53 protein-coding genes and 1 pseudogene (1 of these 54 running past the window's edge) are annotated in these 55337 nt (G+C 65.0%); 33 read left to right on the top strand and 21 right to left on the bottom strand.

Annotation, left to right across the window (positions count from 1 at the left end; translation table 11 throughout):
• Positions 1-552 precede the first annotated feature (552 nt).
• The 6 genes and pseudogenes from ABIC76_RS24435 to ABIC76_RS24460 form a co-directional block, all read left to right on the top strand.
• Positions 553-1562 (top strand): annotated as a pseudogene (locus tag ABIC76_RS24435) (phage integrase family protein); the annotation flags it as partial.
• Between the two features lie 320 nt (positions 1563-1882).
• Positions 1883-3475 carry an MFS transporter gene (locus ABIC76_RS24440; RefSeq protein WP_343550226.1) on the top strand — a complete coding sequence of 531 codons (1593 nt, stop codon included), beginning with the start codon at positions 1883-1885 and terminating at the stop codon, positions 3473-3475.
• Between the two features lie 58 nt (positions 3476-3533).
• Positions 3534-4031 (top strand): MarR family winged helix-turn-helix transcriptional regulator, encoded by a 498-nt coding sequence (locus ABIC76_RS24445; RefSeq protein ID WP_147215243.1) that lies wholly within the window; start codon positions 3534-3536, stop codon positions 4029-4031.
• A gap of 30 nt (positions 4032-4061) precedes the next feature.
• Complete coding sequence (locus ABIC76_RS24450; protein WP_009239793.1) at positions 4062-5033, top strand: magnesium and cobalt transport protein CorA; 972 nt, start codon at positions 4062-4064, stop codon at positions 5031-5033.
• 10 nt (positions 5034-5043) lie between these two features.
• Complete coding sequence (locus ABIC76_RS24455) at positions 5044-5601, top strand: DNA-3-methyladenine glycosylase I (protein ID WP_027680103.1); 558 nt, start codon at positions 5044-5046, stop codon at positions 5599-5601.
• 74 nt (positions 5602-5675) lie between these two features.
• Positions 5676-6221, top strand: a complete 546-nt coding sequence (locus tag ABIC76_RS24460) for an NADPH-dependent FMN reductase (RefSeq protein ID WP_102065220.1) — start codon at positions 5676-5678, stop codon at positions 6219-6221.
• 22 nt (positions 6222-6243) lie between these two features.
• Here ABIC76_RS24460 and ABIC76_RS24465 read toward each other — a convergent pair whose 3' ends face one another.
• Positions 6244-7470 (bottom strand): CynX/NimT family MFS transporter, encoded by a 1227-nt coding sequence (locus ABIC76_RS24465; protein ID WP_102065219.1) that lies wholly within the window; start codon positions 7468-7470, stop codon positions 6244-6246.
• Between the two features lie 94 nt (positions 7471-7564).
• Positions 7565-8443, bottom strand: a complete 879-nt coding sequence (locus ABIC76_RS24470; protein WP_354535494.1) for a Rossmann-like and DUF2520 domain-containing protein — start codon at positions 8441-8443, stop codon at positions 7565-7567.
• A gap of 179 nt (positions 8444-8622) precedes the next feature.
• Here ABIC76_RS24470 and yddG point away from each other — a divergent pair, with 179 nt between their 5' ends.
• From yddG to ABIC76_RS24515, 9 genes are all read left to right on the top strand, one after another.
• Entirely contained in the window at positions 8623-9543 is a 921-nt protein-coding gene (gene yddG, locus ABIC76_RS24475; RefSeq protein ID WP_354535495.1) for an aromatic amino acid DMT transporter YddG, read from the top strand.
• Positions 9544-9716: 173 nt separating this feature from the next.
• Entirely contained in the window at positions 9717-9872 is a 156-nt protein-coding gene (locus ABIC76_RS24480; protein WP_012430511.1) for a DUF3309 family protein, read from the top strand.
• A 144-nt stretch (positions 9873-10016) separates the two neighbouring features.
• Complete coding sequence (locus ABIC76_RS24485; protein WP_354535496.1) at positions 10017-11585, top strand: efflux transporter outer membrane subunit; 1569 nt, start codon at positions 10017-10019, stop codon at positions 11583-11585.
• Positions 11582-12751: an efflux RND transporter periplasmic adaptor subunit gene (locus ABIC76_RS24490; RefSeq protein WP_354535497.1), complete on the top strand. Its 1170-nt coding sequence runs from the start codon at positions 11582-11584 to the stop codon at positions 12749-12751. The genes ABIC76_RS24485 and ABIC76_RS24490 overlap by 4 nt, the downstream gene beginning before the upstream one ends.
• Entirely contained in the window at positions 12748-15843 is a 3096-nt protein-coding gene (locus ABIC76_RS24495) for an efflux RND transporter permease subunit (protein WP_354535498.1), read from the top strand. The genes ABIC76_RS24490 and ABIC76_RS24495 overlap by 4 nt, the downstream gene beginning before the upstream one ends.
• 48 nt (positions 15844-15891) lie before the next feature.
• Entirely contained in the window at positions 15892-16662 is a 771-nt protein-coding gene (locus ABIC76_RS24500) for a crotonase/enoyl-CoA hydratase family protein (protein ID WP_354535499.1), read from the top strand.
• A gap of 385 nt (positions 16663-17047) precedes the next feature.
• The gene (locus ABIC76_RS24505; RefSeq protein WP_004634882.1) at positions 17048-17731 is read left to right on the top strand and encodes a CsgG/HfaB family protein; all 684 of its coding nucleotides are present in this window, start codon (positions 17048-17050) and stop codon (positions 17729-17731) included.
• A gap of 49 nt (positions 17732-17780) precedes the next feature.
• Positions 17781-18146, top strand: a complete 366-nt coding sequence (locus ABIC76_RS24510) for a DUF4810 domain-containing protein (RefSeq protein WP_004634880.1) — start codon at positions 17781-17783, stop codon at positions 18144-18146.
• Positions 18146-18808: a DUF799 domain-containing protein gene (locus ABIC76_RS24515; protein ID WP_004634877.1), complete on the top strand. Its 663-nt coding sequence runs from the start codon at positions 18146-18148 to the stop codon at positions 18806-18808. The genes ABIC76_RS24510 and ABIC76_RS24515 overlap by 1 nt, the downstream gene beginning before the upstream one ends.
• Positions 18809-18883: 75 nt before the next feature.
• Here the strand turns inward: ABIC76_RS24515 and metE are convergent, their stop codons facing one another.
• Entirely contained in the window at positions 18884-21214 is a 2331-nt protein-coding gene (gene metE, locus ABIC76_RS24520) for a 5-methyltetrahydropteroyltriglutamate--homocysteine S-methyltransferase (RefSeq protein WP_354535500.1), read from the bottom strand.
• Between the two features lie 124 nt (positions 21215-21338).
• On the opposite strand from metE, the gene ABIC76_RS24525 reads away from it, so the two are divergent.
• Complete coding sequence (locus ABIC76_RS24525) at positions 21339-22256, top strand: LysR family transcriptional regulator (protein ID WP_102065210.1); 918 nt, start codon at positions 21339-21341, stop codon at positions 22254-22256.
• On the opposite strand, the gene ABIC76_RS24530 is transcribed toward ABIC76_RS24525, so the two are convergent.
• Positions 22257-23177 carry a LysR family transcriptional regulator gene (locus ABIC76_RS24530; RefSeq protein ID WP_354535501.1) on the bottom strand — a complete coding sequence of 307 codons (921 nt, stop codon included), beginning with the start codon at positions 23175-23177 and terminating at the stop codon, positions 22257-22259.
• Positions 23178-23290: 113 nt separating this feature from the next.
• Here ABIC76_RS24530 and ABIC76_RS24535 point away from each other — a divergent pair, with 113 nt between their 5' ends.
• Together ABIC76_RS24535 and ABIC76_RS24540 are read left to right on the top strand one after the other, a co-directional pair.
• The gene (locus ABIC76_RS24535; protein WP_102065208.1) at positions 23291-24448 is read left to right on the top strand and encodes an acyl-CoA dehydrogenase family protein; all 1158 of its coding nucleotides are present in this window, start codon (positions 23291-23293) and stop codon (positions 24446-24448) included.
• A 104-nt stretch (positions 24449-24552) separates the two neighbouring features.
• Positions 24553-25191 (top strand): FMN-binding negative transcriptional regulator, encoded by a 639-nt coding sequence (locus ABIC76_RS24540; RefSeq protein WP_102066082.1) that lies wholly within the window; start codon positions 24553-24555, stop codon positions 25189-25191.
• A gap of 39 nt (positions 25192-25230) precedes the next feature.
• Here the strand turns inward: ABIC76_RS24540 and fahA are convergent, their stop codons facing one another.
• The 3 genes from fahA to ABIC76_RS24555 form a co-directional block, all read right to left on the bottom strand.
• The gene (fahA, locus tag ABIC76_RS24545; protein WP_102065207.1) at positions 25231-26502 is read right to left on the bottom strand and encodes a fumarylacetoacetase; all 1272 of its coding nucleotides are present in this window, start codon (positions 26500-26502) and stop codon (positions 25231-25233) included.
• Positions 26503-26820: 318 nt separating this feature from the next.
• On the bottom strand, positions 26821-28167 hold the full coding sequence (gene hmgA / locus ABIC76_RS24550) for a homogentisate 1,2-dioxygenase (RefSeq protein ID WP_102065206.1): 1347 nt from the start codon (positions 28165-28167) through the stop codon (positions 26821-26823).
• A gap of 63 nt (positions 28168-28230) precedes the next feature.
• The gene (locus tag ABIC76_RS24555; protein ID WP_354535502.1) at positions 28231-29631 is read right to left on the bottom strand and encodes an MFS transporter; all 1401 of its coding nucleotides are present in this window, start codon (positions 29629-29631) and stop codon (positions 28231-28233) included.
• Positions 29632-29764: 133 nt separating this feature from the next.
• On the opposite strand from ABIC76_RS24555, the gene ABIC76_RS24560 reads away from it, so the two are divergent.
• Positions 29765-30682, top strand: coding sequence for a LysR family transcriptional regulator (locus tag ABIC76_RS24560; RefSeq protein ID WP_354535503.1), 918 nt, complete (start codon positions 29765-29767; stop codon positions 30680-30682).
• Positions 30683-30685: 3 nt separating this feature from the next.
• On the opposite strand, the gene ABIC76_RS24565 is transcribed toward ABIC76_RS24560, so the two are convergent.
• Genes ABIC76_RS24565 through kdgT form a run of 4 tightly spaced genes read right to left on the bottom strand, consistent with a single transcriptional unit; the run spans position 30686 to position 33849 of the window.
• The gene (locus ABIC76_RS24565; protein ID WP_354535504.1) at positions 30686-31534 is read right to left on the bottom strand and encodes an ureidoglycolate lyase; all 849 of its coding nucleotides are present in this window, start codon (positions 31532-31534) and stop codon (positions 30686-30688) included.
• A gap of 38 nt (positions 31535-31572) precedes the next feature.
• Positions 31573-32331: an SDR family oxidoreductase gene (locus ABIC76_RS24570; RefSeq protein WP_102065202.1), complete on the bottom strand. Its 759-nt coding sequence runs from the start codon at positions 32329-32331 to the stop codon at positions 31573-31575.
• Positions 32328-32786, bottom strand: coding sequence for a nuclear transport factor 2 family protein (locus ABIC76_RS24575; RefSeq protein WP_102065201.1), 459 nt, complete (start codon positions 32784-32786; stop codon positions 32328-32330). Before ABIC76_RS24575 ends, ABIC76_RS24570 begins: the two co-directional genes overlap by 4 nt.
• 46 nt (positions 32787-32832) lie before the next feature.
• Positions 32833-33849, bottom strand: a complete 1017-nt coding sequence (gene kdgT / locus ABIC76_RS24580) for a 2-keto-3-deoxygluconate transporter (protein ID WP_027680125.1) — start codon at positions 33847-33849, stop codon at positions 32833-32835.
• Between the two features lie 278 nt (positions 33850-34127).
• Between kdgT and kduI the strand changes: the two genes are divergently transcribed.
• From kduI to ABIC76_RS24600, 4 genes are all read left to right on the top strand, one after another.
• On the top strand, positions 34128-34964 hold the full coding sequence (kduI, locus tag ABIC76_RS24585) for a 5-dehydro-4-deoxy-D-glucuronate isomerase (RefSeq protein ID WP_354535505.1): 837 nt from the start codon (positions 34128-34130) through the stop codon (positions 34962-34964).
• A 4-nt stretch (positions 34965-34968) separates the two neighbouring features.
• Complete coding sequence (kduD, locus tag ABIC76_RS24590; protein WP_354535506.1) at positions 34969-35754, top strand: 2-dehydro-3-deoxy-D-gluconate 5-dehydrogenase KduD; 786 nt, start codon at positions 34969-34971, stop codon at positions 35752-35754.
• 83 nt (positions 35755-35837) lie between these two features.
• Positions 35838-36689, top strand: a complete 852-nt coding sequence (kdgR, locus tag ABIC76_RS24595; RefSeq protein ID WP_147216518.1) for a DNA-binding transcriptional regulator KdgR — start codon at positions 35838-35840, stop codon at positions 36687-36689.
• Between the two features lie 109 nt (positions 36690-36798).
• The gene (locus ABIC76_RS24600) at positions 36799-37851 is read left to right on the top strand and encodes an aldo/keto reductase (RefSeq protein WP_354535507.1); all 1053 of its coding nucleotides are present in this window, start codon (positions 36799-36801) and stop codon (positions 37849-37851) included.
• Here ABIC76_RS24600 and prfH read toward each other — a convergent pair.
• The 5 genes from prfH to ABIC76_RS24625 form a co-directional block, all read right to left on the bottom strand.
• Positions 37848-38465 (bottom strand): peptide chain release factor H, encoded by a 618-nt coding sequence (gene prfH, locus ABIC76_RS24605; protein ID WP_354535508.1) that lies wholly within the window; start codon positions 38463-38465, stop codon positions 37848-37850. The genes ABIC76_RS24600 and prfH overlap by 4 nt on opposite strands.
• Positions 38465-39592 carry an RNA ligase RtcB family protein gene (locus ABIC76_RS24610; RefSeq protein WP_354535509.1) on the bottom strand — a complete coding sequence of 376 codons (1128 nt, stop codon included), beginning with the start codon at positions 39590-39592 and terminating at the stop codon, positions 38465-38467. Before ABIC76_RS24610 ends, prfH begins: the two co-directional genes overlap by 1 nt.
• Positions 39593-39852: 260 nt before the next feature.
• The gene (locus ABIC76_RS24615; protein WP_102065196.1) at positions 39853-40059 is read right to left on the bottom strand and encodes a DUF2783 domain-containing protein; all 207 of its coding nucleotides are present in this window, start codon (positions 40057-40059) and stop codon (positions 39853-39855) included.
• A 25-nt stretch (positions 40060-40084) separates the two neighbouring features.
• Entirely contained in the window at positions 40085-41764 is a 1680-nt protein-coding gene (locus tag ABIC76_RS24620; protein WP_354535510.1) for an FAD-dependent oxidoreductase, read from the bottom strand.
• 2 nt (positions 41765-41766) lie between these two features.
• Positions 41767-42726, bottom strand: a complete 960-nt coding sequence (locus tag ABIC76_RS24625) for an MBL fold metallo-hydrolase (protein ID WP_027680133.1) — start codon at positions 42724-42726, stop codon at positions 41767-41769.
• 294 nt (positions 42727-43020) lie between these two features.
• Between ABIC76_RS24625 and ABIC76_RS24630 the strand changes: the two genes are divergently transcribed.
• From ABIC76_RS24630 to ABIC76_RS24645, 4 genes are all read left to right on the top strand, one after another.
• Entirely contained in the window at positions 43021-43905 is an 885-nt protein-coding gene (locus ABIC76_RS24630) for an IclR family transcriptional regulator (protein ID WP_354535511.1), read from the top strand.
• Positions 43906-44019: 114 nt separating this feature from the next.
• Positions 44020-45072: a branched-chain amino acid ABC transporter permease gene (locus tag ABIC76_RS24635; RefSeq protein ID WP_354535512.1), complete on the top strand. Its 1053-nt coding sequence runs from the start codon at positions 44020-44022 to the stop codon at positions 45070-45072.
• A 4-nt stretch (positions 45073-45076) separates the two neighbouring features.
• Positions 45077-46903, top strand: a complete 1827-nt coding sequence (locus ABIC76_RS24640) for a branched-chain amino acid ABC transporter ATP-binding protein/permease (protein ID WP_354535513.1) — start codon at positions 45077-45079, stop codon at positions 46901-46903.
• 11 nt (positions 46904-46914) lie between these two features.
• The gene (locus ABIC76_RS24645) at positions 46915-47658 is read left to right on the top strand and encodes an ABC transporter ATP-binding protein (RefSeq protein WP_206271990.1); all 744 of its coding nucleotides are present in this window, start codon (positions 46915-46917) and stop codon (positions 47656-47658) included.
• 18 nt (positions 47659-47676) lie between these two features.
• Here the strand turns inward: ABIC76_RS24645 and ABIC76_RS24650 are convergent, their stop codons facing one another.
• Together ABIC76_RS24650 and ABIC76_RS24655 are read right to left on the bottom strand one after the other, a co-directional pair.
• On the bottom strand, positions 47677-48015 hold the full coding sequence (locus ABIC76_RS24650; RefSeq protein ID WP_354535514.1) for a hypothetical protein: 339 nt from the start codon (positions 48013-48015) through the stop codon (positions 47677-47679).
• A gap of 104 nt (positions 48016-48119) precedes the next feature.
• On the bottom strand, positions 48120-48629 hold the full coding sequence (locus ABIC76_RS24655) for a GNAT family N-acetyltransferase (protein WP_354535515.1): 510 nt from the start codon (positions 48627-48629) through the stop codon (positions 48120-48122).
• Between the two features lie 164 nt (positions 48630-48793).
• On the opposite strand from ABIC76_RS24655, the gene ABIC76_RS24660 reads away from it, so the two are divergent.
• Both ABIC76_RS24660 and ABIC76_RS24665 read left to right on the top strand, forming a co-directional pair.
• Positions 48794-49666 carry a D-amino-acid transaminase gene (locus ABIC76_RS24660; protein ID WP_354535516.1) on the top strand — a complete coding sequence of 291 codons (873 nt, stop codon included), beginning with the start codon at positions 48794-48796 and terminating at the stop codon, positions 49664-49666.
• A 66-nt stretch (positions 49667-49732) separates the two neighbouring features.
• Complete coding sequence (locus ABIC76_RS24665) at positions 49733-50287, top strand: surface-adhesin E family protein (RefSeq protein WP_354535517.1); 555 nt, start codon at positions 49733-49735, stop codon at positions 50285-50287.
• 42 nt (positions 50288-50329) lie between these two features.
• Here the strand turns inward: ABIC76_RS24665 and ABIC76_RS24670 are convergent, their stop codons facing one another.
• From ABIC76_RS24670 to ABIC76_RS24680, 3 genes are all read right to left on the bottom strand, one after another.
• Positions 50330-50638, bottom strand: coding sequence for a hypothetical protein (locus ABIC76_RS24670; RefSeq protein WP_354535518.1), 309 nt, complete (start codon positions 50636-50638; stop codon positions 50330-50332).
• Between the two features lie 96 nt (positions 50639-50734).
• Positions 50735-51685, bottom strand: coding sequence for an alpha/beta fold hydrolase (locus tag ABIC76_RS24675; RefSeq protein WP_354535519.1), 951 nt, complete (start codon positions 51683-51685; stop codon positions 50735-50737).
• Between the two features lie 81 nt (positions 51686-51766).
• Entirely contained in the window at positions 51767-52687 is a 921-nt protein-coding gene (locus ABIC76_RS24680) for a LysR family transcriptional regulator (protein WP_354535520.1), read from the bottom strand.
• A gap of 106 nt (positions 52688-52793) precedes the next feature.
• Between ABIC76_RS24680 and ABIC76_RS24685 the strand changes: the two genes are divergently transcribed.
• From ABIC76_RS24685 to ABIC76_RS24700, 4 genes are all read left to right on the top strand, one after another.
• Complete coding sequence (locus tag ABIC76_RS24685; RefSeq protein ID WP_354535521.1) at positions 52794-53045, top strand: DUF2798 domain-containing protein; 252 nt, start codon at positions 52794-52796, stop codon at positions 53043-53045.
• 399 nt (positions 53046-53444) lie between these two features.
• Positions 53445-54428 carry a hypothetical protein gene (locus ABIC76_RS24690; protein WP_354535522.1) on the top strand — a complete coding sequence of 328 codons (984 nt, stop codon included), beginning with the start codon at positions 53445-53447 and terminating at the stop codon, positions 54426-54428.
• A 79-nt stretch (positions 54429-54507) separates the two neighbouring features.
• Complete coding sequence (locus tag ABIC76_RS24695) at positions 54508-54975, top strand: GNAT family N-acetyltransferase (protein ID WP_102065181.1); 468 nt, start codon at positions 54508-54510, stop codon at positions 54973-54975.
• Between the two features lie 150 nt (positions 54976-55125).
• Positions 55126-55337: the 5' end (the start) of a PIG-L family deacetylase gene (locus ABIC76_RS24700; protein WP_354535523.1), read on the top strand. Its footprint extends 5197 nt past the window's final position; only the first 212 of its 5409 coding nucleotides appear in the window; its start codon is at positions 55126-55128; the stop codon falls past the right edge of the window.

Here is a 55337-nt window from a genome sequence, read left to right on the forward strand (position 1 = left end):
TGCGCTGATCAACCGCAATTTTAATGTTTCGGACGCCAATCTTCGAAGAACCTTATAACGTGCCCTGGCAGAATTTGCCAATCCACTCGAGGAGCTAAGTATTGAATTCCAAAGGTGACCGTACATTGGCGAACAGGATTGCGGAGAAGGGCGCCGTTGCAAGGCTCTTGGCCGCGTGATATGGACGCGAAACGGTATGGGCGGTAGGGCTGTGAACCAAGCGAGTTCTTCCGTGGATTACCTGGCGAATCCCGGCTGCCGCGACATTCTGAGCCACACACGGACAGCGTTGCATGCCTATTGCACGATCCCCGTCTCCGGTCCAATTTCTTGGATTTGCGACTCAACTGCGTGCGTCTGAGCTTGGCGATCCGCGCCTTCCGGCGCGCGATCTCGAGGTCGCGCTCGGCCATGTCCCGCCACATCTATGCAATCGACACGTGAGCCTCGACCAGCAAGCCTTTCAGGGCGCTGAGTGGTTTTCAGGACGTGCAGCTATTGCGATAAGTTCCCTTATCGCAATAGCTGCATGGAGGCACTAAACTGCCTCCCATGAAAACGCGTCTGCTGTCCGTCGATCCGTCTGTGGGCACTCCGCCTGGTTTCCCCGATGCCGCCGAACTCGCGGCGCTGCGGGGCTGACATGCCGGCTTGTCCACCCGCGGGGCTGTAGAGCGCTATCTTGGCGAACGTCTAACCCCGGAGCAGTCCTCACGCGGCGTGCTCGGCCGCATTCGGCGTCAGCTCGCAGCCTTCGCCCGTCGACGTCAACGCGAAGATCTGGCGATGCTCTTCGAGATGCCGGCGGCCGACCGTGCTAGACAGAGCCGGGCAGCCGACCAAGCCATCGGGTTGCTCCACACGCTGCCGCTGCCAGAGCCGGTCATCAGCGACGACATTGAACGGTGGCTGGACGCACGGGCCGTCGCCGCGCTACGTGCCGCCGGCATCGACACTCTCGCGGGCCTGACCGTGCGCGTGCCACGTCGACGCCGCTGGTGGGCCGTCATTCCCGGGTTGGGGCAAGCCAGTGCACGGCGTATCGAAGCGTTCTTTGTCGAACATCCTCGATTGACCGAGCGAGCGCGGGCGCTGATCGCTGAACAGGGGAGGGGGGACCGTGGGAGGAGTTGCGCCTGCCGAACGAGGTTGACGGCTCGCAGGGGCAGTTCCGTGCCCCGCGCGAGACCTGTGTGCTCACCGCCGACAACGATTACGAGGCCGTTCAAGCGTGGCTCTCCTTGCATGAATCACCCGCAACGCAACGGTCGTACCGCAAAGAGGCGGAGCGCCTGATCCTGTGGGCGATCGTCGAACGCGGCCGGCCGCTGTCTTCGCTCACGACGGAGGATGCGATTGCCTACCGGGCCTTCCTGCGTCGGCCGACGCCACGGGAACGCTGGGTCGGGCCGGCACGTCCTCGTACGTCCGTTGAATGGTGGCCATTCACCGACGGGGTATCTGCGCGCTCGACCGCCTACGCGTTGTCTGTACTGGGCGCCATGTTCCGTCGGCTGATCCAGCAGCGCTACCTGCTGGCCAATCCATTTGCTGCCGTCCGGCGCTGAATGTGGCGACCTTGGGCAGGAGAAACACCAGTGTGCTTTACAAGTGGCACAGCGGGCCGCATTCAAGGGGGCCCCTATGCGGCGCACTGCACCTTTTCTTCCAGCACCCGCCATCTCCTCGGGGCATCGGTTCCACGCTGTGCGTCCGCGTATCCAGAAAGTCGGGTGATCAATGATCCGCTTCGACAGACCTGGTTTTTCCCCGACAGACCTTATTTTTACCAGTCACGCCCAAGCAAGCCCACCAAGATTTCGCTACACTATTAATTGACGAATCAATCGTTGATGTAGCATTTGTCTTGTCGCTCCCGGCCATGGCTGTCCACACCGCGCTTCCGCATTCCCATACCCAGGTCCTGCCGTTCAAGGAATCGCTCCTGGCGATGATCGGCATTTGCTTTGTCGTCGTTCTGGTGGCGTTCGACCAGACGGTGGTCGGCACCGCCTTGCCGACGGTGGTGGCCGAACTCAAAGGCTTTGAGCTGTACGCGTGGGTGGCGACGTCGTACCTGCTGACTTCCGTGGTGACGGTGCCGATCTTCGGGCGCCTGGGCGACTTTTACGGGCGCAAGCCGTTCGTGATTGCATCCATCGTGGTCTTCACGCTGGCCTCCGTCATGTGCGGCATGGCAGGCAGCATGACATTCCTGGTGTGGTCGCGGGCGTTGCAGGGCATTGGCGGCGGCATGCTGGTCGGTACGGCTTACGCGTGCATCCCCGATCTCTTTCCCGATGCGCGCGTGCGTTTGCGCTGGCAGGTGATGCTGAGCGCCTCGTTCGGTATCGCCAACGCCATCGGGCCAACGCTGGGCGGGTGGATGACGCAGGCATTCGGATGGCGGTCGGTGTTCTACGTGAACATCCCGTTCGGTGTGCTGGGGCTGTGGTTTGCCTGGCGCTTCCTGCCGCATCTGCGTCAGAACGTGCACACCGGACGTATCCGGCTGGATTGGCAGGGCGCGGTGCTCATCACGGTGGCGCTGGGCGCGTTGCAGTTGTTCGTCGAATGGCTGCCGCGACATGGCCTGACGCTGGCGTTGTTCGGCTGGCTGGTGCTGTCGGCCGCCGCGTTTGTGGCGCTGTGGTGGTGGGAGCAGCGTGCGGAGCAGCCGCTGCTGCCGTTCGACATGCTGCGCAACCCGGCGCTGGCCGCGCTGTTCATGCTGGCGTTGCTGTCCGGTTTTTCGATGTTTGCGGTGTTGTTCTACGCGCCGTTGCTGTTTCAGGGCGGGTTTGGCATGTCGCCGCAGGAAGCCGGCCTGGTGATCACGCCGCTGGTGGTGTGCATCACGCTGGGCAGCATCATCAACGGGCGCATCGTCACGCGCATTCCCAAGCCCAACGCCATGCTGTATGCCGGCTTTGCGCTGCTGACGGTGGCGGTGGCGGGCATGTCGGTGTCATCCCGCGGCATGCCGCACGCGGTGCTGACGTTGCTGATGCTGCTGGCAGGGCTGGGGCTCGGTTTCGTGCTGCCCAATCTGACCGTGTTTGCGCAGCAGACGGCCGGCCGCGCGCACCTGGGCATTGCCACCGCGTTGCTGCAATCGCTGCGCATGGTCGGTGGCATGGTGGGCACGGCGCTGGTCGGCACCCTGGTGAGCGAGCGCTATGCCTCGGGCGTTGCCAATGCGCTGCGCGCGGACAGCGCGACGCAGTGGTTGCATCAGCTTGCCGATCCCGAAATTCTCATCGATCATGACGCGCAAGCCGCCTTGCTTTCGCAGTTGCATGCTGCTGGCCACGACGGTGCGGCGCTGCTCGAAGCTGCGCGCCATGTGCTGGTGGGTGCCATCCATATCGGCCTGATCGTGGCGACGGTGGTGGCGCTGATTGGCCTCTGGTATGTGCGGCGGGTGCCGCCCGTGGTGCTGCACCATGTCGAGCCCGTGCAACATACGGAATAGGCGAGACACGCCGGAGCGGTTAGGATGCGCGGTTTCCCAGCAATCTCAGCCCTGATCGATGACCTCTGAACGCGAACGCTTCGCCGTCATGCACCAGTTCGGACGCACCTATCGTGCGTTCATGGCCGCCTTCGAGGCACATGTCGGCCAACCGATGCCGCGCTGGCGCATCCTGCTGGCGCTGCACGACAACACCGGCGGCGGCATGGCCCAGAAGCAGCTCGCCGAGCGCCTGCAGATGGACCCGGGCGCGCTCACCCGCCAGCTCAAGGTGCTCGAGCAGCTCGGCTGGATCGAACGCGCGACCGATGCGCGCGACAATCGCCTGACCAACGTGTCGCTGTCAGATGCCGGCCTGGCTGTCGTGCTCGACTGCATGCCGCGCCGCATCGCCTTCATCAATGCCACGCTCGATGGGCTGCCGGACGATCTCGTCCACGCGCTGTCCGAAGCGCTGGCGCAAATCGAAACACGTCTGGCCGAAGTGCCGGCGCTGGCCACCGCGGCCTCCACCGCATCCGATAGCAAATCCGCAGATCAGCCCGCAGACCGCTAACGCGCGCTGAATGCGTTCCCGGAGACAACCATGTCCATGGTGATCAACAGCGCGCTGTACCGCAACGGCAAGCGTGAGCGCGACCTGTCCGTCGAGGCCATCAGCGACGTGCTTCACACGCCGGGCTCCTTTGTCTGGCTGGGTTTGCATGAGCCCGACAACGCGATGCTCGACCGCGTGCAGGAGGAATTCGGCCTGCACGATCTCGCCATTGAAGACGCACGCAACGCGCACCAGCGGCCCAAGCTGGAGGTCTACGGCGATGTGCTCTTCATCGTGCTGAACACCGCGCAGATGGAGGATGGCAACGTCGTCTTTGGCGAAACACACCTGTTTGTCGGCCGGGACTTTCTTGTCTCGGTGCGGCATGGGCCGTCGGCGTCGTATTCGCCGGTGCGTGAGCGCTGCGAGCGCACGCCCCAATTGCTGGCCAAGGGCGCACCGTTTGCGTTGTACGCGGTGATGGACTTCGTGGTCGACAACTATCAGCCCGTGCTGGAACGCCTGCAGGAAGAATTCGAGCAGATCGAAAGCCAGATCTTTGGCGACACGTTCGATCGCGCGGCCATCGAGCGGCTCTATACGCTCAAGCGCCAGCTTCTGCGCCTGCGCAACGCCGCGCTGCCCGTGGAAGACATCGCCGGGCAGCTCGTGCGCCTGCATGAAGACGTGGTGCCCAAGGAACTGCGTGCGTATTTTCGCGATATTGCCGACCATGCGCACCGCGCGGTGGGCGCGCTCGACGTGATTCGCGAAATGCTGACCACGGCCATCTCCGTGAACGTGGCGCTCGTGTCGGTCACGCAAAACGACATCGTGAAGCGGCTGGCGGGGTGGGGCGCTATTCTGGCAATTCCGACCGTGGTGTTCAGCAACTACGGCATGAACTTCAAGGGCATGCCGGAGCTGGAGCATCCGGCGGGGTATCCCATCGTGCTGGCGTGCACGGCCACCGCTTGCGTGTGGCTGTATCGCAAGCTGCGCAAATCGGGCTGGATCTAGGAGACAAGAGATGGCGCGTTGTTGCTGGGCGGGCGAAGACCCGCTGATGATCGAGTATCACGACACCGAGTGGGGCGTGCCCTCGCACGATGATCGCCACCTTTACGAGATGCTCATTCTCGAAGGTGCGCAGGCCGGGCTGTCATGGCAGACCATTCTTCGCAAGCGGGCGCGCTATCAGGAAGTGTTCGAGGGGTTTGATGCGGCACGCGTGGCGCGCTTCACGCCGGCGCGCATCGAAAAGCTGCTCGCCGATCCGGGCATCGTACGCAATCGCGCCAAGGTCGAGGGCGCCGTCATCAATGCGCGGAAGGTGCTGGAACTTCAGGAAGAAATGGGTTCGCTCGACGCATTCCTGTGGTCGTTTGTCGATGGCAAGACCATCGTCAACCGCTGGGACAGCTACCGCGATGCGCCCGCCGCGACCGACGCGTCCAAGGCGATGAGCAAGGCGCTGATCAAGCGCGGTTTCAAGTTTGTCGGCCCGACCATCTGCTACGCCTTCATGCAGGCCACCGGCATGGTCGACGATCACGAAGCGGGGTGCTTTCGCGCCGGCAAGGCTTAGCGCGTGAAGCCTCTTTTTGATCGGGCGAATGTCCGTTATTCTCGCCAGTCCCAACATTGACGGAGTCGTTCTTCATGTCGCTGAATTTTCTCGGCATTGCCGGTAGCCTGCGCCGTAAATCCACCAACCAGGGCCTGCTGCGCGCGGCATCCACCCGCCTGCCCGCAGGCGTGGAAATGGACCTGGCCGACCTGACGGATATTCCGTTCTACAACGCCGACATCACGGACAAGCCCGCCTCGGTGGTGCGCGTGCTTGAGCAGATCGGGCGCGCCGATGCGCTGGTGCTGGCTTGCCCCGAATACAACTATTCGCTGGCGCCGGCGCTGAAGAACATTCTGGATTGGGCCTCGCGCGAGCCCAACAACGCGTTGCTGGCAGGCAAGCCGGTCGCGATCCTGGGCGCGGGCGGCGGCATGGGCACGTCTCGCGCGCAGTACCACCTGCGTCAGGTGTGCGTGTATCTGGATCTGCATCCGCTGAACAAGCCGGAAGTGTTCGCCAACGCGTTCGCCGGTGGCTTTAACGCCGATGGCGATCTGACGGACGAGCGCATTGCCGGCCTGATCACCGAGCAGATGCAGGCGCTGGCCAACTGGACGTTGAAGCACAAGGCTTGATCGAAGCCTTGCGGTAGCAATCTCACTCGCCGGCGTGCAGCGTACGGTTGCGTCCGGCGAGTGAGCCCGCCACGAGCGAGGCCAGCGCAATCGCGCTGAACAGCCAGCCCATCGCCGCCCAGCTGCCGGTCAGATCGTGCAGCACGCCCATGAGGTACGGCCCCGCAGCGGCCATGGTGTAGCCAATGCCCTGCGTCATGGCCGAGAGACTTGCCGCCACGCGCGCATCGGCCGAGCGCAGCACGATCAACGACAGCGCCACGCTGAAATTGCCGCCCTGGCCGAGCCCCAGCAAGACCGCCCACCACCATAGCGTGGACAGCGGCGCGTACAGGCAGCCCATCAGGCCGGCCCAGCACATCAGCATCATCAGGACGACGGCGGGGCGTTGATCGCGCCCGAGCCGCGCCACAAACGGCCCGCCCAGCGCGGTGATGAGCTGCACGAGAATCGACACCGCCACCACCACGCCGGACTGCACGGCGGACAGCCCGCGGTCTTGCAGGATCACGGGCAGCCAGCCGAACACGCAATACGCCAGCGACGATTGCAGCCCCATATGGAGCGTCACCTGCCAGGCAATCGGCTTGTTCCACAGCGACACACGCTGCAGCCGCGTGGCCGCTCCCTTGCCGTGCGCATGCCGCATGTGCGGCCACCAGCCGACAAAGGCCAGCAGAGCGGGCAGCGCCCAGAATGCCAACGCCGGCTGCCATCCGCCCAGCCATGCCGAAAGCGGCGCGCTTGCCCCCGCTGCCACCGCCGCGCCAAAGCACAGCGCCATGGTGTAGACGCCGGTCATCAGGTCTGCCTGCCGGCCGAAATCGCGCTTGACGATGCCCGGCAGCAGAATGCCCGTCACGCCAATGCAGGCACCCGCCGCCAACGTGCCGATGAAGAGCGGCGCAACGCCGCCCGCGCTGCGCAAGGCAATGCCTGCCGCCAACGCAATCAGCAAGCCGCCCACGGCGCGTTCTGCGCCAAACCGCCGAGCCAGCACCGCGGCGGCCGGCGCAAACAGCCCGAGGCACAGCACCGGCAGGGTCGTCAGCAAGCCCGCCGTGGCGCCAGACAGCCCCGTGCCTGCCGTCACCTGCTTGAGCACGGGCGACAGGCTGGACAAGGCCGGCCGCAGGTTCACGCCCACCAGCACCAACCCCACCACGAGCAGGATCAGCGCGCCGGATGAACGGGGTGCAGCGGTGTCATGTGCAGCGGGAGGTGGCGGCGAATGCGGTGTGTGGGACATGGCAGAGCAGGCTGGCGGGCAAGCTGCCGATTGTAGGGCGCGCGCCGGATTGGTGCATGCGCGCCGCCCAATCCCAATGATGCCGACTCCGGAATTACGTAGGGTTGAGTCGCGCAGCCAGTTCGCTCAGCACGTCTGCGGAGGGCGCGCCGCGCTCGGCGGCCAACGCCAGCGCGCGCCGCGTGAGTGCGGTGTACAGCGCCGCGTGATCGACGCCCAGGGCATCGAGCGCTTGCAGATGTTTGTCGATCACGCCGCCGTCTCCGCGCGAGACCGGACCTGAGAGCGCTCCAGCCAGGCCGCGTGCGCGGGCTGCGGCGAGCGTGCCATCTACGAGCGGCCACATGGCCGCGACAGCGGCATCGCGGTCGATGCCAGCGGCTTCCCACAGCGTGGCGGCTTCATGCAGCGCGCACAGCAGGAAGCTGGCCGCGTAGTTGGCACCAGCGTGATACAGGGCGCGTTGCCCGGCGCGCACCTTCAGCGGCGTGCAGCCTAGCCGCAGCGCAAAGCTGGCGAGCGCCGCATCGTGCGGGGCGTCGGCGTCAATGGCGATGGAGGCGCCGCCCAGGCGTTCCGCGTCATCCGGCAAACCGGCAAACAGGAAGAGCGGGTGGAAGCTGGCGGTCTCCGCGCCAGCCTGGCGGGCGGCATCCAGCAAGTTGCGCTCGCCCGCGCCGCTGCAGTGGAGGACGAGCTGGCCAGGTCGCCAGCGCACGTTGCCGACCACGCCCGGGATGGCGTCATCCGGCACGGTCACGAAGACCCAATCGGCGGCATCCGCCACGCCTTGCGCATCGACAGCCTTTGCGCCCGTGGCTTGTGCGAGCCACGCGGCGGGCGCGGCCGACCGGTTTGCAACCGCCACGGTGCGCACGCCTGCATCGTGTGCCCGTGTGGCCAATGCCCGCGCCAGCCGCCCCGTGCCAATCCAGCCCACGGAAACGGGCGCTTCGATTGCAAAAGACGTCATAGCAAACCTCGAATTCTTATCGTCAGCATCTTATAGCGAAGGATCGTCCGTAGACGAAGATGCGGCTATCGCGCGCGCTGCGACTGCGGCCGGTAAACTGCACGGCTTTACCGGCCGAGTTGGGCCGGGCGCAAGCGAGCGGTTTTCTTCAGGCGGACATGTCAGTGCAAGCAGGTGTTATGCAAAGCAAAAGTCGGGCAACACTCATCGGACTCATCGCCGTGCTGCTGTGGAGTTCGATCGTCGGATTGATCCGCGGCGTGAGCCAGCATCTGGGCGCTGTGGGCGGCGCCGCCATGATCTACACCGTCGCGTCGGTGCTGTTGATGTTCACGGTCGGCTTCAATCAACTGAGGACGTTTTCGCGGCGCTACCTGCTGTGGGGCAGTCTGCTGTTTGTGTCGTACGAGCTGTGTCTCTCGCTGTCGATCGGCTATGCCAGCAGCGGGCGGCAGGCGATCGAGGTCGGGATGGTCAATTACCTGTGGCCGACCTTCACGATGCTGGCGGCCATCGCCTTCAACAAGCAGCGGGCGAATGCGCTGATCGTGCCGGGCGTCCTCGTGTCCATCCTCGGAATCTGCTTCGTGCTGGGCGGGGACCAGGGGCTTGATATCGCCGGCATGGCCGGCAACGTCAAGGACAACCCGCTCAGTTACGGATTGGCCTTTGCAGGCGCGGTGATCTGGGCGGCGTATTGTACGGTGACCAGCCGCATTGCCAACGGCAAGAATGGCGCAACGCTGTTTTTCATCCTGACCGCGCTGGCGCTGTGGATCAAGTTCTTCGCCACGGGCGGCGGGACGATGCATTTCAGCATGTCGGCGGTCGTCTACCTTGCGTTGGCCGCATCCGCAATGGGGTTTGGCTACGCGGCGTGGAACGTCGGCATCCTGCACGGCAACGTCACCGTGCTGGCGGGCGCGTCGTATTTCATCCCTGTGTTTTCGGCAGCGCTGGCCGCGGCGCTGCTGCATGCGCCGCTGTCGTTTGCGTTCTGGAAGGGCGCGTCGATGGTGGTTGCCGGGTCGATCCTATGTTGGCTGGCGACGCGCGGTGGTCGTGCAAAGACGTTGTCTTCGTCCAAGTCTTCCGCATGACGTAAGAAAGGGCGCATGGAGGCCGTCAACGTGCCCGCCATTTCGCAATTAACTGCCAGGAATTCAAGAAAACCGCAGATGGAGCCAGCACGGGAACGGGGCGTGCTAGATGCCGTGTAAGCCGCAGCGCCACGACGGAACGGCGGCATACCAACACAGAAACAGGAGGCATCATGTTGAGCACCATCCTCATCATCGTTCTCATCTTGCTGCTGATCGGCGCATTGCCGTCGTGGCCGTACAGCCGGAGTTGGGGCTACGGCCCGACGGGCGGTCTCGGGCTGATCGTGGTGATCGTCGTCATTCTCGTGTTGCTGGGCTATATCTGACGCCGCGGTCGACGCCGATGCGCGCAGGCTTCTGAGCATCGCCTGACCAGTTGTCGACGGTTGGCTGAGCACCGTGGCAGGGCGGGTGTCTTGCAGACGCTTGACTGGGCATAATCCCAGCTGCGTTCCAGAAGGACACTTCCCATGAAGACAGGTCGGACAGGTCGACTCGCCGGCAACTACGCGCCCGGCAGTCGGGCCCGAGTCGCGCCGCTGGTGCTGGCCCTGCTGCTGGCTGGCTGCGCGGTCGGGCCCGATTACCACACGCCGCCCCTGAGCGGCACCGAAGCCCCGCAAGGCTGGCATGCCACGCTGCCCCACCACGGCAGCCGCATGGCGCTGGCGCGCTGGTGGGAGCAGTTTCACGATCCTGTGCTCACCCAACTGGTTGAGCAAGCCGATGCGACGAGTCCGACGATTGCGCAGGCGGTAGGTCGCGTGCGCGAGGCGCGGGCGAGCGTCTCGACCAGCCGCGCGGCGCTGCTCCCCCAATTGAAGGGTTCCGGTTCTGCCATGCGGCAGGGCGGGTTCGGTGGCAGCCAGTTTGCCGGCGGCGCGGGCGGCCTTTCTGGTGGCGCACTCAACCCGACGCTGGGGCTGGGCACGATCACCACGCTGGCTGCGCAGGCCGACGCGTCGTGGGAGATCGACCTCTTCGGCGGCAAACGCCGCAGCCTGGAAGGTGCCGACGCGCGGTTGACGGCCAGCGAAGCCGATTGGCACGACGCGCGCGTATCGCTCGCCGCCGAGGTCGCCAATACCTACTTGCAGCAACGCGAGTGCGAGGCGCTCGTGAATATCGGCGCGGCAACGCTGTCGTCCCGACAGGAAACGCTGCAACTGACCGAACGTAAATTCCGTGCGGGCTTTGTCGCACCGGCTGATTTTGCGCAGGCGCAGGCCACCGTGGGCGATGCGGTGAATGCGCTGGAGGGCCAGCGTGCGCAATGCGCGCAGGGTATCGACAAGCTCGTCACCCTCACCGGCCTCGACCACGACGCGCTGAACGGGCTGCTCTCCAAAGATAACGCGCAGATTCCGGCGCCGCCCGATGCCGGCGTGCCCGATGTGCCGGCGCAGGTGCTGTCGCAACGCCCGGATGTGTCGTCGGCCGAGCGCGCGGTGGCGGGAGCCAGCGCCGATATCGGTGTAGCGGTGGCAAGCCGCTTGCCGTCGATCACGCTGGCGGGTTCCATCGGCATCAATTCGTACCGCCTTGGCGGGCAATCGTTGACGAGCAAGTCTTGGTCGTTTGGGCCGTCGGTGTCGTTACCAATCTTTGACGGCGGCTCGGGCGCGGCGCGCGTGGAAACGGCGCGTGCCCGTTACGACCAAGCGCTGGCCAGCTATCGCGGCAAGGTGCGCCAGGCGGTGCAGGAAGTGGAAGACGCGCTGGTGCGCCTCGATGCTTCGGACCGCCGCGTCGATGCGGCCGCGATGGCCGATGCGCAATACGCAAAGGTGCTGGAAGCGTCGAATGCGCGCTACCGGCTGGGCGCCGGCAGCCTGCTGCAGCTGGAAGACGTGCGGCGTACGGCGTTGCAGGCCTCGCAATCGCTGGCGGCCGTGAAGCTGGAACGCGCACAGGCCTGGGTGGCGCTGTACAAGGCCGTCGGCGGCGGCTGGCGCGACGATGGCTCCAATCCTCATCCCGAAAACAAGATCACTGCGCCGGCCGCACAGGGCGGGGCGCATACCGGAACCGCTTCATGACAGGACAACGAGTTTGGATGGGCGCGCTGGCGGTGTTGCTGGCCGGCGCGCTGGCGGCGTGCGGCAAATCTGCGCCCGAGAACAAGAAGAACGAGCAGACGCCTGCCAAGCCGGCGCTGGCTGTCAACGTTGCGCATCTCGCACAGCAGGTGTGGCCGCGCATCGCCACGGCCAGCGGTGCGGTGCAGCCGTGGCAGGAAGCCAGCATCGGCGCCGAGGTGAACGGACTGAAGCTGGCGGAAGTGCTCGTCAACGTGGGGGATGTGGTCAAGCAAGGCCAGCTGCTTGCCCGTCTGTCGGATGAAACCGTGCGCGCCGATGTGGCCGCGCAGCGTGCCAGCCTGGCCGAAGCCGAAGCCTCGGCCGCGCAAGCTGCCGGCGAGGCGCACCGTGCGCATGAACTCGACAAGAGCGGTGCGATCAGCCAGCAGGATCTGATCCAGTACGACACGCAGGCCAAGACGGCTGCTGCCAAGCTGGCCGCGGCCCGGGCGCAGTTCGAGAGCCAGCAACTGCGCTTGCGCTACACGCGTGTGGTCGCGCCCGACGATGGCGTGATCAGCGCCCGCACGGCCACCGTGGGCGCCGTGGTGTCATCCGGCACCGAACTCTTCAAGCTCATCCGCGAGAACCGCCTGGAATGGCGCGCCGAAATGCACGGCGACGTCCTGCCGCGCATCCAGCCCGGCCAGGCCGCGCGCGTGCGCCGCATGGACGGCGGCGTGGTGAACGGCCGCGTGCGCCAGGTCGCTCCCACGGTTGACGCCAACACGCGCAATGGCCTCGTCTATGTCGATCTGCCGCCGGAAGCGGCAACGTCCGGCGTGAAGGCCGGGATGTATCTCTCGGGCGATGTGCTGCTGGGCGATGCGCCGGCCGCGACCTTGCCAGAGACCGCCGTCTTCTCGCGCGATGGTTACGATTACGTGATGGTGATCGGCCAGCAAGGGCGCGTGCGCCAGACCAAGGTCACGGTCGGCCGCCGCCAGGCCGGAAACGTCGAAATCGTGCAGGGCATCGGCGCGAATGACGGCGTGGTCGCTGCCGGCGCTGCCTTCCTGAGCGATGGCGATGTGGTGCGCGTGGCGGCCAGCGGTGCAGCGTCCGCACCCGCCGCGCCCGCCGCACCCGCTACAGCGGCGCCGGCAGCCGGAGCCAAGCCATGAACTTCTCCGCCTGGGCGATCCGCAAGCCGATCCCGTCAATCCTGCTGTTCATCCTGATCACGGTGGCGGGGTTGGTGTCGTTCAAGATGCTGTCGATCCAGAACTTTCCGGACATCGACTTTCCTGCGGTTTCCGTGACGGCTAGCCTGCCGGGCGCCACGCCCACGCAGATGGAAACCGAGGTCACGCGCAAGATCGAAGACAGCATTGCGAGCATCGGCGCGATCAAGCACATCACATCCACCATCAACGACGGCAGCTCGACCACGATGGTCGAGTTCCAGCTCGAGAAGGATGTGCAGGAAGCCGTGAACGACGTGCGCGATGCGGTCAGTCGCATCCGCGCGCAGTTGCCGTCCGACGTGCAGGAACCCGTCATCTCGCGCGTGACGTTCGCCAGCCTGCCCGTGCTGACGTACGCCGTGGAAGCGTCCGACATGGACGCGGAGGATCTGTCCTGGTTCGTCGACAACACCGTCAACAAGCGGCTGCTGTCGGTGCATGGCGTGGCCAAGGTGACGCGCCAGGGCGGTGTGGACCGCGAAGTGCGCGTGCAGCTTGACCCCGTGCGCCTGCAGGCGTTGAACGTGTCGGCGGCGGACATCAGCGCGCAAGTGCGCGGCATGCAGCAGGAAGCGCCGGGTGGGCGCGGCAACATCGGCGGGCAGGAGCAGGCGGTGCGCACGCTCGGCACGGTGAAGAGCGCGCGCGAACTGGCGCAGATGGACATCCCGTTGTCTGACGGCCGGCGCATCCGGTTGTCGGATGTGGCCGACGTGCGCGATACCGCGGCTGAGCCGCGCCAGATGGCACTGTTCGACGGCAAGGCTGTCGTGAGCTTCCAGGTGTTCCGCTCGCGCGGCGCAAGCGAAATCTCGGTGGCCAAGGGCGTGCGCGAAGCGCTGGCCGTGTTGCAGGCCGAGCGGCCCAACGTGCATGTGACCGAGGTCTACAACATGGTCAAGCCGGTGTCGGACGCGTACACCGCGTCGATGCACGCGCTGTACGAAGGCGCCATCCTCGCCGTGATCGTGGTGTGGCTGTTCCTGCGCGATTGGCGGGCCACGTTCGTGTCGGCCGTGGCGCTGCCGCTGTCGATCATCCCGACCTTCGCGGCGATGCAGTTGCTCGACTTCACGCTCAACGGCATCACGCTGCTGGCGCTCACGCTGGTGGTCGGGATTCTCGTTGACGACGCCATCGTGGAGGTGGAGAACATCGTGCGCCACCTGCGCAATGGCAAGAAGCCGCTCGAGGCCGCCATGGAAGCGGCGCAGGAGATTGGCCTGGCCGTGGTGGCGACCTCGCTCACGCTGGTGGCGGTGTTTCTGCCCACGGCCTTCATGGGCGGCATCTCGGGCAAGTTCTTCAAGCAGTTCGGATGGACGGCGTCGCTGGCGGTGCTGGCCTCATTGCTCGTGGCGCGGCTGCTCACGCCGATGATGGCCGCGTACATGCTCAAGCCGCAGGACGAGCCCAACCGCGACGGCTGGATCATGACGCGCTATCTGCAGGCGGCACGCTGGTGTCTCGTCCACCCGTGGAAGACGGGCGGCATGGCGGCGGCGTTCTTCGTTGTTTCGGTCGCCATCATCGGGCTGATTCCCGCAACATTCCTGCCGCCCGAAGACTGGGCGCAGCTCCAGATGACGGTGGAAAGCCCGCCCGGCAGCACCATCGCCCAGACGCGCGACAACACAGAGCGCGTGCGCAAGATCGTGATGCAGCACAAGGAAGTCCGTCACGTCTATACGGCCATCGGCTCGGGCGTGATGGCCGGCGTGCCGGGCTCCAGCGGCGGCGAGGTGCGCAACGGCACGCTCACGATCTCGCTGACCGACCGGCATGATCGGCACATCAAGCAGCAGGACGTCCAGCGCCAGTTGCGCGAAATGCTGGAAGGCGTGCCGGGCGTGCGAATCTCGTTCGGCGCGGTGGGCTCCGGCGAGCAACTCCAGGTGGTGCTGACCGGCGACGACCCCGCCACGCTCCAGCAGGCCGCACGCGATGTGATGCGCGATCTGCGTACCGTGCCGGGGCTCGGCGCGGTCACGTCGTCGGCCAGTCTGCTGCGGCCCGAAATCGTCATCCGCCCCGACTTTGCGCGCGCGGCACAGCAAGGCGTGACGGCCGCGGCGATTGGCCAGGCCGTGCGCGTGGCCACCGCCGGCGACTACGACGTCAACCTGCCGAAGCTGAACCTGCCCGAGCGGCAGGTGTACATCCGCGTTGAACTGGATCCGAAGGCACGCAACCAGATCGACACGATTCGCCAGTTGCGCGTGCCGGGCCGCAACGGCGCGGTGCCGCTGGAGAACATCGCCGATATTTCCATCGGCAGTGGCCCCGCGCAGATCGACCGGTATGACCGCAGCCGCAACGTCACCATCAGCGTCGGGCTGGAGGGGCGCGCACTGGGCGACACCAACATGGCGGTGGAGGCGCTGCCGTCCATCAAGAACTTGCCCCCGGGCGTGCGCCGCATTGCCTCGGGCGATGTGGAGGGCATGCAGGAGCTGTTCAGCAGCTTCTTCCTTGCCATGTTTGCGGGCGTGCTGTGCGTGTATGCGGTGCTGGTGCTGCTGTTCCACGACTTCACGCAGCCGGTGACGATCCTGGCGGCGCTGCCGCTGTCGGTGGGCGGAGCGTTCGGGCTCTTGGCGCTGTTTGGTTTCAGCTTGTCGTTGCCGGCGTTGATCGGCTTGCTGATGCTGATGGGCATCGTCACCAAGAACTCGATCCTGCTGGTGGAATACGCCATCGTTGCGCGGCGCGATCTCGGCATGTCGCGCACCGAGGCGATCATCGACGCTTGCCACAAGCGCGCCCGCCCCATCGTCATGACCACGGTGGCCATGACGGCCGGCATGGTGCCGATGGCGCTCGGCCTGGAAGGCGATGCCGGCTTCCGCGCACCGATGGCCGTGGCGGTGATCGGCGGTCTGCTGACTTCTACGCTGCTGAGCCTGCTCGTGGTGCCGGTGGTGTTCGAAAAGGTGGACGACTTCAAGGAGTGGGCGTGGCGCAAGTTCCGCGGCGTGCACCCTCACGGGCAGCGGGCCGAGGCCGCGTCGGAGCATGGCCCGCGCTAGGTGTAGCATCGGGCGGTCTGCCAACGTACCGCGCTGCGGAGACCGCCCATGCCCGATGCCGTGCTCTTCCAGACCGATGGCCCGGTCTGCACCATCCTGCTCAATCGGCCCGAATGCCGCAACGCGGTGGACGGGCCGACCGCTGCCGCGCTGCTCAATGCGTTCGAGCGTTTCGAAGCCGATGACGCGTTGCGCGTTGCCGTGCTTGGTGGCACCGGGGGCCACTTCTGTGCCGGCGCCGACCTGACGGCCGTGGGCGATCCTTCCAGACGCAATCATCTCGATCCTGACGGCGGCATGCCCGGCCCGATGGGCCCTTCGCGCATGGCGCTGTCCAAGCCGCTCATCGCTGCGGTAAGCGGCTATGCCGTGGCGGGCGGGCTGGAACTTGCGCTGTTGGCCGACCTGCGCGTCATGGAGCGCGACGCCGTATTCGGCGTGTTCTGCCGCCGCTGGGGCGTGCCCCTTATCGACGGCGGTACGGTGCGCTTGCCGCGCATCATCGGCATGGGCCGAGCGTTGGACATGATCCTGACCGGCCGCGCCGTTTCCGCTGACGAGGCGCTCGCCATGGGCCTGGCCAATCGCGTGGTCGGAATCGGCGAGTCGCTTGCTGCAGCGCAGAAGCTTGCCCGAGACATCGCTGCCTTCCCGCAGCAATGCATGCTGGCCGATCGAGCGTCGGCGTATGCGCAGTGGGATTTGCCGTTGGCGGCAGCGCTGCAACAGGAAGGTGCGCGCGGCACGCCGATGGTGTTTGCCGAAGGGGTGGAAGGCGCCGCGCGATTTGCAGGCGGTGCCGGCCGGCATGGCCAATAACCGCATCGCTCGCCGAGCAGGTTTTGCCCCTTAAAAAGTCAACCCGAAATCCGAGGGGGCTTTGAGTTGACCGATTGCTGCCTTCATTCACCGCATCAGCCGTTACAATTCGCGCTTTGCTGAAAATAATGGACGCAATGACGTCCAGATAATGCAAGGGTGGTGTGGGAGTTTCGTCGCGGCATACAGCGTTGCCAACGCTGTCGGCGCGCGCATCCGCGATGGGTTTGCCCGTCGTGCGGAGCGTTGCGGGCCGATCCAAATTTCCTCTGTTTTCGAATCAAGCGCGGGCCATCCCGTGCCGATAGTGCATGGGCGCTTCGCGTGCGTGCTCGAAATAATATTCTAGAAAATCAGATTTAAGTATTTTTAAGGGAGAAGTCGAATGAAGCAAACCTCGAAATTGATGATTGCCGGCGCCGCAGCGGTGGCACTCGGCATGCTCGGCGGGTGCGCGACCGAATCGTCGCAGGCACTGCCGGTTGCCAAGGTGGAAAGCGCGAGCCGCCCATACGCCGGCGTGCGGGCCCCGATTGCGGTGGGCAAATTCGATAACCGCTCGGCGTACATGCGCGGCGTGTTCTCGGATGGCGTGGACCGCTTGGGCGGCCAGGCCAAGACCATCCTGATCACGCATCTGCAGCAGACGAACCGCTTCTCGGTGCTCGACCGCGACAACATGGCCGAGATCAAGCAGGAAGCCGCCATCAAGAACACCGCACAGAAACTCAAGGGCGCCGACTACGTCATCACCGGCGACGTGACCGAGTTCGGCCGCAAGGAAACCGGCGATCAGCAACTGTTCGGCATCCTCGGCCGTGGCAAGGAGCAGGTGGCCTACGCCAAGGTCGCGCTGAACGTGGTGAACATCTCGACGTCGGAAGTCGTGTATTCGGTGGGCGGCGCGGGTGAGTACAAGCTGTCGAACCGTGAAGTGATCGGCTTTGGCGGAACGGCCAGCTACGACTCGACGCTCAACGGCAAGGTGCTGGACCTGGCCATGCGCGAAGCGGTGAACAACCTGGTCAACGGCATCGAAAGCGGCGCCTGGAAGCCGGGCGCGCAATAAGCGCAGACGCAGTCAAAACAACAACACGAAATCAGGGGTTACAACAGTCATGAGCAAGGTGTTTGCGATGTGGCGCGTGGCGGCCGGTGTGGCCGTCGGGAGTGCAATGCTGGCCGGTTGTGCCGGTCCGAAGCCGCTGTACCAGTGGGAAGGCTACCAACCGCAGGTGTATCAGTACTTCAAGGGTGAAGCGAAGGAAGCCCAGGTGGCTGAGCTGGAGCGCGGCCTGGAGAAGATCAAGGCGACGAATGGCGCCGTGCCGCCGGGCTATCACGCCCAGCTGGGCATGCTGTATTCGGGCCTCGGCAAGGACGACCAGATGGTCCAGGAGTTCAATACCGAGAAGGCACTGTTTCCGGAATCGGCAACGTACATCGATTTCCTGATGAAGAACGTGAAGAAGGGGACCAACTGATGGCCAAGCGCTTTCTGAAACTGTTTGCCGCGGCCGGCGTGGTGACCTTGATGGCGGGCTGTGCTGTGCCGACCAAGAACGTCGACTATGCAGCCTTCAAGGCCAGCAAGCCGCGTTCGATCGTGGTGCTGCCGCCGCTGAATGAATCGCCCGACGTGGGCGCCACCTACGGCATGCTCTCGCAAGTGACGGTGCCGCTGGCAGAGGCGGGTTACTACGTACTGCCAGTCGCGCTGGTGGATGAAACCTTCCGCCAGAACGGCCTGAACACCGCAGGCGACATCCATGGCGTGCCGGTGGCCAAGTTGCATGACATCTTCGGTGCCGATGCGGCGCTGTACATCACGGTCACGCAGTACGGCAGCAAGTACATGGTGGTGAGCAGCTCCACCGTCGTGTCGGCCGATGCCAAGCTGGTCGACCTGAAGAGCGGGCAGACGCTCTGGACGGGCCGCGCCAGCGCGTCCAACAACGAAGGCGGAAACAACTCGGGCGGCGGCCTGATCGGCATGCTGGTGTCGGCGGCCGTCAACCAGATCATCGCCAACGTGACCGACCAAGGCTACAAGGTGGCCGGTACGACCAGCGCGCGTCTGCTGTCGGCCGGGCAACCGGGCGGGTTGCTGTATGGTCCGCGCTCGCCGAAGTACGGCACGGACTAAGCTGCCGTCTGCCACAAGAAAAAAAACGCCAACCAGCGCAAGCCGGTTGGCGTTTTTTCTTTGGTGCTCCGACTTTTAAGCCGTCGCACCTTCGTCCTGCGTCGCCTTGCTCCCCGCATGCAGCGCATTGGCATGCTTGGCGCGCAAGCGGCGTGTGGCTTCCACCATGCCTTGCAGTGCCGCTTCCACTTCCGGCCAGCCGCGCGTCTTCAGGCCGCAGTCGGGGTTGACCCACAGGCGTTGCACCGGCACAACCTGGGCGGCCTTGTCGAGCAACGCTTCCATTTCTTCCACACGCGGCACGCGCGGCGAATGGATGTCGTACACGCCCGGCCCAATCTCGTTCGGGTATGCAAATTCGCCGAATGCGTCCAGCAGTTCCATGTTCGAACGCGAGGTCTCGATGGTGATCACGTCGGCATCCATTGACGCGATGGCCGGCAGGATGTCGTTGAACTCCGAATAGCACATGTGCGTGTGGATTTGCGTGTCGTTACGCACGCCGGAGGCCGACACGCGGAACGCACGCGCCGCCCATTCCAGGTAGCCCGGCACATCCGGTGCGCGCAACGGCAGGCCTTCGCGGAAAGCCGGCTCGTCGATCTGGATCGCGGCAATGCCGGCGGCTTCCAGATCGCACACTTCGTCGCGCAGGGCCAGGGCGATCTGCAGTGCGGTCTGCTCGCGCGGCTGGTCGTCGCGCACGAACGACCACTGCAGCATCGTCACCGGGCCGGTCAGCATGCCCTTCATCGGCTTGGCGGTCAGGCTTTGTGCGTACTTGGACCACTCGACCGTCATGGCTTCCGGGCGATACACATCACCGTAGATGACGGGCGGTTTCACGCAGCGCGAGCCGTAGCTCTGCACCCAGCCGTTGGCGGTGAAGGCGTAGCCCCACAGCAGTTCGCCGAAGTATTCGACCATGTCGTTGCGCTCGGCTTCTCCGTGCACGAGCATGTCGAGGCCGAGTGCTTCCTGGCGGCGCACGACGTCGGTAATTTCGGCGCGCATGCGCTGCAGGTAATCCAGCGCGGGCAGTTCACCGCGCTTGTGTTGTGCCCGTGCTTGGCGAATCTCGGCCGTCTGCGGGAACGAGCCGATGGTGGTGGTCGGCAGCAGCGGCAGGTTCAGGCGGGCTTGCTGCGCTTCTGCGCGGTCGGCATAAGGTGCGGCGCGTTCTGCATCTTCTGCGCGGATCGCGGCGACGCGCTTCTTGACGCCGGCGTTGTGCACGCGGCGCGATTGGGTGCGCGAGGCGATGGCGGCGCGGTTGTCATCGAGCGCCTTCTGTACGGCGGCGGGGCCCTCGACCAGCGCGAGTTTGAGGATTGCCAGTTCGTCCAGCTTCTGGCGCGCGAAGGCCAGCCAACCCTTGAGTTCGTCATCGAGCTTGGTTTCAGCGGACAGGTCGACCGGCACATGCAGCAGCGAGCAGCTCGGCGCGACCCACAGGCGATCGCCAAAGGCTTCGGCCAGCGGCGCCACGCGTTCGAGCACGCGCGCGAGATCGGAGCGCCAGATGTTGCGGCCGTCGACCACGCCAACGGAGAGCACCTTGTCGGCGGGCCACGGTGCGAACGCGCCAAGCTGGTCCGGTGCACGCACCAGATCCAGATGCACGCCATCGACCGGCAGGGATTTGATCAGTGCGGCGTGGTGCGAAGCGGCTTCAAAGTACGTCGCCAGCAGCAGCTTCGGGCCGTTGGCAGCGGCCAGCGCCTGGTAAGCGGGGCCGAATGCGTCCACCCAGGCTTGCGGCAGATTCAGCACCAGCGCCGGTTCGTCGATCTGCACCCATTCCACATTCAGCGCGGCCAGGCGCTGCAGCACAGCCGCGTAGGCCTGAAGCACTTGCGGCAGCAGCGCGAGCTTGTCGGTCAAGCCGTTGCGCGCCTTGGCCAGATGCAGGAACGTGACCGGCCCGATGAGCGCCACCTTCACGCGGTGCCCTGCGGCCTGTGCCTCGCGCACTTCGTCGAACAGCCATTCGGTGCCTTGGCCCCATTGCCGATCGAGGAGGTCGGGCGTCAGTTCAGGCACGAGGTAGTGGTAATTCGTGTCGAACCACTTCGTCATTTCCATGGCCGCGTGATCGGCATTGCCGCGGGCGAGCACGAACGATTGCGCCAGCGTCAGTTGCGCGGCATCAAAGCCGTAGCGCGTGGGAATGGCGCCGAGCAGGGCGGCCGTCTGCAGCACCTGGTCGTACCAGGCGAAATCGCCCACGGTTACAAAGTCGAGGCCGGCGTCGCGCTGGGCAGTCCAGTGGCGCTCGCGCAGCGCGCGGCCGGTGGCACGCAGGTCGTCTTCGGACGAGGTGCCTTTCCAGAACGATTCGAGCGCGAACTTCAGCTCGCGTTGCGCGCCGATGCGCGGGTAGCCGAGGGTGTGGATGGTCGTCATAGTGGTCGCAGGAGAGGCGATTCGGTTTTCAGTCCAGCGATGATCGGCGACCCGTTGTCATGAATCAAATGATATTATTTTCGATATCGTTGAATGATATTCATAGTTTGGAAATCGCACGAACATGCTCGAAATCCGCCATCTGCGCACGCTGATCGCCCTGGCCGACGGTGGCTCCGTCTCGCGCGCCGCCGAGCGGCTGCACCTCACGCAATCTGCGCTGTCGCATCAACTGCGCGCGCTGGAGTCGCACTATGGGCTGGCCGTCGTCCGCCGCAAGGGCCAGACGGTGGAATTGACCGAAGCCGGCGAGCGCATGCTGGAACTCGCGCAAAAGGTCGTCGCCGATATTCAGACCGCCGAGCGCGACCTTGAACGCATCAAGGGCCGCGCGGCCGGCACGCTGCGCATCGCGCTGGAGTGCCACACCTGCTTTGACTGGCTGATGCCCGTGATGGACGCCTTCCGCCAGCGCTGGCCGGAAGTCGAGATGGACCTTGTATCGGGCTTCCACACCGATCCGCTCGCGCTGCTCAAGGACGGCCGCGCCGACGTCATCATCGGCTCAGACGCCAAGATGCGGCGCGGCGTGGTGTTTGCGCCGCTGTTCCGCTTCGAGATCCTCGCCGTGCTGCCCGTTGACCACGCGCTGCGCAACAGGAAGTGGCTGGAAGCCAAGGACTTTACGGACCAGACGCTTATCACGTACCCGGTGCCCGAAGAGCGCATCGATCTGATCCGCCAGGTGCTGACACCGGCCGGCATCGCATTCAACCGCCGCACAGCGGAGCTGACCATCGCCGTGCTGCAACTCGTTGCCAGCCGCCGCGGGCTGGCCGCGCTGCCGAGTTGGGGCATCAAGAATTACGTCGATTACGAATACGTGGTGGCCAAGCGTGTCGGCAAGGAGGGCCTGTGGAGCGATCTCTACGCCGCCATGACGCGTGACTATGCGCAGGCGCCGTTTGCGCAGGACTTTATCGAGACGGCCAAGTCGATCTGCTTTGCGCAGTTGCCGGGCTTGATGCCGCTGGAAGCGTAATCAGGCGTGCCCCTTGCGGGACAGGCGCGGCAACTTGCCTTGCAGACCGTCTTTCAGGAAGTCCAGCAAGTGCCGTGTCGCGAGCGTCCGGTATCGGCTGGGCATTGCCAGCATGTAAAGGCGGCTGCCAAACACGCTGAACCGATATGCGGGCAGCACGCGTTTGACGTGGCCGTCGCGCAGATCATCGGCCGCGGCGTAATAGGGCAGGATGCCGAGCCCATTGCCCGAACGTACGGCGGCTTGCAGGAACAGGTAGTTGTCGGACGAGACGCCCGGGTCCAGCGTCACGAGTGTCCGCTCATCGCCCAGTTGCGCCGACAGCCGCAACGGTTGTCCGACCGCCGGCGCGCTGACGATGGTGTGCTTTGCGAGGGCATCGAGTGTTTTCGGCACGCCGTGCACAGCCAGGTAGTCCGGCGCGGCGCACAGCACCCAGTCGACTTCATCGAGCAACGTGGCGACCAGCGATTCCGGCGGGTTCGAAACAATGCGCAGCGCCACGTCCACATCCTCGCCAATCAGGTCCGACACGCGGTTGTCGAACCGCACATCCAGGCGGATATCCGGATACGCCCGCTTGAAGGCCACCAGCAGCGGCGACACCAGCAAATGCCCCAACCCCGTCGGCACCGACAGCCGCACGCTGCCTTGCAGCGACTTGCCGAGCGACGAGACCAGCGCGTCGGCGGCGGCCATTTCGCGCAGGATGCTGCGGCCGTGTTCGTAGATGCCGGCGCCCACCTCCGTGGGTTCCACGCGGCGCGTGGTCCGGCGCAGCAGTTGCACACCCAGCGCGCGCTCAAACGCCTTCAGCCGGTGGCTCACGTTCGAGCGCGTGGTCTGCAGCCGGCGTGCCGCCGCCGACAGGTTGCCCGCGTCGACGATTTCCACGAACAGCTTGAGCGCATTGAGATCCATGACGGCCTGCCAGATTGGTGAATGAGACTCGACATTCTGTTGATGCCGGTCCGGATTGTCAAAACGCGCCAACCCGGTAACATCGACCGGAACCTACCCCGGAACCCAGCGACATGGCGCTCGACGACGAATCCTTCGGCCTGCTGCAGCAATCGGTGCAGCGCTTCATCCAGGAACGGCTCATGCCGGCGGAAAACATCCTCGAGGAAGAGGATGACGTGCCCGCCGACATCGTTGCCGACATGAAAGAGATGGGCCTGTTCGGTCTGTCGATTCCGGAGGAGTACGGCGGCATTGGCCTGGCCATGGCCCAGGAATGCGAGGTGGTGTACGACCTCGGGCATACGGCGCTGGCCTTCCGTTCGGTGTTTGGTACCAACGTCGGCATCGGCTCGCAGGGCATCCTGATGGACGGCACCGATGCGCAGAAGGCCGATTACCTGCCGCGCATCGCCAGTGGCGAGCTGATCATCTCGTTTGCGCTGACGGAACCGAACGCGGGTTCGGACGCCGCATCGCTGCAGACGCGCGCCACGCTCGACGGCGATCACTACGTCATCAATGGCACCAAGCGTTTCATCACCAACGCGCCGCGCGCCGGGGCGTTCACGCTGATGGCGCGCACCGGCAGCGAAGGCGCCGGCGGCATCTCCGCCTTCATCGTGCCGGCCGATACGCCGGGCATCACGCTAGGCAAGCCCGACAGGAAGATGGGCCAGCGCGGCACCAAGACGTGCGATGTGATGCTCGACAACGTGCGCGTGCCGGCGGCCAACATCATTGGCGGCGTGGCGGGGCAGGGCTTCAAGACGGCGATGAAGGTGCTGGACCGCGGCCGCCTGCACATCTCGGCGCTGGCATGCGGCATGGCGCACCGGCTGATCACCGATGCCGTGGCCTATGCCAAGGAACGTAAGCAATTTGGCCAGCCCATTGCAGACTTTCAGTTGATCCAGGCCATGCTGGCCGACAGCCAGGCGGAGCTGTACGCCGGCATGTCCATGGTGCGCGACTGCGCGCGCCGCTACGACGCCAAGCCCATCGGCAAACAGGACCACGAAGTCAGCATGCTGGCGTCCTGCACCAAGATGTTCTGCACCGAGATGGTCGGTCGCGTGGCGGATCGTGCGGTGCAGATTCACGGTGGCGCGGGCTACATTGCCGAATACAAGGCAGAGCGCTTCTATCGCGATGTGCGTCTGCTGCGCCTGTACGAAGGCACCACGCAGATCCAACAGCTCATCATCGCCAAGAACCTGCTGCGCGACTAGGCTGGCCCTAACAATCTTCCGGAATGTGGCTCTGTTTTGGAGCCACGTTCTGGTTCAGAATGGGCGCTTTCCTGTTCGATTGCACGATCGTTGCCGGAGTCGCCATGTACATCCCCGCCCACTTTGAAGAATCGCGTCCTGACGCGTTGCACGACCTGATCGCGCAGAATCCGTTCGGAACGCTCGTCACGCACGGCGAGCAGGGGCTGGATGCGAACCACATTCCCTTCCTGCTGCTGCCCGAAGAGGGCCGGCTTGGCGTGCTGCATGCCCACGTGGCGCGCGCCAACCCGGTGTGGAAAGACGTCGCCAACGGCGATGAGGTGCTCGTCATCTTCCGCGCGGGCGATGCGTACATCTCGCCGACGTGGTATCCGAGCAAGCACGAGCACCACAAGGATGTGCCGACCTGGAACTACCGCGTGGTGCATGCGCATGGCCGCATCACCGTGCGTGACGACGAGCGGTTCGTGCGTGGCGTGGTGGCTCGCCTGACGCGTGCGCACGAGGCTTCGCAACCTAAGCCGTGGAAGATGTCCGACGCGCCTGCTGACTACATCGATGAGTTGCTGAAGGTGATTGTTGGTCTCGAGATCGAGATCACGCGCCTTGAGGGCAAGCTCAAGCTCGGCCAGAACCGGGAAGCGCGCGATGCACGCGGCGCTGGCGAGGCGCTCAAGGCCAGCGGCGCGCATGTCGTCGGTGACGCGATGCTCGCCGCGCTGGCGGCAAAGGCGGAATGATGCGAGCGGCGGACTGTTAATCCGTCGCTCCACACCGCATTACTTCACACTGCGTGCCGGCAGAATCTCGCCGCGCACTTCCCCAAAGCCCACGCGATAGCCATCGCCCTGGCACCAGCCGGTCATGGTGACTTCGTCGCCGTCTTCCAGGAAGGCGCGCGTGGTGCCGTTGCCGAGGTCCAGCGGCTGCTTGCCGTTGACAGTCAGCTCCAGCAGGCTGCCGTAGGAATCCGGCGTCGTTCCGCTGATGGTGCCCGAGCCCATCAGGTCACCCACGCGCACGTTGCAGCCGGACACGGTGTGGTGCGCAAGCTGCTGCGCCATCGTCCAGTACATCGCGCGGAAGTTGGTGCGGGCGATCGTGGTGCGCTCGCCGCCGTGCGGACGCAGCGCGGTTTCGAGGGCGATGTCGTAGGCGTTCGGCCGGCTCTGGCGCAGGTACTCCAGCGGCTCGGGCGATTGCGCAGGGTTGGCCACGCGGAACGGTTCCAGCGCTTCCATCGTCACGATCCACGGGGAGATCGATGTGCCGAAGCCCTTCGAGTTGAACGGGCCCAGCGGCACGTATTCCCATTGCTGGATGTCGCGCGCGCTCCAGTCGTTGAGCAGTACGACGCCGAACATGTGGTCCGGCGCTGCGTCCACGGAAACCGGCTCACCCAGCGCACTGGGCTTGCCGACCACAAAGGCCATCTCCAACTCGTAGTCCAGCTTGCGGCAGGCCGTGAAGATCGGGCGCGGCTGGTCGGGCAGCTTGATCTGGCCCATGGGGCGATGCAGCGGTGTGCCACTCACTACCACGGAGCTGGCGCGGCCGTTGTAGCCGATGGGGATTTCCAGCCAGTTCGGCAGCAGCGCGTTTTCGGGGTCGCGGAACATGCGGCCGACGTTGGTGGCGTGTTCTTTCGATGAATAGAAATCCGTATAGCCGGGGATGTCGATCGGCAGGTGCATCACGGCATGTGCCTGCGGCACCAGCGCGCGCGCATGCAGCGTGGCGTTGTCGCGCACGTGCGTGTCGGCCACGCTGAACAGGGCTTGCAGCTTCTTGCGCGTTTCCGCCCAGACGGGCTTGCCCAGCGCGATGAAGGTGTTGAGTTTGCCGGTGCGGAACGTGCCGCGTGTGGCTGCGGGGAGCAAGCCGGCGTCATCCAGCACGCCGAGATCGATGACCTGATCGCCCAGGGCTACGCCTGCGCGCGGCGACGGGTTTTCCTTGGTGGAGAAGATGCCGAAGGGCAGGTTTTCCAACGGGAAATGGGTGTCGGGGGTGTTGGCGGATTCGAGCCAGCTCAAATGGCGTTTGGTCATGATTGGGGCGGTGATTTGATTTGTTTGGGCGGTTATTTCTTGATGCTTGTTGGTGCATCCGCTGTTTCACCCCCTGCCGGGGGCGACTTACTTTCTTTGTCTTGCCAAAGAAAGTAAGCAAAGAAAGGCGCGCCCGAGATGGCGACTTCCCCTTGAATTTATGTCGCAGGGAGGGGAAGGAGCCAAACTCGCTACGCTCAGACAGGGCTCCTTCCTTTTTCCTCCCTGCAACAGAAATTCAAGGCGCCATCTAGGGCAGGGTACGGCCACACCTTCTGGATGCTCGCGTTGGCGTCAATGTGAATTCGTCGATCGTGCTTAACGCTTGGTCGGGTCGAAATGCTTCTTCAGGCCTTGCCAGCATTCGAAGTACTTGGCTTGCAATTGCGCGGATTCCGCTGCGAAGCGCGTGGGGCGGATCACCGCTGGCGTCTCGAACATGAAGGCCATCGTTGCGTCGACCTTGTGCGGCTTGGTGGTGTCGCCGTTGCTGGCTTTCTCGAACGTGTCGGCGTCGGGGCCGTGGCCGCTCATGCAGTTGTGCAGGCTGGCGCCGCCGGGCACGAAGCCTTCGGCCTTGGCGTCGTACACGCCCTGGATCAGGCCCATGAATTCGCTCGCGACGTTGCGGTGGAACCAGGGCGGGCGGAATGTGTTTTCGGCGGCCAGCCAGCGCGGTGGGAAGATCACGAAGTCGATCGTGTCCACGCCTGGCGTGTCGGACGGGCTTTGCAGCACCAGGAAGATCGACGGGTCCGGATGGTCGTAGCTGATCGAGCCGATGGTGTTGAACAGGCGCAGGTCGTACTTGTATGGCGCGAGGTTGCCGTGCCAGGCCACGACGTCCAGCGGCGAGTGGCCGATCTTCGCGGTCCACAGGCTGCCCTGGAATTTTGCGACGAGTTCGAAGTTGCCCTCGCGGTCTTCGTACCACGCGTGCGGGGTGAGGAAGTCGCGCGGGTTGGCCAGGCCGTTCGAGCCGATGACGCCGAGGTCCGGCAAGCGGAAGAGCGCGCCGAAGTTCTCGCAGATGTAGCCGCGCGCGTCGCCGTCGGGCAGTTCGACGCGGAAGCGCACGCCGCGCGGGACGACGACAATCTCCAGCGGCTCGACATCGACCACGCCCATCTCCGTCAGCAGGCGCAGGCGGCCTTGCTGCGGGACGATCAGCAGCTCGCCGTCGGCGTTGTAGAAGAAGCGGTCGGTCATCGACGCGTTGGCGGCGTACAGGTGGATGCCGCAGCCGGTTTGCGCGTCCGGCCCGCCGTTGCCGGCGAAGGTGACGATGCCGTCGATGAAATCGGTGCCGGCGGCCGGTGCGGGCAGCGGGTCCCAGCGCAGCTGGTTGGGCGAGGGCGGCACCTCGTTGAAGTTGCTGTGGAAGCGTCCCTGCGCCATGGCCTCGAACGGCAGATGCACGGCGCCCGGACGGATGCGATACAGCCACGAGCGGCGGTTGTGCGCGCGCGGGGCGGTGAACGCCGTGCCGGAAATCTGCTCCGCATACAGGCCATACGGCGCCTTCTGGGGGGAGTTCTGGCCGTGCGGCAGCGCGCCGGGCAGGGCTTCGGTGGCGAACTCGTTGCCGAAGCCGCTCTGGTAGGCGGGCCGGTCCAGCGACGCGGGGGTGAATGCGTTCTTGACCGTCGGGGCGAGCATATTCATGGTGAAGTCCTTGGAGAAAAAGTCAGGAGCGTCTTCAGGGAAAGCGTAGTCGTTACCGGGCCATCAGGCGGGCTTGCTGGTTGCGCGACGTGAGGCAAAGCGTGCGGCGTCCGGGCCACTGGCGGCCAGCGTAAGCGCCAGCACCATGCCGAACGACACCATCGCCGGCACCGCCGCGGTCGAGAACAACGCGGGGCCGCTCCATTGCATGGCAATCAGTTGTCCGCCGATCACGGGGCCGATGACGGAGCCGATGCGGCCCACGCCCAGGCTCCAGCCGATGCCGGTGGCCCGCAGCGTGGTGGGGTAATACGTGGCGGCCAGCGCATTTACCGCAGGCTGTCCGCCGACGATGCAGAAGCCCGCCACGAACACCACCGCCACCAGCACGGGCAGCGCAGCCGCCACATGGCCGATCAGCCCGACGGTGACGCAGGCGATCAGGAAGCACACGGCCAGCACGCGCACAAAGCCCAGGCGATCGATCAGCCGGCCCAGCGTGAGCGTGCCGATCACACCGCCTACCTGCAGCGCGGTGGCGACCAGCACAGCGGTATCCGTCGGGTAACCGGCATCGCGAATCAGGGTCGGCAGCCAGTTCGACAGGAAGTACAGGTCGATCAGGTTCATGAAGTTGATGACCCACAGCACGAGCGTGACCTTGGCGCGGCCTTCCGTGAAGAGCGCCGAGACCGGCATGCCCCGCGCCGGCGCCTCGGGCACCACGAATTGCGTCTGCGCGTTCACCTGCAGTTGCGGGGCGAGCTTGCCCAGCCAGCGAGCCAGACGTTGATGGCGCGTTTGCGAATCACCCTTGAGCACGAGGTATTGCAAGGATTCCGGCAGCCACAGCACCATCATCACGCCAATGGCGAGGGGTACGAGGCCGCCCACCAGAAACACCGACTGCCAGCCGAAGCGTGAAAGCAGCGCTGCGCTCACAAAGCCGCCCAGTGCCGCGCCGACGGTAAAACCGCATGACACGAGCATCATCCAGGTCACGCGCGTGCGTGCGGGGCTGAACTCGCCGGCCAGCGCCATCGCGTTGGGCATGATGCAACCCAGCCCCAGGCCCGTGACAAAGCGCAGGACAAGCAGGGCGTTCACTGTTTCCACCTGCGTGGTGGCCAGCATGCACGCCGCAAAAAAGAAGGTCGCAACGATCAGCACCGGCCGCCGCCCGAAGCGGTCGCCCAGCACGCCGAACACCAGCGAGCCGACCAGCATGCCGAACAGCCCCGCGCCGAACACCGGCCCGAGGCTCGCTTTGGTGATGTTCCAGTCCTTGATGATGGCGGGCGCCACATAGCCCATGGCCTGCACATCAAAGCCGTCGATGATCAGGCACAGCCCGCAGATGGCGAGCAACAGGATCTGGAAGCCGCCGACCTTGCCCTGATCGATCAGCCGGGCGAGGTCGATGGGCGTGGGTGGCGCTTCATGAGCAGCGGGGGCAGGGCGCATGGTGGTCTCCGGTGGCGGCGTTGCCGCTCTGTTTTGGATTCTTGGTATGCGCGTATTGTCCGGATCAGGTGGAAATTTGGAATATCAATGCGAGAATGCATGCTATTGATATTGTGAATGTTGGGGCGCTGCCATGCTCAACTTGCGGGATGTCGACCTGAACCTGCTGGTGCTGTTTCAGGAAATCCTGCGCGAAAAGCGCATCTCGGTCGTGGCCGAGCGGCTGGGCCTGTCGCAGCCGGCGGTGAGCAACGCGCTGTCGCGCCTGCGCCAGACTTTCGACGACGAACTCTTCGTGCGCACCCCGCGCGGCATGATGCCGACCGCACTTGCCGAGCAATTGGCCGAACCGGTGGCGATGGCGCTCGACACGCTGCAGCGCGCCTTCGGCCAGCGCACGCATTTTGATGCGGCCACTTCCACGCGCACCTTCACGATTGCCATGAGCGATGTCGGCGAGGTGTATTTCATGCCGGTGCTGGCGCAGTTATGTGCCGAGCAGGCGCCCGGCGTGCGCCTCGATACCATGCGGGCCGGCGGGTTCGACATGAAGGCCGAAATGGAGGCCGGCGCCATCGACCTTGCCATTGGCGCGTTCGATGATCTTTCCGGCGAGAGCCTCTTCCAGCGCCGCCTGTTCCGGCAGGATTACGTGACGATGTTCCGGCGCGGTCATGCGCTGTCGGAGGGCAAGCTCACGCTGGAGCGCTTTCGCGCCGCGTCGCACCTGGTGGTGGCAAGTTCGGCCAGCCCGTACAACGCGATCGGGCCGCTGCTCGACAAGGCGGGGATCACGCAGTCGGCGCGCTTTTCGGTGCCGCACTTCGTGGCGGTGCCGTACATCGTCAGTACGACCGACCTGGTGGTGACGGTGCCGCGCAAGCTTGCCGAACGTGCAGCGCCGCCGTTCGGGCTGGAGTTTGTGGCGCCGCCGCTCAAGCTGCCCGCGTTGAAGACGAATGTCTTCTGGCACCGGCGTTTCCATCAGGACGCCGGCAACCAATGGCTGCGCAACCTCGTTGCGCAGCGCTTTGCCGAACTGGAAGGCTAGGCGTCAGCCGGCCGAGACCGTGCGCTGCAATTGCTCGCCCAAGCCGGCGATGCCCAGGCGCATGGTCTGCCCAGGCTTGAGGTAGACCGGGTTCGGCTTGATGCCCAGCCCCACGCCCGGCGGCGTGCCTGTGGAGATGACATCGCCGGGCTGCAGACTCATGCAGCGGCTCAGATACGCCACGAGTTGCGCGACACCAAACACCATCGTCCGCGTATTGCCGTTCTGATAGCGGTGGCCGTCCACCTCCAGCCAGAGGTCCAGTGCCTGCGGGTCGGGCACCTCGTCGCGCGTGACCAGCCACGGCCCGAGCGGACCGAACGTGTCGAAGCCCTTGCCCTTGTCCCACTGGCCGCCGCGCTCGATCTGCCATTCGCGCTCGGAAACGTCGTTGACGATGCAATAGCCGGCCACGTAGTCGAGCGCGTTGGCTTCGTCGATGTACTTGGCGGGCTTGCCGATGACCACGCCCAGTTCGATTTCCCAGTCGGTCTTGACGGAGCCGCGCGGGATTTCGATGTCGTCATTCGGGCCGCAGATGGCGCTGGTCCATTTGTTGAAGACGACCGGCTCGGACGGTACCGGCAGGCCGGATTCCGCGGCGTGGTCGGCGTAGTTCAACCCGATGCAGATGAATTTGCCGACACGCCCGACGCACGGGCCAATGCGGGGTTGGCCGCTGACGGCCGGCAGCGTGGCAGGGTCCACCTCGCGCAGCCGGGCGAGCGATGCATCCGACAGCACGTTGCCCGCAATGTCGTCGACGATGCCCGACAGATCACGGAGCGTGCCGGTGGCATCGAGCAGGCCGGGTTTTTCTTGGCCCTGGGGGCCGAAGCGCAGCAGTTTCATGAAAAGCTCAGATCGGTTGGGGGAAAGGCATCAAGGTATCAATTTGACCAGCCGCCGTCGATCAGGTGGACTTGCCCCGTCGTAAAGGCGGCCTCGTCGGAAGCCAGATACGCGGCCAGCGCGGCAATCTCTTCCGGCTGCCCGAGGCGCCCCATCGGCTGGCGTGCGACAAACGCCGCTTCGACTTCCGCGCGCGGTTTGCCTTGCGTGCGGGCTTGTTCATCGATGCGCTGGGCGAGGGATGGCGATACCACCGTGCCGGGGCAGATCGCATTGCAGCGGATACCGCGCGCCACAAAGTCTGCCGCCACGGATTTGGTCAGCCCGATCACCGCCGCCTTCGATGCGCCATACACAAAGCGGTTCGGCACGCCCTTGATGCTCGACGCGGCGGACGACATGTTGATGACACTGCCGCCGCCGCGTTCCAGCATGCCGGGCAGGAACGCGCGCAGGGTGCGGTACATCGACTTGACGTTGAGGTCGAACGAGAAATCCCATGCATCCTCATCGCACTCCAGCACCGAGCCGGCGTGCACGAAGCCCGCGCAGTTGAAGAGGATGTCGATGCCTCCAAGCTCGGCAGCGAGCGCATTGACCTGCCCGGTATCTCGCACGTCGAGTCGGCGGACCTCGAACGGCACATCGTTCAATGCATCGATGCGCAGGTCGGTGGCGATCACGCGGGCGCCTTCGCGGGCGAAGCGCTCGGCGCAGGCACGGCCGATGCCTTGCGCAGCGGCTGTGACGAGCGCGGTCTTGCCTGCCAAGCGCCCGGGGAAAGCGGCGCCGCTCATTCTTTGGGCAGCAGGTAGGCCTGACGCGCAAACAGGCGCCAGCCGTCCGGATGCTTCTTCCACACCTGCAGCACGCCGATATGCGCGGTGCTCGTCTTGCCGTCGGGCAGGTTGTTGACGGAGTCGAACACGTGGCGCACCCAGGCGTTGTCGCCGTTGACCTGCACGGTCTGGTTGGTCAGCGCAATCGACTTGAATGAATTCGTGCCGTCCAGCGTCTTGAGGAAGGCCGCGCGGTCTTCCAGCTTGCCCGACGAGTGGCCGTAGGTCAGATCGTTCTCGATCAGCTTGGTAAGGGTGGCGCCGTCGCTGGCCACCATGGCGACGCGCAGGCGCTCCACGGCTTGCGCAACCGTGTCGGCATCGGTGGCGGCATGGGCGAGGGCGCTGCCGGCAGCGAACGCAGCGGTCATCGCAACGCCCGCAATGCGGCGGACAAACGTGTGCAACAGCATGGGCAATCTCCTCTCTGATGGTGTGTGCGCTGCATCGCAGGCGGGGTCAGAAATGGGCTTCGCGATGCGCAGCCTGTGGCGGCAGGCTTGCGGTTTCCGGCTCGGGCAACGGGGCCGCTCGGCCCACACGGCGCACCCACATCGCGGTCAGGATCGGCACGAGAATCGCCGTGACGAGGCACGCCGTGGCCACCAGCGCCGTGGCAGCCGGCACCATGGGTTTGAAGCGGGGAATCATCTCGCCGATGATGGCCGGGTTGGCGACCGCCGCTCCGGCCGTGGACGATGCCGCCAGCCCTGCCGCGCCATTGCCGCCGGCGATGAACTTGTCCGCCAGAATCAGCGGCACGCCTGTGATGACGATCACCGTCAGGCCGAGCAGCAGGCCCGAGAGCCCGCTGTTGGCAATCACGTGCAGGTCGATGCCGTTGCCCAGCGCAAAGCCGAAGAACGGAATGAGCGGATGCACGCAGCGGCCGAACAGCTCGCGCAATTCACTGTCGAGATTGCCCAGCGTAAAGCCGATCAGGAACGGCAGCACCGCCCCCACGAACAACCGAGGCTCGAACACCGCAACGCCCGTCGCCCCCAAGATCAGCATGCTGACCAGCGGGCCCGATTCGACCGACATCAACACGAATGCGCCGGCTTCTTCCTTGGTGCCGTACTGCTGCATGACGGCGGCGTAGAGGCCGCCGTTGGTCATGTCCATCGACGTGGTGATCGCCAGCACCGACAGCCCGGCAAGGATGCCGGTCTTGATGCCTTCGTCCGGGATGAACTGCGCAGCCACCAGCGTCGCCAGCCACGCCACGGCAATCTTGGTAACGAGCAGCGTGCCCGATTTGCGCAGCACCACGCCGGTGGCATGCAGGTCGATGGTCGCGCCCATGCAGAAGAACCACACCGCCAGGATCGGCACCGTGCCGGTGATCAGGCCGTTGGTGAACGAGCCGAAGTACTTCCCGGCATCGGGCGCGAACGTATGCACGCATGCGCCCAGCAGCAGCGGCACGAGCATCAGCCCGCCCGGAATGCGGTCAATCGCCTTCTTGATCTTCACGTCTCCTCCATGAGCCTCTATGGGCTCGGTTGGTCAGGGTCCAACATCGTGGAGTGACTATAGCGGATGATGTGGAACGATGTTCCATATTTTTGACTTCGCGGATTTATCGTTTACCCTCGGGCGCAAATGTGTGCGGTGCAGCGGTACCCGGCTTGGTGCCGATTTCATCTCAAAAATATGGATCGACGTTCCGTATTTTTGTTTTTTGTGCTTCAATCCAACCGAGAACGGCCGGCGGCGCAGGACATGCCGGTGCATCCCAACGGAGAAACGGCATGGAAGTGCGGCAAGGAATCCACAGCGAACACGCAAAAACCCTCGACACGGCGGGGCTGCGCCGGCAGTTTCTGGTGGAACAGGTGTTTGAGCGCGATGCGCTTCAGTTCACGTACAGCCATATCGACCGGATCATCGTTGGCGGCGCGTGGCCGGCGACGCGGCCGGTGGAGGTGCCGGCATCGCTGGCCAAGTCGATGGGCGTGAGCCATCTGCTGGAGCGCCGCGAGCTGGGCGCGATCAACATTGGCGGCGCGGGCTGGGTGGAAGTCGATGGCACGCGGCACGCCGTTGGCAATGAAGAGGCGATCTACATCGGCCAGGGCAGTCAGAACGTCGTCTTCGGCAGCGACGATGCAGCGCGGCCCGCCAAGTTCTACATCAACTGCGCGCCGGCCCATACGGCGTATCCCACGCGCACGATCACGCTGGCGCAGGCGTCGCCCGAAACGCTCGGAGATCCGGCCACCAGCAACCGGCGCACGATCTACAAGTTCATCGTGCCCGACGTGCTGCCCACCTGCCAGCTCTCGATGGGCATGACCAAGCTTGAGCCCGGCAGCCTGTGGAACACCATGCCGTGCCACACGCACGAGCGCCGCATGGAGGTCTATTTCTATTTCAACCTGCCGGACAACGCCGCCGTGTTCCACATGCTCGGCGAGCCGCAGGAGACGCGCCACATCCTCGTCCACAACGAGCAGGCCGTGATCTCGCCCAGCTGGTCGATCCACTCCGGCGTGGGCACGCAGGCGTACACCTTCATCTGGGGCATGGTCGGCGAGAACCAGGTGTTCCACGACATGGACCACATCGCCATCGCCGACTTGCGCTGACACCATGCGGCTCGAGAATCCCTATCTCCAGGGCGCAAGCCTGTTCGACCTGACCGGCAAGGTGGCCATCGTCACCGGCAGCAACACGGGGTTGGGCGCGGGCATGGCGACGGCGCTCGCGGCGGCCGGTTGCGACATCGTCGGGGCCAACCGCTCCGACCCGGCGGAGACGGTCGCGCGCGTGGAAGCGGCCGGCCGCCGGTTCGTCGACGTGCGCGCCGATCTGTCTTCGCTCGAGCCGATCGGCAGCATTGTCGAAGCCGCGATGGACACCTTCGGCCGCGTCGACATCCTCGTCAACAACGCCGGCATCATCCGCCGCTGCGACGCACTGGAATTTTCCGAAGCCGATTGGGATGCGGTGATCGACGTCAACCTCAAGGGCGTGTTCTTTCTGTCGCAAGCAGTAGCGCGGCAGTTCGTGCAGCAAGGCGGGCGCGGCAAGATCATCAACGTGGCGTCGATGCTGTCGTTCCAGGGTGGCATTCGCGTGCCGTCGTATACGGCATCGAAGAGCGGTGTGCTGGGGCTTACCCGGCTGCTGGCAAACGAGTGGGCGGGGCGCGGCATCAACGTCAACGCCATCGCGCCCGGCTACATGGAAACCGACAACACAGCGCAACTGCGGGAAGACCGGCAGCGCAGCGAAGAGATCCTGGCGCGTATTCCGGCCGGGCGCTGGGGCGTGCCGGACGACCTCGCGGGCGCCGTGGTGTTTCTGGCTTCGGCCGCATCGGACTACGTGCACGGCCACACGCTGGCGGTGGATGGCGGCTGGCTGGCGCGATAGCCAAATCGGCAGGTGGATTGATGGAACGCGGTATGAGACCGGTTATGCTCTCTCCAGATTTTGAAATCACGGAACCACGAGAGATGAAAGCCACGCCCCGGCAACGCAAGCCGGAAGATCCGTCCGCCAACGAACCCCTTGATACCGGTGCGGATAAAGCCGAATCGGTCTCGGCGGTCGACAAGGTGTTCACCATCCTGGCCGCGATGGGCGAGCTTGGCGCCGTTGGCCCGAGCGAACTGTCGCAGCGGTTGGGCATGTCCAAGACGACCGTGCACCGTTTCCTGCAGTCGCTCAAAGGCCTCGGCTATGTGGCGCAGGAAGGCGACACCGATCGGTATCGGCTGACCATCCGCTTGTTCGAGCTTGGCGCCAAGGCCCTGGAAAACGTCGACCTCGTCCGCGAGGCCGACACCGAAATGCGCCGCATCGGTCAGCTCACGCGCGAGGCCGTCCACCTCGGCGCGTTTGACGAAGACGCGATCATCTACATCCACAAGATCGATGCCGATTACGGCTTGCGCATGCAGTCGCGCATCGGCCGGCGTAATCCGCTGCACAGCACGGCCATCGGCAAGGTGCTGCTGGCGTACATGCCGCCGGAAGAGGCACGCGAAGTGCTGTCGAAGGTCGAGTTCAAGAAGTCCACGCAGAAGACGCTTGCCTCCGCCGAGGCCGTGCTGAGCATCCTGCCGCGCGTGCGTCAGCAAGGTTTTGGCGAAGACAACGAAGAGCAGGAAGACGGGTTGCTGTGCATTGCCGTGCCGGTATTCGACCGCTTTGGCCGCGTGATTGCAGGGCTGTCGATCTCGTTCCCGACCATGCGTTGCGGCGCCGATACCAAGGCGCATTACGTTGCGCTGCTGCAGCAGGCAGGGGCGGCGATCTCGTCGCGCCTTGGGCATCACCCCGCATCTGCATCCGCATCTGACTGAGCGCTCTGCAGGATCAGCCAGTCCGTCCTATCCTCTGCGTTGTCTCTCGCATCTGAGATCTGAGCCTGTGCGCTCAGCATTCCATTCCCACCGTATTGGAGTCGATCACATGCGTTACAACCCGCTGGGCCGGACCGGCCTGTTCGTATCGGAGCTGTGCCTGGGCACGATGACCTTCGGCGGCAACGACGGCATCTGGCAGCACATTGGCGATTTGCAGCAAGCCGATGCCGAGCGCCTGATCGGGCGCGCGCTCGACGCCGGCATCAACTTCATCGACACGGCCGATGTGTACGCCAACGGCGCTGCTGAACAGATGACGGGGCAGGCGCTCAAGAACCTGAAGGTGTCGCGCGACAGCGTGGTCGTCGCCACCAAGGTGTTCGGCCAGACCGGTGAGAGCGTGAACGCGCGCGGCGCTTCGCGTTTCCACATCATGGATGGCATCAAGGCCAGCCTGAAGCGGCTGCAGCTCGACCATATCGACCTCTATCAGATCCATGGTTTCGACCCGGCCACGCCCATTGAGGAAACGGTGCGTGCGCTCGATACGCTCGTCCAACACGGTCATGTGCGCTATGTGGGCGTATCGAATTGGGCGGCGTGGCAGATCGTCAAGGCGCTGGGGATTGCGGAACGCCTCGGCTGTGCGCGCTTCGAAAGCCTGCAGGCGTATTACACCGTGGCCGGCCGCGACCTCGAGCGCGAACTCGTGCCGATGCTCCACAGCGAAGGCCTCGGCCTGATGGTGTGGAGCCCGCTGGCCGGCGGGCTGCTCAGCGGCAAATACACGCGCGAGCAGCACGGCGAGCAAGACAGCCGCCGCAACAAGTTCGACTTCCCGCCGGTGGACCAGGCGCGCGCCTACACCTGCGTCGATGCCATGCGCGTCATGGCCACTGCGCGCAGCGTGTCGGTCGCGCAGATTGCGCTCGCCTGGTTGCTGCATCAACGCGCGGTCACCACCGTGATCGTCGGTGCGAAGAAGATCGAGCAGCTCGACGACAACATTGCCGCCACCAAGGTGCAGCTGACCGCGGAAGAGCTGTCGCAGCTCGATGAACTGAGCAAGCTGCCGCCCGAATACCCGGGTTGGATGCTGGAGCGGCAAGGCGAGTACCGGCGCGGCCAGCTTGCCGGAATCCGGCACGCTGCGCGCTAGTCTGCCGGCGCAAAACGTTCGCCTTTGAACACGCGGCGCGGGTTGCCGCGCTCCAACTGGTGATGGAGCGCGCGTCGCTGCGCACGCTGCGCCGCATCGGCAGCCGCATCGTGGTCCGCCAGCTTATGAGCGAGCAGCAGCACGGCCAGCCGCTTGTTGGCGTGCTGGCTGCGCTCCGTCTGCACCTTCACGCTGATGCCTGTGGCGATATGCGTGGCCCGCACGGCCGACTCCGTCTTGTTGACATGCTGGCCGCCCGGGCCCGAAGAACGCGTGGTCTCGAAGCGGATCTCGCCCGGTAGCGCTTCCGACGGCGCGGCACAGCGCGCCACCCCGAAGAACCAATTCTTGCGCGCGTGCCGTAGTCGGTAAGGGCTCGGGCAGGTCCATTGGATCGTGCCTTCCCAGGCTCGCGCCACGGTCTCCTCGGCGGGGCCGTCCAGGCTGATCAAGGCAGAACGCAGGGTGCCGGCGCGTTCACCGGCTTCCTGCTCCACCAGTTCGAGCTGGACGCCTGCGTCTGCGGATTCGCGTTGCAGGCGGCCCAGCGCTTTCGCCACGGCCAGCTCGCATTCGGCCGGTCCCTGCGCAGAAGAGAGTTGCAATAACACCATCAGCAGCACTCCCCGCGCGTCTTGTACGTCAACACCGGGCGCAGGCGCGCGAGCACCTTGACCAGGCCGGCGCCCACCAGCGGCGCGATCACGCTCTCGATCGGCTTGTAGGCCTCGGGTGCTTCTTCGTAAATCAACTGCTTGTCTTCGCAGATGACGTGGCCGCCGAGCTTCGTGCGATTGAGCTGCGCAGGCGTGAAGCGGCGGATGAGCCGGTCCTTGCACTCGCTGCGCATCCACTTGCGGCCCGCGCCGTGGGCGAGCGAGAACAAGCCGTGCTCGCTCGGGCGCGGCGCGACGAGGTAGCTGTAATCGCCACGCGAACCGGGAATGACGACCACGCCGGCATCCGACGGCGTCGCGCCCTTGCGATGCAGCCAGCCGCGTTCGCCGAACACCGTGGCCGGTGCGACAAAGTTGTGATGCACGTCGAGCAGCGCCTTGCCCTGCGCGTGCAGGCGGTCGAGCATGCGACGCGCGATCAGTTCGCGGTTGGCCTTGGCAAAGTGCAGCGCCGTGTCGTGGCGCGTCAGATAAGCGGGGCACGCCGCATCGTCCTGCGCGAGCCCGCCGTGCCCATGCGCGCGCACGTGCTCATCGAGGATGGCCTGGCCGAGCCCGCGCGAGCCGCTATGCACGAGCAACAGAAGCTGGCGCGGGTCCAGCGGCAGTTCCTCTGCATCGTAGATCTCGTCGATGCGCTGCAGCTCCGCAAAGTGGTTGCCGCCGCCGATGGTGCCAAGCGCAGCATCGAAGCCCGTACCTGCCGGCGCCAGCGCGGCGGCAAGCTCGCCCCAGCTTTCGTCGAGCGGCGTGTCGATGTTGCCCAGACGCTTTTCAAGCTTGTCGAGGCTGACTTTGCTGGCATCGAGGTCGGTCGACCACAGCGTCATGCCGCAGCCGATGTCGTTGCCGATCAGCGCCGGATACAGGCGTCCAACGGAGAAAAATGCAGCGCCAACGGGATAGCCGCGACCGGGATGCAGGTCGGGCATGCCGGCCACATGGCGCATGCCGTCGAGCGCTTTGGTGGTTTGAAGTTGTCGGATCGCGTCGCCTTCGATCCAGGTGTCGTCCGAGGCGATCAGGGAGACGCCGTCGAACAAATGCAAGATGCAATTGCCCATGAATGGTCCATATCAGGTTTGAAAAAAATCTGATGTGGCAGGCCGAAGGCCGGGCAATGCGAAGACGCTGTGAGCTACAGCGCGAGAGATTCGATCAACCCAGGCAAGGGCCTGCAAAGGGGAAAGCAAGGTGACGCATGATGTTTTTTCCTCCTGTGCAAAATGGTTGATCGGTAAGCGGGGCGGATACTAGCACCGCGCTTTGCGCACTCGCAAGTACGATCAAACGTAAGTGTTGGATTGTTGAAACGCGACCGCGCTCAAGTGGTGGTGGCTGGCAATGCCAGTCGCGCCGCGGTCAGCGCTTCGCGCAGGACCGCCATGTCGCCGATATGGTTTGCGAGCAGCAGGATGAGCTGCGCATTCAGCATCGCGCTGTGCTCATCGCTCAGGTTGCGGTGCGCGTCGATCAGCGTCTCGTAGAAATCGTCCGGGCGGGGCAGGTTGGGTTGCGTGTTGAGCGGCATGGTGATCGCGGTATTAGGTATTCGCTCAAGCGGAGACGGCTGCGCGCGCGGTTGCCGCAGGCGCGGTCTGGCCGGTGGCGCGGAGCAACGCGGCGGCCAGCTTGGCCGGCGCCAGCGCGCGCCAGCGTGCGCACACGTGCTGATCCGGGCGGATCAGGTAGATCGTGCCGGGGCGCGCGTCATAGCGTTGCGCGACCAGCCCGTCGATGTCTTCCAGCGCCGTCACGTTGGCCGAGACGGTGCCCATGCCACCGGCCGGGAAGATGGCCAGCGTCGGCAGCGGCAGCGCGTCGACGTGTTCTCCCGCGCCGCAGAAGCGCAACGCGGTGAAGCTGCCGTGCAGATGGCTGAGCAGCCAGTCGGCGCGGCCATCGGCATGGCGTACCGGCGCATCAAGTGCGACAGCGCCGGGCACGAGCGTGCAGGCGAAAGGCGCTTCATCCGCTGTTTGCAACGGAGAACCGTCAAGCACCGTCGGCATCGAGAGCCGCCCGCTGTTGACCAGCGTCCGCGCAAACGGATAGTGCTTGGCCAGGCGCAGCGTGGCATCGCGAAAGAGCCGGCTGACCGCGCTCTTGGGCGTGATGAAATCCGTCGAGCGGGTGGAGTGGCGGATGTTGTCGTCGGCGGCGAACTCGCGCTCGCTCGCGTAGGTGTCGAGCAGCGTGTCGGGCGCATCGCCGGCCAGCACCGTGCGCAATTTCCACGCGAGGTTTTCGGCGTCTTGCAAACCGCTGTTGGCGCCACGTGCGCCGAACGGCGACACACGATGCGCCGCATCGCCGATAAACAGCACACGGCCGTGGCGGAAGCGGTCCATGCGTTCGCACGAGAACGTATAGACGCTGACCCATTCCAGTTCGAAGTCGACGCCTTCCCCCAGCAGCGCCCGCACGCGCGGGATGACGCGCTCGGGTTGCTTCTCGGCCACGGGGTCGGCGTCCCAGCCCAGCTGGAAATCGATGCGCCAGACGTTGTCGGGCTGATGGTGGAGCAGCACCGACTGATTCGGGTGGAACGGCGGATCAAACCAGAACCAGCGCTCGCTCGGGAAGGGCGCATCCATGCGCACGTCGGCGATCAGGAAGCGGTCTTTGAACGTCTGGCCGCGGGCTTCGAGGCCCATCATGTGCCGCACCGGGCTGCGCGAGCCGTCGGCGGCGACGACGTATTGGGCGCGCTGCTCGTACGTGCCGTCGGGCGTCTCGATGCTGAGCGTCACGCCATCGGCGTCCTGCGTGAGGGCCGTCACCTTGTTCTTCCAGCGCAGCTCGATGTTCGACAAGGCTTGCGCGCGTTCAACGAGAAAGCCCTCGACGTAGTACTGCTGCAGGTTGATGAACGCCGGCCGGCGGTGGCCGGTTTCGGGCAGCAGGTCAAAGCTGTAGAGCAGTTCGTCCTTCAGATAGACCTTCCCGACGTTCCAGCTCACGCCCTTGTCGACCATGCAGTCGCCGCAGCCGAGCCGATCGAAAATCTCCAATGAGCGCTTGGAGAAGCAGATCGCGCGCGAGCCGGTGGACAGCGTGCAATCGTCGTCAACGATGACCACCGCCACACCCTGCTGCGCCAGATCAATGGCCGTAGCCAACCCCACCGGCCCTGCGCCGACGATGACGACGGGGCGAGCCGCACGTGCCGCGCCGGGCTGCTGCTCGGCGCACGGCGCATACGCGAAGACGCGATTCTGGAAGTCGGGATTCATGTTCAGCCTTGCAGGGCGGCCCACATTTCCTTGTCGCGCTCGGCTGTCCAGATGCGCGGGTGCTTGATGCCGCTGGCCTCGTCGAAGGCGCGCGTCACGTCAAACGGCAGACAGTGCTCGTAAATGAAGACGCTGCCGAATTTCGGGTCCATGGCCGCGCGGGTGTGCGCCATGGCGGCCTTCAGGTCCATCTTCTGCGCGACGGCTTCCTTGCCACGTTGCAGCAGCGTGGACACGAAATCCCGCGTATAGGCGAGACCCTTGTCGACTTCGGCTGGATTGAGCAACGCGGGGCCGCGGCCGGGCACGAGCTTGTCGGCGCCGAGCGCGCGCAACGCATCGAGCGTGGCAGGCCATTCTTCGAGTTGGGCGTCACCGCAGTAGCAGGCAGCGTCGTATTCGACGAGGTCGCCGGAGAACAGCACCTTCTGCGACGGAATCCACACCACCGTGTCGCCCTTCGTATGGCCAGGGCCGAGGTGCAGGATCTTCACTTCCAGCTGGCCAAGGAACAGCGTGAGTTCGCGCTCGAATACCAGCGTCGGCCAGGTCAGCCCGGGCACGGTTTCAACGCCCGCGAACAGGCGCGGAAAGCGCTCGATCTCGGACTTCATGTCCGCTTCACCGCGCTCGACGATCATTTCGTACGTGCCGCGGCTGGCAATGATGTTCTGCGCGCCCTCGGCAAAGTAGGCCGACGCACCGAGCACGCGCACCGCGTGATAGTGCGACAGCACCACATGCTTGATCGGCTTGTCGGTGATGGCGCGGATGCGAGCGATCAGGTCTTGCGCCATCGCAGGCGTGGCGGTGGTGTCGACGATCAGCACCGAGTCGTCGCCGATGATGACGCCGGAGTTGGGGTCGCCCTCGGCGGTGTAGGCGTAAGCGTTGGGGGAGAGCTGGGTGAAGGTGACTTGTTTGGCCTCGAGGTCGGCTTGCGAGGCGAAGGCTTTGGCCATTCTGTCACTCCTGGTGTAGTGAATTACGGTTGGGGGAATTGTTCTGCCGCGTACAGGGGGCGGAAAACCGGCGTTGGGAGGGACGCCAGTGTCAGGCTGTACCGAACGCAGGCAATCATAGACCGCACGGTTTCCGGATGCGCCTAGGGTATACGTTGATTATGATTAGAAGCATTGTTTCTACAATGCATAAAAATCAAAAAATAGCCGTCAGAGCGAGGCTGCGTGCTACGCTCGCAGCACTTTCTCGGCCCGACCCGGGCCAGTCCAGCCCAGCCAATACGCCCCCGAAACATGGAGACCACGGAAGTCGAAGACGACCTGCCACCCGATGGCGATGCAGAGGACGCGCGCGCAAGCCGCGACCGCTCGGGCATCCAATCCATCGAAGTCGGTGCGCAATTGCTGGTGGCGCTCACGCGCGCCATGCGGGCGATGGCGCTCGGCGATCTGGCACGCGCGGCGGGCATGCATCCTTCCAAGGCGCACCGCTATCTCGTGAGCCTGCAGCGGGTGGGCGCGGTGTCGCAGGACCCGCTGACCGGCCGTTACGAACTTGGCCCGTTTGCGCTGCGCCTGGGCCTCGCCAGCCTCAACCGCTCCGATGCCATCGTCCGCACGCGGCCGTTGCTGGCCGGCCTGCGAGACCAGACCGGCCACACCATCGGCATTGCCGTCTGGAGCGATCGTGGCCCGACCGTCGTGCATTGGGAAAAGGCCGGCGGCGCGCCTGGCGTGAACCTGCGCATCGGCGACGTCTTGCCCATGCTCAATTCCGCCACCGGCCGCCTGTTCGGCGCCTATCAGCCGATGGAACAGACGCTGCCCTTGGTGGAACGCGAACTGCACGAGCGTGCCGGCGACGATTTGCCCGGGCTGCCGCGTTCGCTTACCGATTACTACCGCCTGTGCGAAGACGTCCGCACCGAAGGTGCATCGTGGGTGTCGGGCAGCCTGCTGCCGGGCGTGAACGCGCTGTCGCTGCCGGTGTTTGGCGCGCGCGGTCAACTTGTGCTGGTGTTGATCGCGCTGAACCTGCAACCGCTATTTCACGCGCAGCGCGGCGGCGAGCTGGAGCACACGCTGCGCACCTTCGTGATGCGCTTGTCTGCCATGCTGCAGGCGCCTGCGGAAAGTCCTCCGAAGGCGGGCAGCCGACGGAGCAAGGCGGCGCGTTAGGGTTGTCGCCAATTTCATCCTGTCGTAAGAAATTTACTATCTCGTAACTCGTGGCGCCCCCTCGCCCGGTCTGCACCCGGCGCGAACTCCACGACTACAAGAACGAGGAGCTTCATGGACTTGTCGATTGCCGCCATCCTGGCGCAAGACGGCGTGACATCGGGCGCGATCTACGCGCTGCTGGCGCTGGCGCTCGTGCTGGTGTTTTCCGTCACGCGCGTGATCTTCATCCCGCAGGGCGAGTTCGTGGCGTATGGCGCGCTCACGCTGGCGGCCATCCAGGCCAACAAGGCGCCCCTGTCGGCCAGCATGCTGGTTGCGCTGGGCCTGCTGACGTTCCTCGTCGAGATGGGGCGCACGCTGCTGCAACCCGAACTGCGCTTGCACGCACTGCGCACGGGTGCCATCTATGCGGGCAAATACCTGCTCTTTCCGATTGCCGTGTACATCGCCGCCCGCATGCTCGCCCCGATGACACTGCCGATGATTGCGCAGGTCGCGTTGACGCTGCTGATCGTCATTCCCATGGGCCCGATGATCTACCGCCTGGCCTATGAACCGTTGGCCGAAGCCACCACGCTGGTGCTGCTGATCGTTTCGGTGGGCGTGCACTTTGCAATGGTCGGCCTCGGCCTTGTGATGTTCGGCGCGGAAGGCTCGCGCACGGACGCGTTTTCCGATGCGCGCTTTGACCTGGGCGCGCTCAGCGTGTCGGGCCAGAGCCTGTGGGTGGTGGCCGTGTCGGTGCTGATGATCGTGGGGCTGTACTTCTACTTTGGCCGCACGGTGTCGGGCAAGGCGCTGCGCGCGACGGCGGTGAACCGGCTCGGTGCGCGGCTGGTCGGCATCGGCACCACGCAAGCGGGGCGCCTGGCGTTCACGCTGGCGGCGGCGTTGGGCGCCCTGTGCGGCATCCTGATTGCGCCGCTCACCACGGTCTACTACGAGTCCGGTTTCCTGATCGGCCTGAAGGGCTTCGTTGGCGCCATCGTTGGCGGGCTGGTGAGCTATCCGGTGGCGGCGCTGGGCGCGCTGCTGGTGGGGCTGCTGGAGTCGTATTCATCGTTCTGGGCGTCGGCGTTCAAGGAAGTGATCGTGTTCACGCTGATCATTCCGGTGCTGCTGTGGCGATCGCTCACCACCAAGCATGTCGAGGAAGAGGAATAAGCCGATGAACACGCTGACCAAATCTTCCGAAGGCACGGCGCAGCGCGGCTGGCTGTCGCGCAACCGCGTGCTGACCGCGTTGTTCGTCGTTGTGCTGGCGTTGATCCCGATCGTGCCCACGCCCGAGTTCTGGATCACGCTGCTGAACTACATCGGGCTCTATAGCCTCGTGGCGCTGGGGCTGGTGCTGCTCACGGGGGTGGGTGGCCTGACCTCGTTCGGGCAAGCGGCGTTCGTCGGCCTCGGTGCATACAGCACCGCGTATCTGACAACGCAGTACGGTGTCTCGCCGTGGATCGGCCTGCTGGCCGGGCTGGCGATTACGGTGGTCAGCGCATACGTGATCGGCCTGATTACGATGCGCATGTCGGGGCACTACCTGCCGCTGGCGACGATTGCCTGGGGGCTGTCGTTGTTCTTCCTGTTCGGCAACCTCGAATTCCTCGGCAAGTACGACGGGCTGAACGGCATTCCGGTGCTGAACGTGCTCGGTAAATCGCTGCAGACCGGCCGTGAGATGTTCTACCTGATCTGGGCTGTCGTTGTCGTGGCGGTGCTGGCGGTGCAGAACCTGCTGAATTCGCGCCCAGGCCGCGCCATCCGCGCGCTCAAGGGCGGCGGCACGATGGCCGAGGCGATGGGGGTGAACACCGCGTGGATGAAGGTGGTGATCTTCGTGTTTGCGGCGGTGCTGGCGTGCATTTCGGGCTTTCTCTATGCACACCTGCAGCGGGCAGTGAACCCCACGCCGTTCGGCCTGAACTACGGCATCGAATACCTGTTCATGGCGGTGGTCGGCGGCGTGGGCCACGTGTGGGGCGCGGTGCTTGGCGCGGGTTTGCTGACCATCCTGAAAGACAGCCTGCAGAGCGTCCTGCCGAAACTGCTGGGCTCCAACGGCAACTTCGAGATCATCGTGTTCGGCGTGCTGCTGGTGCTGTTGCTGCAGTACGCGCGTGATGGCGTCTGGCCGTTCATCCGCAAGCTGTTTCCATCTGCGCCGACGGCCCACGCACCCGACGACGCGCCGGCACTCAAGCAGCGCGAGAAGCCGCAAGCCGGCGAGCTGATCCTCGACGTGCGCGCCGCGCGCAAGGAGTTTGGCGGCCTGGTTGCCGTGAACGACGTCAGCTTCCAAGTGAAGGCCGGCGAGATCATCGGCCTGATCGGCCCCAATGGCGCGGGTAAGTCGACCACCTTCAACCTTGTGACGGGCGTGCTGCCTGTCACGCGTGGAGAGGTGCTCTACCGTGGCGAGCGCATCAGCGGCAAGCCTTCGCGCGAGATCGTCAAACGCGGTATCGGCCGCACCTTCCAGCATGTGCAATTGCTGGCGGGCATGACGGTGCTGGAAAACGTCGCGCTGGGCGCGCACCTGCGCGGCGATTTTGCAGCGCAGGGCGGCGTGCTCGCCAGCGTGGTGCGCATGAACCAGGCCGAAGAGCAGAAGCTGCTGTTTGAAGCGCGCCGCCAACTCGAGCGCGTGGGGCTGGCCGATTGCATGTACCAGGAGGCAGGCAGCCTCGCGCTGGGTCAGCAACGCATTCTGGAGATTGCTCGCGCGCTCTGTTGCGACCCGGCGCTGCTTTTGCTCGATGAGCCGGCCGCCGGCCTGCGCTACAAGGAAAAGCAGGCGCTGGCTGCGCTGCTCACCAAACTCAAGGCCGAAGGCATGAGCGTGCTGCTGGTCGAGCACGACATGGACTTCGTCATGAACCTCACCGACCGGCTGGTCGTCATGGAATTCGGCACCAAGATTGCCGAAGGGCTGCCGCAGGAAGTGCAGCAGAACCCCGCAGTGCTGGAAGCCTACCTGGGCGGCGTGGAATAAGGAGAACGCGCATGTCAGTCATCCTGGAAGTGAAGGACCTGCACGTCCGCTACGGCAAGGTGGAAGCGTTGCACGGCGCCAACCTGAAGGTCGAGGCGGGCCAGATCGTGACCGTCATCGGCCCGAACGGCGCGGGCAAATCGACCATGCTCGGCGCCGTCATGGGCGCGCTACCGACCAACGGTTCGGCCAGCGGCGTGGTCTCGTATCTCGGCCACAACCTGAGCGGCCTGCCCGTGGAGAAACGCGTGGCACGCGGCATGTGCCTCGTCCCGGAAAAGCGTGAGCTGTTTGCCACCATGAGCGTGGAAGACAACCTCGTGCTTGGCGCGTACCGCCGCAAGCGCGCGGGGGAGCGCAACTACCTCGACCAGATGGAGGTGGTGTACGACTTGTTCCCGCGTCTGAAAGAGCGCCGCGCGCAGGAAGCCGGCACGCTGTCAGGCGGCGAGCGTCAGATGCTGGCCGTGGGCCGCGCGTTGATGGCGAAGCCGCAGTTGCTGATGCTGGATGAGCCCAGCCTCGGCCTCGCGCCGCTCATCGTCAAAGAGATCTTCCACATCATCAGCGACCTGCGCAAAACCGGCGTGGCAACGCTGCTGATCGAACAGAATGCGCGTGCTGCCCTGCAGGTGGCCGATTACGGTTATGTGCTGGAAACGGGCGACATGACGCTCGAAGGCCCGGCGCAGGAATTGGCCGTCAATCCGCGCGTGATCGAAACCTACCTGGGTCTGGCCAAGAAGGCCGCTTGAACGCGGCCCGGTGCAGGATCAATCGTCGTAATCGCGACGATGATGCCGGCGCCATTCACGCTCGCGCCAGCGTTGTTCGCGCCATTGGCGTTCCTGCCATTCGCGGCCCCGACCACCGTCGTAGTAGCCAGGTGCAACGATGACCGGCTGTGGGGCGACATAGGCCGGTGCCGGCGCATAGTAGGCCGGCGGGGGCGGGGCGTACACCGGCGCGGGAGCATAGACCGGCGCGGGCTCGACATAAACGGGTGCGACCGGCACGCCGATTCCAATATCGACATTGACGCGAGCCAGGGCGGCTTGCGACGAGAGCGCTGCAGCGGCTGCCAGCACGTACAGCGCGAAGTTCTTATGCATGTGGGAATTCCTCAGGACGCCGCACTGTAGTGGAACCGGGCGCGCGCGGTCTTACAGAAGCGATACGGATGTTGCAAATTGTAACGGAGTGACGCCCTGGCCGCTCACAGCCACGCGCGCTCCATCAATTCCGCGTCGGTTCCGTAAATGGCGCGCAGCGCGGCCAACGCGGCCCCATCCACGTCGGCGGACCGATAACCCAGGCGCCGCCAGAACACATCCGCGCCTTGCACCGCCACCAGCCGAGAGTGGCGCAGCCCCTGCGCATGGGCGCTGGCGAATGCCATGGCGTAAAGCTGTTCGCCCAAACGCTGGCCGCGGCCGGCAGGTGCGATGGCCATGTCGTGCACGAACCAGAGCACATCGGCGGCATCCGCAACGGGCAGCGGCACGAGCAATTTGGGCGGCGTCCATGCATGCCACGCATGCGAAAGCAGGTAACCGACCACCTCGCCGCCGCGCAAGGCAACCAGGCACAGGGCCGGACTGCGCGCCCAGCGGCTGGCAAGCGCGTCGCCCGGTTCGAGAAAGCCGTCGCCGTAACACGCCTGCTGCACGGCCAGGATGCCCGGCAGGTCGTCTGCAAGGATCGAGCGGATGACGAGTTCGGGCATGGGTGTGCGGTCGGACGAAAACGGCAGAGTTTAACGGAGCGGTTTCGCGGATCATGCCGTTTTCGCATAACGTGGGCACACATCGGTATTCGCGGCATGGCGCACGTATCCTGTAGATTCGTTGGAAGGGCAGTCCCGCCCACACTTGAATCCTCTCTGCCAGCATGTCGCGAATCATCTTCCTGAACGGCCAATACGTGCCGGCCGCCGAAGCCACCGTCTCTGTCATGGACCGTGGCTTTACCTTTGCCGATGGCATCTACGAAGTGACCGCCGTGGCGCGCGGCAAGCTTGTCGACAACGACGCGCACCTCGCCCGCCTGACGCGTTCGCTGTCCGAGATCGGCATCGACAACCCCTACACCGCTGCCGAATGGACGCGTGTGTGCGAAGAGCTGGTGGCGCGCAACGGGCTGGACGAGGGCGTGGTTTACATGCAAGTCACGCGCGGCGTGGCTGAGCGCGATTTCGGCATCCCGGCCGACATCACGCCGACGGCCGTGGCGTTCACCCAGGTCAAATCCATCGTCGGCAGCCCGCTGGCCAAGAAAGGCGCAACCGTGGTGACGGTGCCCGACCTGCGCTGGAAGCGTTGCGACATCAAGAGCGTCGGCTTGCTGCCGCAGGTGATGGCCAAGCAGATCGCCGCGCGCGCCGGCGCGCACGAAGCCTGGATGACCGACGGCGACCGCGTGACCGAAGGCGCGTCGTCGACTGCGTTCATCATCACCGCAGATAGGCGCTTGATTACGCGGCCGCTGTCGAACGCCGTGCTGCCGGGCATCACGCGTGTGTCGATCCTTGCGCTGGCGCGCGAACATGGCCTGACGATGGAGGAGCGCACCTTCACCGTGGCCGAAGCCCAGCAAGCTGCCGAAGCGTTCTATACGAGCGCGTCGACGTTCGTGATGCCGGTGGTGTCCATCGACGGTGTGCAGATCGGTAACGGTCAACCCGGCCCGCTCACGCAGGCCCTGCGTACGCTGTATCTGCGTTTTGCCGGCGTGGAGGTTGCCGAGCCCGTCGACCAGATGTGACGTAGGCGGTTGCGCCAGCGCGGTAGAATCGCCCGCTGAGTTTTTTGCAGCAAGGCGAGACACCCCATGAAAACAGGAGGCTGGCGCTGGCAAAGCGCCATCGCGGCGACCGCTCTGGTTGCCGCGCAGTGGGCAGCGATGCCCGTATCGGCACAAACCATTTCTGCGTCGGCCGCTGTGCCGGCGGGGGGCGCGCAAGCCGTTTCGGGCGATGCGGCACCCGCCCTCGAATCCGCCAGCGCCGATTCCCGGTGGCGCCGCTTCGAGAGCATCAACGGCATCGTTTCGTACATCGACCGGCAATCGGTCAAGCCGCAGCCCGGCGCCGCGGCGGATGCCAATTCGCCCACCGTGCACTTCCGGCTGCTGCGCAACGTGCTGCCCGACTTCACGATCAAGACAGCCGATGGGCAGCCCATCCGCTCGTCGGTCAAACAGGTCGTGCTCGATTGCGCGCGACACAGCTACACGGTGATTGCGCAAACGCTCTATCGCGCGCGCAATGCCACCGGCAAGCCGCTTTACCAGATCCACTACGGCGACGAAGCGCAAAGCCGCTCGCTGCGCGAAGGCAGCGTGTTCGAATGGATCGCCGGCCGCTTCTGCGGGGCGGGCCGCTAACGTCGTGACAAACCTGGGCGGCGTCAATGCCGCCCGGCGTGGTCAGATCGGCGCGGTTTCCCGGCTGTCGCTTCCGTCCTCACTTTCTTCGCGGCCTCGCGCGTAAGGCTGGCGTTCCTGCTCAAGCTCCGGATACCGGCGTGACGCGAAACCCATGGCGGCTTCGTACGAGCCGAACTGGTTGGATTCGGCGGCCACGCCGTCGTTGACCAGGATTGCGTACCACTTCCCGTAGAGCGGGCCGTACACCACGACCTTGCTTTTCATTGTCTTGTCCCTGTTTCTTGTATCGATGGCCGGCAACGCGGTTTGCGCGAAGCGGCGGCTCGAGCTGTCCGGGCGCCAGGTCATGGCGCGCCGTCAGCGTGGTGGCGGACGATGATTACAGTGTGTTACACGCGCGTCAACGTTTGCGTTGGGCGCAATCCTCTAGTGGCTCTAGTGGCGTCAGGCCGATGCCAGCGTGCCGGCCACGCGGGCCTGCTGCAGTTCAGCTGGCTCGTGGCCTGATTCGACGTAGTCGGCAAAGCAGCGGATGCAGTCCGCCACCCAGTCGGGGCGGCGCAGAGGCAGCCAGTGGCCGGCGTCGACCTCGTGGCGCCAGTAATGCGACACCCAGGCCTCCACAGCGCGCGTCACGGCGGGGCTGACGTAGCGATCGCGCGTTGGCACGATGAGCTGCACAGGCGCATGCGGCGCGCGCGCCTGCGGGCGGGCGAGGCGCTCCCGAAAATTTGCGCGGTACATTCGCACGCCGTTGCAGGCATCGCGCACAAGCGTCGGTCGCTGGGTTTCGATGCGGATGCCTTCGGTTTTGCGCAGCCACCACGGCCAGGCGCGCGCGACCCACAGCCGCCACGACCATTCCGGCACCAGCGGCAAGTGGAAATACCCCACATACCAGGATTGCAGCCGCTGCTTCCACACTGCACGTTTGGCGGTCCATGTGCCGGCATCGAGCTGCGCGCGCATCCAGTGGCCGACGTGGTCCAGGCACGGGCCCGAGATCGACGTGTATGACGCGATGCGCCCGTGCAGCCGATCGGTCGTCACCGATTCCCAGCTGTGGATGGAGCCCCAGTCGTGCCCGACCAGATGAAAGCGCTCGCCGGGCAGCAGCGCGTCGGCCACGGCGGCAAGGTCGTCGACAAACTGCGGGATGCGGTAACCGGTGGTGTCTGCGGGCGCATCTGACAGGCCGGCACCGCGCACGTCGAATGTGAGCACGCGGCGGTCGCGCGCCAGGGTATCGCGCACGCCGTGCCAGACGGAACTGTCGTCCGGATAGCCATGCACAAGCACGATGGCGGGGCGCTGCCGCGCAGACGCGTCGGCGGGCAGGGTCATGCGGGCATGCAGGCGAAGGTCGCCGGAGCGCACCACGTGGCTGCTGTGCATCGGGTCTCCAGTGAAATGGGCGCGGGAGTCTCCAGCCTACGGGGTGATCGGCTGATGCGGCAACGCGTGTTTTTACCCGTTTCAAGCAGTGCCTGAGCCACTCGGGGCGGGTTCGGCCTGCAGCAGCGGCGTGGCTGCCGTGAAGGCTGCCAGATGCTCCAGCAACGTCCGCACCTTGCGTGGCAGCTGTTGCTGCGGCCACACCGCGTAGATGGGCCGCTGCGGTGTCCGCCAATCCGGCAGCAGCCGCACCAGCCTGCCTGCCTCCAGCGCCTGGTGGCAGAGCGTGTGCGGACAGTACAGTAGGCCGAGGCCTGTTTCAGCCAGCGTCACGCCCAGTTCGATGTCGTTCAGGTCGCAGCGTCCATGGGGCTGCAGTTCGATGGTTTCCTCGCCATCGGGCGAGGTGAAACGCCATGTCGAGAGCGGCGACGACACCAGCAGCCGGTGCGTTTCCAGGTCATTCGGATGGGTCGGCGCGCCATGCGCGGCCACGTACGCAGGCGACGCCACCAGCACCATCCCGATCACACCAAGCCGCCGCTGCCGTAGCTTCGGGTCGTCTTGCTGGCCGACGCGGATGGCCAAGTCGGCGCCATGCCGCCACACGTCTTCATTTCGGTTGCTGAGCGACAGCTCCAGCCGGATCTCCGGCCACGTCGCCATGAAGCTCGCATAGGCGGGCGCGAGCAGCCCGCGCGACAGGTTCAGCGGCGCGAGCACCCGCAGCGTGCCCTTGACCTGGTTGAGATCGTCGTCGAGCGTGGCCGTGGTTTGCGCAAGGGCGGTCAGCAGCGGGCGGCACTGCTCGTAGTAGAGCTGACCCTCTGGCGTCGGCTTCAGGCTGCGGGCGCTGCGCAGCAGAAGCTGGCAGCCGAGCGAGGCCTCGAGCTTCTGCAGGCGCCGTGTCAGTGTGGCCGGCGGCAGGTTGGCGTGACGCGCCGCGGCCTGCAAGCTGCCGTGGTCCACGATGGAAACAAAAAGGGCCAGATCGTCGAGCATGATTCCAAGTTTGGAATTTAAGTTTCAATAAACGTCTATAGTTTCTTGAAACGCGGTTGTCTAGCATACCGTCAATCACATTTGATGGCTTGCAAGGAGAACCGCCATGTCGACACCCGTTTCCACTGCCACACGTCTGCGTGTCATTTTTGCCTGGCTGATGTCGGGTCTGATGTCGCTGTTGATGACGGGCTGGATCGGCTGGATCAACGCCGGTATCAGCCCCGACTTTCTTGCCCGCTGGGCGCATGCCTTCGTGCTGGCCTGGCCGGCTGCCTTCACCATCGTGCTGATTGCGGCGCCGGTGGTGCAGCGGCTGACGCAGCGCCTTGTGGTGCCCAATCCGGTGCAGCCCTGAAAGAAAACAGCCCACCGGGAGGACGGTGGGCCAAGGTTGACAGCAGGAAAGACCGATGGAAACGGACGCCGGACTGACATCCCGTAGAGTCCGGCGATGCGGCTGGTACAACACCCGACCCTTATCGTCGTGACGCCGATGTGCGTGGAGATCGCACTGCCCGATACCGGGTCGTGACCGGGCCATGGAGCGCACTGTAAAAGGTCGATGCTTTCATCAAACTTTCTTTCCTCGGCGGTGCTTCTGCGGACAATCCCTAGGGTATGAGCGCTGCATGGACGCTCCAATGGCGTGCGCTGCACCTGGCAGCCGACCAGGCGCGCAGGCACGAGTTGGCGTAGTCAACATCGGCGCGCGGTGCCGTTAGGCTGATCCGATTCTTAACGCCAAGGAAACAGCATGACGATGATGATCGACGGCTACGGCCCTGGGTATCACGCGGTGCAAACGCGGCCCAGCATCCAAAATTGCCTGGAGACACTGAAGAAGTTTGTGAATGAAGCCGCCTCGCCAACGGTGAGCGTGCAGGATTTGGTCCTGGCCAGCCGGGCCACCAAAGACAGCAACGCGCAATGGTGGGATCGGGATCGCCTTAATCTGCCGGCTGATCCGAGCGACGCGGATATTGATGCGGCGCGCACGCGCGTGGGCCACGCAATGGTCGACGAGCAGGACGCTACGGTCGCGCTACGTAACCTTGACTCGTATCTGGAGGACGGGGCGCTGGGTGACGTTGGCAAGAGTGGCGTCAAAGCCCTGGTGGATGACGTCACCACGAAGATCGGCGCTACCAGCCGCACGGTACAGAGGGCCAATATTGAGGTGTACTCGGGCGACTCTTCTCGGACGGACTGGGGCCAGTATTTGGAGTACCACCAGAGCGAGGCGGCTGCGGCAGAGAACATTGCCGACCCGGTTAAGCAGGCGTTTGACCGGGGCGGCAACCCCGCTCTGGACGCTGACCGTGCTGCGCAGACGATCGGCATCGTGACGGGGCAGTTCATGGATGCCGCTGCCTCAGCACGGGCGCTGCGCGAGGCTGGCTTACCGGTCAATGCGCCGCAGCGGCAGGCGAATGCGCAACAACTGCAGACAGAGCTGTTGGGCGGCATGAACCGCGTGAGCGACGCCGCACGCGTTCTGGACGCCGCGAACGACACGTCGACGGCATTGCTCAACGGTGACCGCGACTTCTCTTACCTGTACAAGACGAGCGCGCTGGATGCAGCGGATCAGCACACGCGGGCGTTTGTGCAGCAGCACATACCGCCGGGCCTTCACACCGTCTTCGGGTATGGCTCGCCGAATGACGCGGCACGACACAAGGTCCAGGACGAGCTGGTGCAAGACGGGGTCGACCTTTCGGTGCTCCTCCCGCGCTAAGCCATCGATAGGAAAGCCGGCTGCATGCGGAGCAGCCGGCTGGCAGAATGCGGGAGCGTTGCCACCTGCCCAGCTCACCATGACCGTCCCTGCCGACCTCCACATCCGCCCCATCCACCAAGACGACTTTGCCGCCTGGAAACCGCTCTGGGATGGCTACAACGCCTTCTACGGCCGTGCGGGCGAGACGGCCTTGCCCGACATCGTCACGCAGACGACATGGCAGCGGTTCTTCGACGAAGCGGAGCCCGTCTACGCGCTGGTGGCCGAGCGTGGCGGTGAGCTACTCGGCATCGTGCATTTCCTCTACCACCGCAGCACCACGCAAATCGGCATGAGCTGCTATTTGCAGGATCTGTTTACGGCGCAGGCCGCGCGCGGGCAGGGCGTGGGCCGGGCCTTGATCGAAGCGGTGTACCGTCGCGCGCAGGCCGACGGCTTGCCACGTGTCTATTGGCAGACGCACGAAACCAACGCGACCGCCATGCGGTTGTATGACACGTTGGCGGACAAGTCGGGCTTCGTGGTCTATCGCAAATTGTTCTGAGCGGCTACGGCATCCAGTAAGGCCTGAAGTGCGCGTGCGGCACCGGCCCGCGCGCAACTGGCATATGTGCTCGCTGCATTAGCAAAATCCGGAACACCGCATGTGCGGGCGGCACGTAAGGTCGCGGCATCTGAGCTTATGTGCTGCTGTATGCCTGTCACCTTGCCTGCGTTGGTGGACGCGTCCACTGCGTCGTCTTCTCTCGTTTTTTCTTCCGATCAGCAGGCGCGTCTGCGCGACCTCGCCGCGCAGATTCGCGACGCACAGCGCGCGGTGACAGCGGCGCGGCCTGCTCAGCCCATCGACCCCGAGACGACCGACCCCGCACGGCAACTGGCGCAGGCGGCTTACCTGGCTGCGCA

The organism is Ralstonia sp. 1138 (genome assembly GCF_040544795.1).
Classification (GTDB): Bacteria; Pseudomonadota; Gammaproteobacteria; order Burkholderiales; family Burkholderiaceae; genus Ralstonia; species Ralstonia flatus.

What these genes read in the sequence shown, in the direction of transcription:
- ABIC76_RS24440 (WP_343550226.1), top strand. Translation starts at nt 1,883, where the DNA reads ATGGCTGTCCACACCGCGCTTCCGCATTCCCATACCCAGGTCCTGCCG.
- ABIC76_RS24445 (WP_147215243.1), top strand. Translation starts at nt 3,534, where the DNA reads ATGACCTCTGAACGCGAACGCTTCGCCGTCATGCACCAGTTCGGACGC.
- ABIC76_RS24450 (WP_009239793.1), top strand. Translation starts at nt 4,062, where the DNA reads ATGTCCATGGTGATCAACAGCGCGCTGTACCGCAACGGCAAGCGTGAG.
- ABIC76_RS24455 (WP_027680103.1), top strand. Translation starts at nt 5,044, where the DNA reads ATGGCGCGTTGTTGCTGGGCGGGCGAAGACCCGCTGATGATCGAGTAT.
- ABIC76_RS24460 (WP_102065220.1), top strand. Translation starts at nt 5,676, where the DNA reads ATGTCGCTGAATTTTCTCGGCATTGCCGGTAGCCTGCGCCGTAAATCC.
- ABIC76_RS24465 (WP_102065219.1), bottom strand. Translation starts at nt 7,470, where the DNA reads ATGTCCCACACACCGCATTCGCCGCCACCTCCCGCTGCACATGACACC.
- ABIC76_RS24470 (WP_354535494.1), bottom strand. Translation starts at nt 8,443, where the DNA reads ATGACGTCTTTTGCAATCGAAGCGCCCGTTTCCGTGGGCTGGATTGGC.
- yddG (WP_354535495.1), top strand. Translation starts at nt 8,623, where the DNA reads ATGCAAAGCAAAAGTCGGGCAACACTCATCGGACTCATCGCCGTGCTG.
- ABIC76_RS24480 (WP_012430511.1), top strand. Translation starts at nt 9,717, where the DNA reads ATGTTGAGCACCATCCTCATCATCGTTCTCATCTTGCTGCTGATCGGC.
- ABIC76_RS24485 (WP_354535496.1), top strand. Translation starts at nt 10,017, where the DNA reads ATGAAGACAGGTCGGACAGGTCGACTCGCCGGCAACTACGCGCCCGGC.
- ABIC76_RS24490 (WP_354535497.1), top strand. Translation starts at nt 11,582, where the DNA reads ATGACAGGACAACGAGTTTGGATGGGCGCGCTGGCGGTGTTGCTGGCC.
- ABIC76_RS24495 (WP_354535498.1), top strand. Translation starts at nt 12,748, where the DNA reads ATGAACTTCTCCGCCTGGGCGATCCGCAAGCCGATCCCGTCAATCCTG.
- ABIC76_RS24500 (WP_354535499.1), top strand. Translation starts at nt 15,892, where the DNA reads ATGCCCGATGCCGTGCTCTTCCAGACCGATGGCCCGGTCTGCACCATC.
- ABIC76_RS24505 (WP_004634882.1), top strand. Translation starts at nt 17,048, where the DNA reads ATGAAGCAAACCTCGAAATTGATGATTGCCGGCGCCGCAGCGGTGGCA.
- ABIC76_RS24510 (WP_004634880.1), top strand. Translation starts at nt 17,781, where the DNA reads ATGAGCAAGGTGTTTGCGATGTGGCGCGTGGCGGCCGGTGTGGCCGTC.
- ABIC76_RS24515 (WP_004634877.1), top strand. Translation starts at nt 18,146, where the DNA reads ATGGCCAAGCGCTTTCTGAAACTGTTTGCCGCGGCCGGCGTGGTGACC.
- metE (WP_354535500.1), bottom strand. Translation starts at nt 21,214, where the DNA reads ATGACGACCATCCACACCCTCGGCTACCCGCGCATCGGCGCGCAACGC.
- ABIC76_RS24525 (WP_102065210.1), top strand. Translation starts at nt 21,339, where the DNA reads ATGCTCGAAATCCGCCATCTGCGCACGCTGATCGCCCTGGCCGACGGT.
- ABIC76_RS24530 (WP_354535501.1), bottom strand. Translation starts at nt 23,177, where the DNA reads ATGGATCTCAATGCGCTCAAGCTGTTCGTGGAAATCGTCGACGCGGGC.
- ABIC76_RS24535 (WP_102065208.1), top strand. Translation starts at nt 23,291, where the DNA reads ATGGCGCTCGACGACGAATCCTTCGGCCTGCTGCAGCAATCGGTGCAG.
- ABIC76_RS24540 (WP_102066082.1), top strand. Translation starts at nt 24,553, where the DNA reads ATGTACATCCCCGCCCACTTTGAAGAATCGCGTCCTGACGCGTTGCAC.
- fahA (WP_102065207.1), bottom strand. Translation starts at nt 26,502, where the DNA reads ATGACCAAACGCCATTTGAGCTGGCTCGAATCCGCCAACACCCCCGAC.
- hmgA (WP_102065206.1), bottom strand. Translation starts at nt 28,167, where the DNA reads ATGAATATGCTCGCCCCGACGGTCAAGAACGCATTCACCCCCGCGTCG.
- ABIC76_RS24555 (WP_354535502.1), bottom strand. Translation starts at nt 29,631, where the DNA reads ATGCGCCCTGCCCCCGCTGCTCATGAAGCGCCACCCACGCCCATCGAC.
- ABIC76_RS24560 (WP_354535503.1), top strand. Translation starts at nt 29,765, where the DNA reads ATGCTCAACTTGCGGGATGTCGACCTGAACCTGCTGGTGCTGTTTCAG.
- ABIC76_RS24565 (WP_354535504.1), bottom strand. Translation starts at nt 31,534, where the DNA reads ATGAAACTGCTGCGCTTCGGCCCCCAGGGCCAAGAAAAACCCGGCCTG.
- ABIC76_RS24570 (WP_102065202.1), bottom strand. Translation starts at nt 32,331, where the DNA reads ATGAGCGGCGCCGCTTTCCCCGGGCGCTTGGCAGGCAAGACCGCGCTC.
- ABIC76_RS24575 (WP_102065201.1), bottom strand. Translation starts at nt 32,786, where the DNA reads ATGCTGTTGCACACGTTTGTCCGCCGCATTGCGGGCGTTGCGATGACC.
- kduI (WP_354535505.1), top strand. Translation starts at nt 34,128, where the DNA reads ATGGAAGTGCGGCAAGGAATCCACAGCGAACACGCAAAAACCCTCGAC.
- kduD (WP_354535506.1), top strand. Translation starts at nt 34,969, where the DNA reads ATGCGGCTCGAGAATCCCTATCTCCAGGGCGCAAGCCTGTTCGACCTG.
- kdgR (WP_147216518.1), top strand. Translation starts at nt 35,838, where the DNA reads ATGAAAGCCACGCCCCGGCAACGCAAGCCGGAAGATCCGTCCGCCAAC.
- ABIC76_RS24600 (WP_354535507.1), top strand. Translation starts at nt 36,799, where the DNA reads ATGCGTTACAACCCGCTGGGCCGGACCGGCCTGTTCGTATCGGAGCTG.
- prfH (WP_354535508.1), bottom strand. Translation starts at nt 38,465, where the DNA reads ATGGTGTTATTGCAACTCTCTTCTGCGCAGGGACCGGCCGAATGCGAG.
- ABIC76_RS24610 (WP_354535509.1), bottom strand. Translation starts at nt 39,592, where the DNA reads ATGGGCAATTGCATCTTGCATTTGTTCGACGGCGTCTCCCTGATCGCC.
- ABIC76_RS24615 (WP_102065196.1), bottom strand. Translation starts at nt 40,059, where the DNA reads ATGCCGCTCAACACGCAACCCAACCTGCCCCGCCCGGACGATTTCTAC.
- ABIC76_RS24620 (WP_354535510.1), bottom strand. Translation starts at nt 41,764, where the DNA reads ATGAATCCCGACTTCCAGAATCGCGTCTTCGCGTATGCGCCGTGCGCC.
- ABIC76_RS24625 (WP_027680133.1), bottom strand. Translation starts at nt 42,726, where the DNA reads ATGGCCAAAGCCTTCGCCTCGCAAGCCGACCTCGAGGCCAAACAAGTC.
- ABIC76_RS24630 (WP_354535511.1), top strand. Translation starts at nt 43,021, where the DNA reads ATGGAGACCACGGAAGTCGAAGACGACCTGCCACCCGATGGCGATGCA.
- ABIC76_RS24635 (WP_354535512.1), top strand. Translation starts at nt 44,020, where the DNA reads ATGGACTTGTCGATTGCCGCCATCCTGGCGCAAGACGGCGTGACATCG.
- ABIC76_RS24640 (WP_354535513.1), top strand. Translation starts at nt 45,077, where the DNA reads ATGAACACGCTGACCAAATCTTCCGAAGGCACGGCGCAGCGCGGCTGG.
- ABIC76_RS24645 (WP_206271990.1), top strand. Translation starts at nt 46,915, where the DNA reads ATGTCAGTCATCCTGGAAGTGAAGGACCTGCACGTCCGCTACGGCAAG.
- ABIC76_RS24650 (WP_354535514.1), bottom strand. Translation starts at nt 48,015, where the DNA reads ATGCATAAGAACTTCGCGCTGTACGTGCTGGCAGCCGCTGCAGCGCTC.
- ABIC76_RS24655 (WP_354535515.1), bottom strand. Translation starts at nt 48,629, where the DNA reads ATGCCCGAACTCGTCATCCGCTCGATCCTTGCAGACGACCTGCCGGGC.
- ABIC76_RS24660 (WP_354535516.1), top strand. Translation starts at nt 48,794, where the DNA reads ATGTCGCGAATCATCTTCCTGAACGGCCAATACGTGCCGGCCGCCGAA.
- ABIC76_RS24665 (WP_354535517.1), top strand. Translation starts at nt 49,733, where the DNA reads ATGAAAACAGGAGGCTGGCGCTGGCAAAGCGCCATCGCGGCGACCGCT.
- ABIC76_RS24670 (WP_354535518.1), bottom strand. Translation starts at nt 50,638, where the DNA reads ATGACCTGGCGCCCGGACAGCTCGAGCCGCCGCTTCGCGCAAACCGCG.
- ABIC76_RS24675 (WP_354535519.1), bottom strand. Translation starts at nt 51,685, where the DNA reads ATGCACAGCAGCCACGTGGTGCGCTCCGGCGACCTTCGCCTGCATGCC.
- ABIC76_RS24680 (WP_354535520.1), bottom strand. Translation starts at nt 52,687, where the DNA reads ATGCTCGACGATCTGGCCCTTTTTGTTTCCATCGTGGACCACGGCAGC.
- ABIC76_RS24685 (WP_354535521.1), top strand. Translation starts at nt 52,794, where the DNA reads ATGTCGACACCCGTTTCCACTGCCACACGTCTGCGTGTCATTTTTGCC.
- ABIC76_RS24690 (WP_354535522.1), top strand. Translation starts at nt 53,445, where the DNA reads ATGACGATGATGATCGACGGCTACGGCCCTGGGTATCACGCGGTGCAA.
- ABIC76_RS24695 (WP_102065181.1), top strand. Translation starts at nt 54,508, where the DNA reads ATGACCGTCCCTGCCGACCTCCACATCCGCCCCATCCACCAAGACGAC.